Raw genomic sequence first — 57,671 nt, 5'->3', positions numbered from 1 at the left:
CGCCTTGCGCCACGCCCGCCTTGATACTTCAGCCGGTGTCATCGAGTTGCGCGCCTGGTCCGAGGGCCCGCTGCTGCTTTCCCTGCGCCTGGACTGCCAGGGCGAGCGTGTGCGCCTGCTCATGCAGGCGCCGCAGGCAGGTTGCAATCGACTGTGGCTGCGTCTGCCTGCCGAAGTGAATGAGCAGGTCTGGGGTTGCGGCGAGCAGATGTCTTACTTGAACTTGCGCGGACGCAACTTCCCGCTGTGGACTTCTGAGCCGGGCGTAGGCCGAGACAAGTCGACTTGGCTGACCTTGCAGGCGGACAACGAAGCCAACGCCGGGGGTGATTACTATCACACCAACTACCCGCAACCGACGTTCATCTCCTCGCGGCGCTACAGCGCACATCTGGTGACCAGCGCGTACGCCGATTTTGACTTCCGCCATGACGACTTCCACGAACTGCAAGTGTGGGCGGTGCCCGAAGCGCTGGAGTTTTTCGTCGGCAACAGCTACATCGACCTCGTCGGTGCCCTCAGCCGTTATTTCGGTCGCCAGCCGCGCCTGCCGCAATGGGTGCTTGACGGTGCGATCCTCGGTTTGAAGAACGGCCGCGAGCACGCCGAACAGCACCTGCAGACCGCACTCGAGCATGGCGCCAAGGTCAGTGCATTGTGGTGCGAGGATTGGGAAGGGCTGCGTATCACCTCTTTCGGCAAGCGTTTGTTCTGGGACTGGCAATGGAATGCCGAGCGCTACCCCGACCATCAGGCGTGGGTCTGTAGTCTGCACGAGCGCGGCCTGCGCTTCCTCGGTTATGTGAACCCTTATCTGTGCAATGACGGCCCGCTGTTCGCTGAAGCCGAAGCGGCGGGCTACCTGGCGACCAACGCCGAGGACGGCACCTATCTGGTCGACTTCGGCGAGTTCCTTTGTGGCGTGGTCGACTTCACCTTGCCGGCGGCGGCGCAATGGTTCGAAACCCGGATCATCGGCCAGGAGATGCTCGAAAAGGGCCTCTCGGGCTGGATGGCGGACTTTGGCGAGTATCTGCCGATCGACGTCAAGCTGGCCGGCGATGCCGACCCCATGCTCGAGCACAACGCCTGGCCAGTACGCTGGGCCGAGGTCAATGCCCGCGCTATCGGCAACGCCGGGCGCACTGGCGATGCACTGTTCTTCATGCGCGCTGGCTACAGCGGCGTGCAGGCGCACTGCCCGTTGCTGTGGGCGGGTGACCAGTCGGTTGACTTCAGCCGCCACGATGGCCTGCAAACGGTGATTTGCGGCGCGTTGTCGTCCGGCCTGCTGGGTAATGCCTATCACCACAGTGATATCGGCGGCTACACCAGCCTCTATGGCAACTGCCGTACCGCCGAACTGTTCCAGCGCTGGGCGGAAATGGCTGCGTTCACCCCGGTGATGCGCACTCACGAAGGCAACCGCCCGGACCAGAACCTGCAGTTTTGGCAAGACCCTGCCACTCTGGTGCATTTCGCCCGCATGACCCGGGTATTCGCAGGCATGAAACCCTACGTCGAAAGCTTGATGGATGAGGCTCAGGCCAGCGGCCTGCCGTTGCAACGGCCGTTGTTTCTGCATCACGAACAGGACGCTGGCTGCTACGCCGTTCAGGACCAATACCTGTATGGCCGTGACCTGCTGGTGGCGCCCGTGCATGCCGAAGGCAAGACGCACTGGAGCGTCTACCTGCCGGCTGGCGAGACCTGGCAGCACTGGTGGAGCGGCGATTGTTTCGAGGGCGGGCAGCGTGTCGAGGTCCCGGCACCGCTGGGGCAACCACCGGTGTTCAGCCGAGTGGGCAGCCGCTGGCAATCCCTCTTCCAGAGCCTGACTGTGCTCTGATCCCGCTCCGCTACCTGTAATTGACCTGTGAGCGCCTGCCAAGGCAGGCGCGCCGGCCCACTGCGGCCATAAAAGAGCGCTGCTGACATGAACAACAAAAATCAACGTGTCCTTGGCTTCATTCTGCTGGCCAGCGTCTATGCGCTGCCCAGCCATGCCGAACCCATTGTCTGGAAGGCCGGCAATCTCAGCATCAACCCATATGGCATTCTCGACCTGAACGTGCAGACGGGCTCGTTCAGTAAGACCGCCCCGGACCATACCATGGTCTCGGACGGCAACCTGCAGGCCTCGCGCTTCGGGGTAAAGCTCGACTATGCCCTGGGCGACAGCGGTTATGCCCTACAGGCGTTCGGCGAGCGCGGGCTGGTATTGCGGCGCATCTGGAAGGGCGGGCAAGTCTCGACCAACCGCGGCTATGGCGTCGGCGTCAGTGGCCCGTTCGGCTCGGTGGCCATGGGCAGCCTATACATGCCGATCTACTGGGTGTTCCTGGATTCGGACGTCGCCCTATATGGGTTGTCGAACATGGCGGCGATCATGAGTCTGGAGCACACTGCGGTATTGGGTAAAAGCGGCACGGGCGGGTTCTACGACACCACGGTGCGCTACCGCTCGCCTGAAGTGAACGGCTTTTCCACCGAGCTGGGCTATTCCTACGGCAACTCCAGCATCGAGAACGGCCCTAACCAGAACCGCACCAGTGGCTTCAATGTGCGCTATCGCAACGGGTTCACCAAGTTGGGTTATGGCTACAACCGCCATGACTCGGCCCCTACCGAAACCAGCAGCGAGCTATACACCCAGACGACCCACGTGGTGTCGGGCAATTACCAGTGGGGTGGCGTGATCTGGGGGGCCAACTATGTGTACTCCAAGCGCGATACCGAGGCCCGCTGGTTCGCCTCGGCGAAGATGGTCAATGCGCGGATCGTCCTCGACGCTCACAATGATCTGACCTTCGGCGTTTCCCAGCGAATCGAGGCCGAGGGCGCCCGGGCCTGGGCGGCCCATGCCGGCTACATCTATTCGTTCAACCCCAACACCCAGCTGTATACCTATGTTTCCCATATCAACAACAACAGCCATTCCACCCAGGGTTTCTCGCTGCTCAGTGAGGATTACCCCAGTGTGGCGGCCGGTTACGACCCTTGGGCGGGTACCTTGGGTATTCGCTGGAGCTTCTGAGTCTTGATAGCGACGAATCACATATTGCACCCGGAGCTCACACTCACCTGTGGCGCCCTGAGCGCCGGGGTGCTGCCCAGCCTGGGCGGCGCGCTGGGTTACCTGCGTCTTGGCAGCTTCGAGCTGCTGCGGCCCTGGGACGGCACCGACAGCGTTCGGCGTACGGCGTGCTACCCGCTGGTCCCGTACTCCAACCGTATCGCCCACGGGCGCTTTTGCGCCAATGGCGAGCCGCAGCAGCTGCGCCGCAATTTCGGCGGTCACCCGCATCCGCTACATGGTCTTGGCTGGCAGCGAGCGTGGCAGGTCGATGCCCACTCGCCGCACAGCTGCCAGTTGAGCTTGCGCCACCAGGCCCGGGGCGCCGATGCCGAAGACTGGCCGTGGGACTTCGTCGCGTGGCAGTGCATCACCCTGAGTGGTGACGGCCTGCGCCTGCGACTGGGGCTCACCAACCTGAGTGAGCAGTCGATGCCGGTGGGTCTTGGCTGGCACCCGTACTTCGAGCGCCAGGGTGAATTGCAGCTGGGCTTCAGTGCCGCGCACGTCTGGCATGCCGGCGCGGATGGCCTGCCGGTCGAGCGTACGGCACTGCCGGAACCTTGGGACTTCGGCCTGCCCCAGGCAATAGGCGCCGTGGGCCTGGACAACTGCTTCGAGGGCTGGGATGCCCGTGCCAGTCTGTATTGGCCAGAGGCACAGGTCGGCCTGCGCCTGGAAGCCGGCCCAGGGTTGGAGCACCTGGTGGTGTTCACGCCGCCAGCACCAGCGGACTTTATCGCGGTCGAGCCGGTCAGCCACCTCAACAACGCCATCAATTTCCCCACGCCTACGGCGCACGGCCTGGTCTGGCTGGCACCGGGGGCGTCGATCGAACGTGAGTTGCGCTTGCTGCCGAGCGGCGCCAACCTGGAGAACCCTGCATGAGTGAAACCCTGACCTGTGTGGTCCGCCAGCCGTCGGAACTGGGCGAGTGCCCGGTCTGGTCGGTCCGTGAGCAAGCCCTGTACTGGGCCGATATCCTGGCCGGGCAACTGCATCGCCTTGACCCCCGCGATGGCTGCGTGAGCACCTTGCAGTTGCCTGAGGAGCTGGGCTGTTTCGGCCTGCGCGAGCAGGGCGGCTTCATTGTCGCGCTGCGCACCGGCATCTACCTGCTCGATGCCCAGGGGCAGCTGGGCGAGCGCCTGGCCGACAACCCCAGCGGCGCAGAGCACAGCCGCTTCAACGATGGCCGCGTCGACCCTTGGGGGCGCTTCTGGGCTGGCACCCTGTGGCAACCGCGTGACCGCAATGGTGGGCAATTGGTGCGAGTCGATGCGCAGCACCGTGCCCAGGTTGTGGCCGGCGATGTGATGGTGTCCAACGGCCTCGCCTTCAGCCCGGACCGCGCGTGGGTCTACCACAGCGACACCCCCAACCATGTGCTGTACCGCTATCCGCTGGATGCCGATGGCCAGCCCGGCCCCCGGCAGTTGCTGCGCGAGTTCCCGCGTGGCAGTGGCGGGCGCCCGGATGGCGCGGCGTTCGACAGTGCGGGCTGCTATTGGAGCGCGCAGTTCGACGGCGGCCGGGTGCTGCGCCTGAGCCCTGATGGCCAGGTGCTGGCAGAAATCCAGGTGCCGACGCGTTGGCCGACCATGGTCGCCTTCGGTGGCGACGACCTGCGTACCCTTTACATCACCAGTTCGCGCGAGAACCGCAGCGCCGAAGACCTGGCGGCCTGGCCGCTGTCCGGCTGCGTGTTCGCCACCCGTGTCGACGTGCCCGGCTGCCCCGAGCCGCTGTTCGCCGGTTGAATCCATTCCACTTGCTCACGAGTACCTATCACCATGAACCGTCATACCGATACGCAGTACCCCAGCCTGGCCGGCAAAGTGATCTTTATCAGCGGTGGCGCCTCGGGCATCGGTCGCGCCTTCGTCGAAGCGTTCGTCGCACAGGGCAGCCGCGTCGCCTTCCTTGACCTGGATGCCGACGCCGGGCAGGCGCTGGCCCGGACGCTGGGCGCCAACGTGCTGTTCTTGCGCTGCGATGTGCGCGATATCGAGCGCTTGCAGCGGTGTGTGGCCGAAGTGGAACACACCTGGGGTGGCATCGATGTACTGATCAACAACGCAGCCCGCGATGACCGCCATGCCTTGGCCGATGTCAGCGTCGAGTATTGGGACGAACGCATGCAGACCAACCTGCGTCACGCCTTCTTCGCTGCACAGGCCGTCACGCCTGGCATGGCAAAGCGGGGCAGCGGGGCGATCATCAACATGGGCTCGATCTCGTGGATGCGCGGACGCCCTGGGATGATCTGCTACACCACCGCCAAGGCGGCGTTGAACGGAATGACCCGCACCTTGGCACGCGAACTGGGCGGGCAAGGCATCCGGGTCAATAGCCTGGTGCCAGGCGCTATTCGTACCGAACGCCAGGATGCCATGTGGGCCGCCGACCCTGCCGGTCTGGAGGCAGCCAGCCAGTCGTTCATCGACCAGCAGATGCTCAAGTTTCGTCTGGATGCCAGCGACTGCGCGCGCCTGGCGCTGTTCCTGGCCAGCGATGATAGCCGCGGCTGCACGGGTCAGAACTTTGTCGTCGATGCGGGACTGTCGATTCAATAACCCCACAACTCCTGACAGGGGTGATTCGGGCAAAAATCGTAGCGCTACGAAATTGATCCGGGTATGCTCTCGAAAAGTAATTTCGCAGCGCTACGATTATGCGTGGCGCCCTTGCTCAAAGGCTTAGGTTATGTCCGAAAAATACAAGAAAATCGAAGAACTCCGCAGTCAGCGGTGGTTCGCTCCAGACACCATCCGTGCCTTCGCCCATCGCCAGCGCCTGCAACAGATCGGACTGCGCCGCGAGGAGTTCATGGGCAAGCCGGTGATTGCGATCCTCAATACCTGGAGCGAGATGTCGCCCTGTCATTCGCACCTGCGTGAGCGTGCCGAGGCTGTCAAACGCGGGGTCTGGGCGGCCGGCGGCTTCCCAGTGGAGTTGCCGGTACAGTCGGTGGGCGAGGTAATGGTCAAGCCGACTACGATGCTCTACCGCAACCTGCTGGCAATGGAGGCCGAGGAACTGCTGCGCTCGTTGCCGATCGACGGCGCCGTGCTGCTAGGCGGCTGCGACAAGTCTACGCCTGGCCTACTGATGGGCGCGCTCAGCATGGACCTGCCGGTGATCTACTGCCCGGCGGGCCCGATGTCCAACGGTCAGTGGCGTGGCGTCAAGACCGGCGCCGGCACGCATACCAAGAAGTACTGGGACGAGCGCCGTCTGGGGCTGATCGACACTGTTGCGTGGGAAGAACTCGAAGGCGCCATGACCCGTTCGATCGGCACCTGCAATACCGTAGGCACGGCGTCGACCATGACCAGCATCGCCGACGCAATGGGCTTTACCTTACCCGGTGCATCGAGCATTCCTGCCGCGGATGGGGCCCACCCGCGGATGGCCTCGCAGTGCGGTTCGACAATCGTCGATCTGGTTTGGCGCGACCGCCGCCCCTCGACTTGGCTGACTGAAAAGCACGTAGCCAATGGCGTGGCGGTGTACATGGCAATGGGCGGCTCGACCAACGCCGCGATCCACCTGATTGCCATCGCCAGACGCGCCGGAATAGACCTGACCCTCGATCAGTTGGCCGCCGCAGCCGCGAAGATACCGGTGTTGCTCAACCTGTTCCCTTCCGGCACGGCACTCATGGAGGACTATCATTTTGCCGGCGGCCTGCGTGCGCTGATGCGCAAGATCGCATCGTATTTGCATCTGGAGTGCGAGGGGGCCACCGGGCAGAGCTGGGACAGCCTGTTGGCCGATGCCCCGTGCTACGACGACGATATCATTCGCCCCCTCGATAACCCGGTGGTCAGCCTCGAACAAGGCGCCACTTTGGCGCTGTTGCGTGGCAACCTCTGCCCCGATGGCGCGGTGATGAAATCCTCCGCAGCCGACCCGCGCCTGCGCCGTCACAGCGGCCCGGCACTGGTCTTCGATGACCACGAAACCCTCAGCCGGATGATCGACGACCCCGCCCTGGATGTCACTGCGGACACCGTGCTGATCTTGCGCAATGCCGGCCCCGTGGGCGCGCCGGGCATGCCCGAATGGGGCAACCTGCCGATACCCAAACGCTTGCTGGAAGCCGGTGTACGTGACCTGTTGCGCATCTCCGACTCCCGTATGAGTGGTACCCATTACGGCAGCTGCGTCCTACACGTGGCGCCTGAGGCCGCTGTTGGAGGGCCGCTGGCATTAGTCCGCACGGGCGACATCATCGATCTGGACGTCGCCGCCGGCACGTTGAACATGCGTGTCAGCGATGAGGAACTTGCCCAACGCCGCGCCGAGCATAGACCGCAGCACAGAACCTACGGCCGCTCTTTTGCTGCGCTCTACCAGCAGCATGTGACCCAGGCCAACGAAGGGTGTGATTTCGATTTCCTGCAGGCCGGCGAAGTCGTGCCCGAGCCACCCATCCACTGAACCTTGCTCAGGAAACTAACCGATGCTCGACCTCAAAGACCCTTCTCTGCTCAAACAACAGGCATTCATCGACGGCCAATGGGTGGGTGCCGACTCTGGTGAAACCGTTACCGTCACTAACCCCGCTACCGGTGAGGAACTGGCACGCATTCCGCAGATGGGCGCTGTCGAAGCCGAGCGTGCGGTACTGGCTGCTCACCGCGCCTTCAAACCGTGGAAGCGCAAGACTGCCAAGGAGCGCGCGGAGCTGCTGCAGCGCTGGTACGCGCTGATGGTCGAAAACCAGGAAGACCTCGCCCGCCTGCTGACCGCCGAACAAGGCAAACCACTGGCTGAAGCCCGTGGCGAATTGAGCAATGGCATGTCCTTCGTGCAATGGTTTGCCGAGGAAGCCAAGCGTGTTTATGGCGATACCATCCCGCAGCCTTCGGCAGACAAGCGCATCATCGTCACCAAGGAGCCGATTGGCGTAGCTGCGGCTATCACACCATGGAACTTTCCCCACGCGATGATCACCCGCAAGGTTGCCCCGGCCCTGGCCGCCGGCTGCCCGATGGTGTTGCGCCCGGCCAGCCAGACGCCGCTCTCGGCGCTGGCACTGGCAGCCCTGGCCGAACGTGCTGGGATCCCCGCCGGGGTGTTCAGCGTGGTCACCGGTAGCGCTACCCAGATCGGTAGCGTGCTGACAGGCCATCCGCTGGTGCGCAAGTTCAGCTTCACTGGCTCCACGCCAGTGGGCAAGCTGCTGATCGGACAATGCGCCGAGACCGTGAAGAAGGTATCGATGGAACTGGGCGGCAACGCGCCGTTCATCGTCTTCGATGACGCTGACCTCGACCTGGCCGTGGAAGGCGCGATGCTGTCGAAGTTCCGCAATGCCGGGCAGACCTGTGTCTGCGCCAACCGCATCTACGTTCAGGACGGTATCTACGACCGCTTTGCCGAGAGACTCGCCGCCGCTGCCTCGGCCCTACGCCTGGGGAATGGCGCTGAGGCCGGCGTCACCCAGGGCCCGATGATCGACGAGAACGCCGTGCGCAAGGTCGAAGAGCATATCAGCGATGCCCTTGAAAAGGGCGCACGACTGATCGCTGGCGGCCAACGGCATGCCCTGGGTGGTAGTTTCTTCGAGCCGACCGTGCTGACTGAAGTCACCGCGCACATGAAGGTGGCCCATGAGGAAACCTTCGGTCCTTTGGCGCCGCTGTTCCGCTTTTCCAGTGAGGAGGAGGTGGTCGAACTGGCCAACGCGACGGAGTTCGGGCTGGCTAGCTACTTCTACAGCCGCGATATCGGCCGCGTGCTGCGCGTCAGCGAAGACCTTGAATACGGTATGGTCGGCGTCAATACCGCGGCAATCGCCAACGAGATGGCACCATTCGGTGGCGTCAAGCAATCGGGCCTTGGTCGCGAAGGTTCGCGTTACGGCATCGAAGACTATCTTGAGATTAAATACGTGTGCCTCGGTGGCGTCGACCGCTGAAGCCGGCCAGAGGGGCAGATGCTGCCCCTCTGGCTGAGCCCCCACTTCCGAAGCCTCCAATGCAGCCCGCCGTTCTTGCAAGGCGGCTTGACACTCATCAGCCACGGCGCTCCGACAGCTTTCGGCGACACAGAGTGAGAATCTGGATTAAATTGTCGGGTCTGAGAATCAGAAGCCCGCTCCGCTCCCGTTGAGTATCAGCCGTGCGTTTTACCTCAGTGTGTCTCGGAGAATGCCAAGGGTGCGTTATAGCGATGCTACAAGTTGGCATGGGGCGAGGGGAGGTATCGTTCTACGAGTTATGAGTTCGAATGACTACGCTTCCGCCACTAATTTTCATCAAAGCCCTGATTCTTCAGGGCTTTTTTGTGCCTATGTGTTTTTGGTCCCCCATCTGGTCCCCCATAATTAGTTTGGCTTTTGCTGGTTTACAGCGGATTGTGATGGACGTGCTGTTTTCATGGCGCCTAAGGGCCATAACATCTGTTGTAGTCCTGGACCTTACTGACGCAGGCGCCGCTGCGAAAGTACGGAAAGAGTCCGGTTATGAGCAGGGAAAAGCGGACAAACGTGAGAGCCGCGCGAGCAGCAGAGCTAAAAAATAGTGTTTGGATAAGCCCGCCATAAAAGGCGAGCTGGTTCTAGGGCGGTTACCGTTGCGACTGCTTACTGGGTGTCCTGTCTTCTCGGCCAGTCCAGCGGGATAAGCGCATCGCCCGAAATCTTGTTCCAACGCTTACGAGTGGCAGCGACATACCGTGGATCATCACCGAAATACGCATGCTCAATCAGCAACACCTGCAGTCCCTCTTGCGCAGATGTTGTATTGAACAGGAAGTCCAGGTGTTTACGCATGGCCGAAACTTCCTCGTTTTCTCCGATGTCCGACTCGTCATCGCCACGTTGCGGATAGTAGGGGCGGCTGATCTGGTCGAAAGCGAGGAACCCTGGTACCGGCGCGTTCACCTTGGCCAGGTACTTCTGAAGCGCGAACGACAAGGCAATGTGGATGGCCAAGTAGTTCTCATCCGAGCCCGCATCCGGGAGTCTCAAAACCGCACCGGAATTCTGTTCGATGATCGCGATATCAGGTGGTTTTGCGGAAAACTCCAGCTCGGCACCGATACACGGTTGGACAGTGGGCAAATCTGCGAACGCTTCGGAGAGATACTGAGAAATCTTGCGCTCCGCACGCGATAGTAGGATCTGCTTGGCGTCACTGTCGACAAGGGCTTCCAAGCCCTGGATCTGCTCACGCAAGACGTCCAAGTCGGGGCCTGGCAACGGCGTCGTAGGGTTCATTTCCAGGAACTGATGGTACGCACGCGCTTGGCCATGGCCAGTGTGCGTGCTCGGCGCAGGGTAGCGATGATCTCGATGATGTGGTCCAGTTTGATCTCGCTGACGGGAATGTTGCCGATCGTGGGCAGGATGTGATTGTTCAAAGCGCCGCGAAAGCCCGCGAGGGATTTGCTCACGAGGTCGTGCGACTTGAAGGCCAGCCACTGTTCGGCGACGTAACTGAATGTGCGTTCCTCATTGAGTAGCTGATCGGCGATTTTCTTGCGTTTGGCCTTCAGCGGGGCGACGTGATGAGCTACGTTCTGGCGCGCGGCTCGGGCCAAGTCGCGGGCGTCTTTCAAGCCAATGTCGGGATAACGGCCGATCGCATACACGTTCTCCTTGCCGTTCAGGCGATACCTCATCCGCCAGTATTTTGCGGCAGGCTTGTTCGACTTCTGTGAGGCCTGAACATGCAGGTAAAGACCGGGTACCTCGCCGTCGACGTACTTGCCGGGTTCAGCAATGGCACGCAAGAAGGCATCGCTGAGTTTACGCCGCAATGCAGGCGTGGGGAGGGAAGTCGTCATGTGCGGGTACTTTTTTCGAAATGGAAAAAGTACCCAAAAATATACCCGCAAGCGCATTGGAAATGAGCGGAATAGGACGGCTTTGGACGAAGTATCAGCCTAATGCACTGATTCTATTGGTATTTATGGAGCTTGATGGAAGTTAGTCACAAGCTATCGGGATCCCCAAAAAACATCTGTATCCGCGACCGCAACCACCGCTCTGCCGGGTCGTTGTCCTGCGCCCCGCGCCAGGCCATGTGCAGTTCAAAGGTACGCACATCCAATGGCAGGTCTTCGGCGCGCAGGCCGCCGGCGGCGGTGAGGGTTTCTGCTGCATAGTCCGGTACCGTGGCGATGATGTCGGTGCCCGCGAGCAGGGTGCCGAGGCCGTTGAACTGCGGTACGGCCAGCACCACATGACGCTTGCGACCGATTTCCTCGAGGGTTTCGTCGATGAAGCCGGACAGGTCGCCGGCGAACGAGACCAGCGCATGCGGACGGGCGCAGAAATCGTCGAGGGTGATATTGCCCGGTACGCTGTCGGCGCGCAGCAGTTTCGGCTTGCTGCGCCGCAGTACCTTGCGCTTGGCGTTGGCCGGAAGGTCAGCGGTATAGCTCACACCCACCGAAATCTCCCCGGAGGCGAGCAGGGTCGGCATCAGCAAATAGTTGACCCGCCGTACCACCAGGACGATGCCTGGCGCTTCGGCGCGGATGCGCTTGAGCAACTGCGGCAGCAAGGCGAACTCGGCGTCGTCCGACAGACCGATGCGAAATACCGAGGTGCTGGTGGCTGGGTCGAAGTCAGCGGCGCGGCTGACTGCGGTAGAGATCGAATCCAGGGCCGGGGAGAGCAGGGCGAAGATCTCGTGGGCGCGAGCCGAGGGCTCCATGCTTCGCCCGGTACGAACGAACAGTGGGTCGTCGAACAGGTTGCGCAGGCGTGACAGCGCCGCACTGATCGCCGGCTGGCCGAGAAACAGCTTTTCGGCTGCACGGGTTACGCTGCGCTCATGCATGAGCGTCTCGAACACGATCAGCAGGTTGAGGTCTACGCGGCGCAGGTCGTTACGATTCATCGGTGCGTTTCGCCTTGCTCAGGTGGGTCGGGGTGAATATTAAGGCCAAAGGCTGTTACCCTGCACGGGTTTACGGGGGCCAATGCAGCGATTTGCCCGTAGCCCAATCAATGACAGGCATGTCGACTATTAACGGCCACTGATGGTCTAACGTGCAAAGCCCGGATAAAGTCCGTGGTAATACGAGGTTCACAAAGGCGAGGTATGCGATGTCCCGCATGATCCGTTTCCACAAGTTCGGCCCGGCCGACGTGCTCCGTTGCGAGGAGCAGGCCGAACCGTCTCCCGCAGCGGGCGAAGTGCAGGTGCGCGTCGAGGCCATCGGCCTGAGCTGGTATGACGTGCTCTGGCGCCAGAACCTGGCACCATCGCATGCACGCCTGCCGGCAGGGATCGGCCATGAAATGGCCGGGGTGGTCACGCAGGTCGGGGAGGGTGTCGACGATATCGTCGTGGGCGACCGTGTCGCCAGTTTCCCGGCGACCAGCCCCAATGAGCATCCGGTCTATGGTGATGTGATCGTGCTCCCTCGCACGGCCATTACCCGTTATCCCGACCACCTCACTCCGGTCGAGGCCAGTGTGCATTACACACCGCTGCTGATCGCCTACTTCGCTTACGTCGACCTGGCGCGGGCCAAGGCGGGACAGACGGCACTGGTCACCGATGCCAGCCATTGCGCAGGCCCTGCCTTCGTGCAGTTGGGCAAGGCCTTGGGCTTGAAGGTGTTCGCCGCCACCAAGGAGCCGGAGCAGCGTGAGTACCTGCTGAGCCTGGGGGCTGACAAGGTGATCGTCACCGAGGAGCAGGACCTGCTGATGCAGATCGGCAAATATACCGATGGCCGCGGCGTGGACATGGTTCTGGATGGCATGGGTGGGCCGCAGATGTCGCTCCTCGGCGATGTCCTTGCGCCTCGCGGCAGCCTGGTGCTGTATGGCCTGCAGGGGGGCAACCAGACGCCATTCCCGGCGTGTGCGGCGTTCCAGAAGAACATCCAGTTCTACGTTCACTGTATTGGCAACTTCACCGGCAAGCCGGAGTTGGGTATTGCCCAGGACCAGGTCGCTCTGCAGCGGGCGTTGCGAGACATTAACCAGTTCACCGCCGACAAGCTGCTGACGCCGCAGATCATCAAGGTCTACCCGTTCGAGCAGGTTGTCGAGGCTCATCGCCTGATGGATGAATGCCCCTGTGGCGGGCGGATCGTGCTGGACATGGGAACTGCGTGATTGCAGCACATCGAGTTGCATGAAAAACCGGGCCTAGGCCCGGTTTTTTTCTGATATTTCCTACAAAAATTTAATTAAGGTCCGACGCAATTAAGGCTGTCGCGTTAATGCTGTTTGCTTGTCATTTCTGATCAGGATTCCATACTTGGGTTTTCTTTTGTTGTATGTAGATCAATACCGCACTCCTGAATGGTTTTTTTACCTGGATCTGTATCTTTTATTCAGTCGACAACCCTCGATAATGGCTCTGTGATACTTGACGTGGCTCGGCTGAATGAAGCGTGTTGGCGCTGCTGATGCGGCCCAGGGCGCCTGCATGGGCATTGCAAATGCCTCTGCATTGAGTGAGTGCCGGCCTACTGTTGCCTGGAAATTTCCTAATAACTTGTGGGAAATATCTTGGAAGTGAATCGCGACCTGTTTCTCACGTCGGTGAATGCCGGCTTTCTTTGCGCTCAAGGAATGGAGTGGACCATATGAGCAATATCCATGAGCAGGCCATGCACTACATATATCAGCAAGTACTGGATCGTCTGCTGGAACATATGTCCCAGGCGCAACGGGCCTGCGTTCAATTGCTGATTCAGCGCCTGCTGGTGGCGGCAGGTGGCGTGGAGTACATCGGGGACTTTCGTGTGTTGGTGATACACGGGCATGACCGATGCAACACTCGCCTGCTGGCGTTTCTGCGTGCTGCGCAACTGAGCATCGCGCTACGCGCGCCCCACACGTTTCGCCTGCAAGTGGTGGTCGCTTGCCAGCCCGCACCGGGAGCAGAGGTGCTTGGCGGTCTGGAGAGCACCTTCAGTGCGCTGTTCCTGCAGGATGACCCCCGTGTGGAGTTACTGCTGGCTGGCGGCCAACAACTGCAGCCTTTCAGCCGCCGCGCCGCGTCGGCTGCCAGCACATCGTACGAGCGCGAAGCGCTGCTGATGTTCGGTCACCTTTCTGCTGGGCGAGCAGAATCCTTGCTAGGCAGTCGTCTGCACCTTGAACTGGCCGAAACGCTGCGCCGCATCCTGTCCCAGGGGGCGATGCCCAGCGCGTTAGTCACGGCGATCCCTGTGCGGCAGCGGCGACGTTACCTGGCCTGGAGTCGTACCGTCATGCGTCTGACCGGCGAGCGCGGAAGCCATGCCATACACCAGTGCGCCGCAGTGTTGTGCGAAACGCTGGGGCGCCTGCGAGCACTGGCTGCCAGGCCTACGGAGCACGTCGAGGCGAGAGCCCCGTCATGCCAGGGCCAGACGCCCCTGCGGGTGATCGCGGTCGATGACCTGATCAATGACTCCCGAGGGGAGGACGCGCTGTTTCACATGCTGGGTATCGAGATGCCTGCGTCAGCGCGCGAAGAGCCGCTGGCTGCGTTTTTCGACCCTGCGTACCTGACTCACCTGCAGCGACTGCGCGATCAATGTCTGCTGGGCAGGCGCGACGCCGTCCGGTCGGGGAAGGGCACGGGCAGGCATCTGTTTCAGGAGGCCTATGCTATCGACGATAGCCAGCTGATGTGCCTGTTGTACGCCCCGTTCGCCGAGCAGGGCCGTGGCTTGTTGGCGTTCCTGCAGCGCTGCCATCCGGCGATGCGCGTTGCACTGCCCTATCTGCACCGTGCCCTGCAGGGGCAGCCGTGTCCGGAAGCGGTCGTCCATTGGCTGATCAGTACCAGTGGATTGAGCCTGGCGCAGTTGCGCGTCATCTATTCGGGGGGGCTGCCGCATACGGCATCCCGGCTGGTCGCGAAGCTGGCACGGCGTGACGTTCGGCTGCGGCTGCTGGCGCACCCCTTGACTTGTGCCGAAGCGATGGCGAAGGTCGCCAGTTGATGGGGCGTTCCGTGCGGCGCGAGTTCGCCTATCAGACGGTCTATCGATACCTCGAAACGCTGATCAGCCATGCCCGCGAGGGAGGGGATCCGCGCTTGCCGTCGCTGCGCGACCTGGCCCGGCGCATGCGGGTTTCCCTGGCCACGGTGCAGTATGCCTACAGCCTGTTGGAGCGCGAGGGGCGGGTACATTCGGTGCCCAAGTCCGGATATTTTGCGCAGGTGCCGGTCAATGAGCCCGCCAGTGCGCCGAGGGCGAGCACCGGCCAGTGCGCACCGTTCATTCTCCCGCCATTCTCATGTGGGGCGCTCGAGCCGCTGTTGCTGGCGCATGAGCGGCGTCTGGCGCGACAGTCTGCGCTGACGCAGACCGGCAGCGCGCTGCTGCGCAATGCGCTGGCCGCCCGCCATACCCGTTCTTCCAGGCAGTTCTGGCGAGCTGAGGACGTGCATCTGGCGACGGATGTCCAGGCGTTACTGCAGACATTGCTGCTTGCGCTGGACTTGCAAGGAGGCACGGTACTGGTGGCGACGCCCTGTTGCTGGCAACAGTTGCAGGTCTTGCAACAGCTGGGGATGCGCGTTGTCGAGTGGCCGCTCGATACCCAGGGTGGTTTGGACCTGGATACCTTGGCACAGCTGTTCAAGCGCGAGACCGTACGCCTGCTGTTGATGCCGTCATGCCTGGCGACCCCTCCGGGACGCCTGGTGTCGCTGGATGAGCAGCGTGAAGTGGCGCGTCTGCTGGCGGGATATCCGACGTGGCTGCTGGAAAACGACCTGGACAGCGACCAGTGTTTCGTTGCGCCACCTGAGACGCGCCTGCGCGACTGGGTCGATCCGCACTGGCTGCTGGTGTTGGGTTCGCTGGAAGGCATGATCGGCGCCGAAGCGCCCTACGCCTATGTACTGAGTCGGCACCCGGCAGTGTGCGAGGCTTTTGTGCGACGCAGTTTCGTGCTACCCCCGCGGCGTCAACAGGCGGTGGCCTGTCTGCTGAGCCGAGGCGATGTGGACAGTCATCTGCAGCAGATGCGCGACCGTCTGCAAATACGCATGGCGATTCTATGCCATGCCGTCGAGCAGCATCTGGGCAGTCTGTTGGCGTTCAGCGAACCTGAAGGCGGGCGTGTCCTGTGGTGTCGCCTGGGCTTGGCAGTGGATGTGCGTCAGTTGGTGGAAGCCCTGAAAACTTCGGCGCTGCTGGCGGCACCTGGAAATCTGTTCAGCCTGCGAGACGGCTATGACCACCACCTGCTGCTGGCCTGGCAGGGGGACGACGCCGGCGAGCTGGAGCAGGCACTCGAAGCGCTCGGAAAAAGGCTGCAGTGCTTGCGTAGCAACGCACAAGACAGGTCGAACTGACCGTCGATCCGGCGCGCTTGCCAGGTTGCCTCGTCTGTATGTATAACCAGTATTCATGTTTGCCTGCGACGCCATGCCGTGATTGCCCATTCCGTCGAAGATCCGCTCTATTACCTGCACAACTTCCGCCAGGTGCTGAGGTGGGTCGAACACCGATACGCCGATATCCTTGACCCGCACGAACAAGACTTTCTCCGAGTCTTCAGCGGGCTGGCCCAGCCGACGCAGGCACTGTTGGTGCGCATGGTCATGCGCAAGGGCGAGCTGTTTCGCGGCGACCGGCTTGAATATGCCGAGATCGGCGACACGGGCGCAGCTTTGCAGCCTTTGCTCACGCTGGGCTGGGTCTGCGCGAGGCCGATACTGGGCCTGGAGCAGTTGTTCGCCTTGTTGCGCCGGGACGAACTGCTTACCTGCTTTGCCGATCAACTGGCCCATCCTCGCGTGACCAAGACCCAGTTGCTGGCTGCGCTGCGGCCATTGGACCTGCCAGACAGACCACTGTCTGCCTGGTTCGAGCAGGCGCCGGTGCAGATCCTGCAGTGGCGCTTGCAACCCCTGTGCGACCGCCTGCGCCTGTTGTTCTTTGGCAATCTTTATCAGGATTGGTCGGAGTTCGTGCTGGCCGATCTGGGCGTGCTGCGCTATGAGCAGGTGAGCTTCAGTGCGGATTCGCGCGCCTTGCGCCAGCGCGAGGAGGTCGATCTGGCGATGGCCTTGCATGCTTGCGCCGAGCGGCTGGAGCAGGGAGAGGCGCCAAGTACGTTGCTGCAGGCGTTGGAGCGGGCCAACAGCAGCAATCCCTGGTTGGCCAGGCGTCGCGCACGTCTGCTGTTTGCAATTGGCCAGCGCTGCGAGCGGCTTGGGCAATGGGATCTGGCCCTGAGTGTCTACGATGGGCTCGACCACCCCGAGGCGCGCATTCGCCAGGTGCGTGTGCTCGAGCGCAGCGAGCAGTGGCAAAGGGCGCAGGCACTGGCGTCACACATGGCCCAGACCACGGCCAATCCCCTCGAGGTCCAGGCGTTGGCGCGTATGCTGCCGCGCCTTGCACGCAAACTCGGAGGGCCGCCTCGACGCCGCGCGTCTGCTGCCGTGCAGACACTCATCGAACTGGCGTTGCCCGTGGAAATGTCCGCAGTGGGCGTGGAGGAAGCGGTGCGCCTGCACCTGGCGCACGCCGACGGCGAGGTCCATTACGTCGAGAACACCTTGTTCAACAGCCTGTTCGGCCTCTTGTGCTGGGAGGCGATTTTCGCGCCGCTGCCCGGCGCGTTCTTTCACCCTTACCAGGCGGCGCCCCAGGATCTGCACGACAGTGATTTCTCGGTGCGCCGCGCCGCCTTGTTCGAGGCCTGCCTGGGGCGGCTCGACGATGGCAGCTACCGACAGGCGATACGCACCTGTTTTGCCAACAAGCATGGGCTGCAGTCACCGTTCGTGTTCTGGCAGGTACTGAACGAGGCGCTGCTCGAGCAGGCCCTGGCCTGCATTCCTGCCGAGCATCTGAAGCAGTGTTTCCGGCGCCTGCTGCAGGATATTCGCAACAACCGCGCAGGTATGCCCGACCTCATCCAGTTCTGGCCGGGGCAGGGGCGTTACCGCATGATCGAGGTCAAGGGGCCGGGTGACCGCCTGCAGGATAACCAGTTGCGCTGGCTGGACTTCTGCCGTGAGCACGGCATGCCGGTCGCGGTATGCCATGTGCGCTGGTGCGAGGCCGCGTCGTGAGTCTGAGTGTGGCGGTACGTGCGCTGTGTGAGTTTGCCGCCAAGGTCGGCGACCTGGACTTGCGCTTCACGCCGTCGCCCACCGCCCAACAGGGCATCGACGGCCATCGACGGGTTGTTGCGCGGCGCGGTTCTGGCTACGAGGCGGAGGTATCGCTGGAGGGCGAGTACCAGGGATTGCGGGTGCGGGGGCGAGCCGACGGCTACGACCCGGTGCGCAACCGGGTGGAGGAGATCAAGACTCACCGCGGCAATCTCGACCGCCAGCCGGACAATCATCGGCAATTGCACTGGGCGCAGGCCCGCGTCTATGCCTGGCTGTTGTGCCAGTCGCGTGGGCTGGAGCGGATCGAGGTCACGCTGGTGTACCTGGACGTCGACAGCGACCGACAGACCTTGTTCAGCGAGCCGCAGCATGCCGCGCAACTGCAGCACTTCTTCGAGACCTTGTGCCAGCGCTTTCTTGGCTGGGCGCACGCCCAGGCCGCACGCCTGCGCCTGCGGGACAGCGATCTGCAGGGGCTGGCGTTTCCGTACCCACAGTTCCGCCAGGGCCAGCGCCAACTGGCAGAAACCCTGTACAAGGCCGTGGCCACCGGGCGCTGCCTGATGGCCCAGGCCAGTACCGGTATTGGCAAAACGCTCGGCACGCTGTTTCCGCTGCTCAAGGCCATGGCCCCGCAGCAACTGGACAAGCTGCTCTTCCTCACCGCCAAGACACCAGGCCGGGCACTGGCGCTCGACGCACTGCGCCAGATCACCGACACCACCCCGCAGCCCAGCCTGCGTGCGCTGGAGTTGATTGCCCGGGACAAAGCCTGCGAGTACCCGGGCAGTGCCTGTCATGGTGAGTCCTGTCCGCTGGCCAAGGGTTTCTACGATCGGCTGCCAGCGGCTCGCGAAGCAGCGTCGCAGGTGGTGTTGCTCGACCGTGCGGGGTTGCGGGAGGTCGCGCTGGCACACCAGGTCTGCCCGTATTACCTGGGGCAGGAGATGGCGCGCTGGGTCGATCTGGTGGTTGCCGACTACAACTATTATTTCGACGCCCATGCGCTGCTGTTCGGCCTGACCCAACTCAACCAGTGGCGGGTGGCTGTGCTGGTGGACGAGGCGCATAACCTGGTGGAGCGCGGCCGCGCCATGTACAGCGCAAGCCTCGACCAAGGGCAACTGCTGGCCTTGCGCAAGGCCAAGCCGGCGGGCTTGAGCAGCGCTCTGGAGCGTCTCAATCGCCAGTGGAATGCGTTGTACAAGTCCCAGCGGGCACCGTACCAGGCGAGTGACCAATTGCCCGAGGCATTCCTGCGGGCGTTGCAACAGTGCGTTGGCCTGATTCAGGAGGCCATGGAGCAGGCGCCTGCGCACGTCGAACCGCAGGTCCTGCAGTTCTATTTCCATGCCCTGCAGTTCAGCCGTGTGGCCGAGCTGTTCGATGAGCATTTCCTGTTCGATGTCAGCCTGCGTAACGGCCCGCGAAACCGTCGTCTGGCAACCCTGACGCTGCGTAATGTGGTGCCCGCGCGCCTGCTTGGCCCGCGAATGGCTGCGGCGCGCAGCGTCACCCTGTTTTCGGCGACGCTAGGGCCTCGGCGCTTCTATTCCGACTTGCTGGGTATGCCGGCAGACACCGCCTGGCTGGACGTGGCCGCGCCATTTCGCGCCGAGCAGTTGCAGGTGCGGATCGTCAGTGAGGTTTCGACCCGCTTTCAGCAGCGCAGTGCGTCCCTGGCGCCGATCGTCGGGCTGATCGGCGAGCAGTACCAGCGTCAGCCGGGCAACTACCTGGCGTTCTTCAGCAGCTTTGAATACCTGGAGCAGGTGATGGCCCTGTTCGCCGAACGGCACCCCGAGGTGCCGCACTGGCGGCAGGCGCCGGGCATGGACGAGGCCGCACGCGAGGGATTTCTGGCGCGTTTCGTGGCGGATGGGCGAGGGATAGGTTTCGCTGTACTGGGCGGGGCCTTCGCTGAAGGGGTGGACCTGCCGGGCACCCGGCTGATAGGTGCCTTTGTCGCCACCCTTGGCTTGCCCCAGGTCAATCCGGTCAACGAACAGTTCAAGCAACGTTTGGCCCGGCAGTTTGGCAGCGGTTTTGACTACGCGTACCTGTACCCTGGCGTGCGCAAGGTGATCCAGGCGGCTGGTCGAGTCATTCGGGGCGACCAGGATCGTGGCGTGCTTTTTCTGATCGATGAGCGCTTCAGTGAGCCGCGGGTGCAACAGATGTTTCCTGGCTGGTGGCATACCGCCGCCAACTGATCCGGCCCCATCGCGCGCCGTTGCAACTCCCAGTACACTGCGCGTTCCAACACCTACATCCGTTGAACTCGAGGTTCTGCATGACGCTCAGCCCTTTGGCAGGCAAGCCGGCTCCGGCCAGCGTGCTGGTCGATATTCCCCGCCTGTTGACCGCCTACTACACCGGTCGCCCGGACGCTGCGGTCGCTTCGCAGCGCGTGGCCTTCGGCACTTCCGGACACCGAGGCACTTCGTTCGAGTTGAGCTTCAACGAGTATCATGTGCTGGCGATCACCCAGGCGATCTGCCTTTACCGCCAGGAGAAGGGCATCGATGGTCCGCTGTTCATCGGTGCTGACACCCATGCCTTGTCGGCGCCGGCCACCGCCAGCGCGCTGGAGGTCCTGGCGGCCAATGGCGTGCAGGTGCGCTTGTCCAAGGACGACGAGTACACCCCGACCCCGGCGGTGTCCCATGCGATCCTGTGCTACAACCGCGGTCGTCAACAGGGTCTGGCCGACGGCATCGTCATCACCCCCTCGCACAACCCGCCCCAGAGCGGTGGTTTCAAATACAACCCGCCCAATGGCGGCCCGGCTGACAGCGATGTGACCAAGTGGGTCGAAGCCAAGGCCAACGAACTGCTGGCTGCAGGTCTTGCGGGTGTCAAGCGCATTGACTACGCCCAGGCTCTGCAGGCTGCCACTACCCAGCGTCACGACTACGTGAGCAGCTACGTGGCCGACCTGGAAAACGTCATCGATTTCGAGGTCATCCGTAAAGCCAACCTGCGCCTGGGTGTCGATCCGCTGGGTGGCGCGGGCGTGCGCTATTGGTCGGCGATTGCCGAGCGGTACCAGTTGAACCTTGAAGTGGTCAACACCGAGGTCGACCCGACCTTCCGCTTCATGAGCGTCGACTGGGACGGGCAGATTCGCATGGACCCTTCGTCGCCATACGCCATGCAAGGGCTGATCGGCCTGCGCGAGCGTTTCGACGTGGCCTTTGCCTGCGACCCGGACCATGATCGCCACGGTATCGTCACCAGTGACGGCCTGCTGCAGCCGAACAACTACCTTGCCGTGGCCATCGACTACCTGTTCCGCCACCGCCCGCATTGGCGCAGCGACGCCGCGGTCGGCAAGACCGTGGTCAGCAGTGGCATGATCGACCGGGTCACCGAGCGGTTGGGGCGCAAGCTCCATGAAGTGCCGGTGGGCTTCAAGTTTTTCGCCCAGGGCCTGTTCGAAGGTTCGCTTGGTTTTGGTGGAGAGGAGAGTGCGGGCGCTTCGTTCCTGCGTCTGGACGGCAGCGTCTGGGCGACCGACAAGGACGGCCTGATTCCCGCATTGCTGGCGGCCGAGATGACTGCACGCACGGGGCGCAATCCGAGCCAGGCCTATGCCGACCTCACCGCAGCGCTGGGCAAGCCGTACGCCACCAGGGTCGAGGCCAAGGCCGATGCGCGGCAGAAAGCGCTGCTGAGCAAGCTGGCGCCTGAGCAGGTGAAGTCCACCGAGCTTGCCGGCGAGCCGATCCAGCAGATCCTCAGCCACGCGCCAGGTAACGGCCAGGCCATCGGCGGCCTGAAGGTGATGACCGCCAATGGTTGGTTTGCCGCGCGTCCATCGGGTACCGAGGACATCTACAAGATCTACGCCGAGAGCTTCGTTGACGAGGCGCACCTGCAGCGCCTGGTGCAGGAAGCCCAGGCACTGGTGGATGCGGCGATCAGCTGATTGTCTTGCGATTACCGGCAACGCCGGTGTCGTAAACCTAGGCTCTGTATGAAAAACCTTGATACTCGGTGATGCTGCGTTGAAAACAGCCTCGGAATGCTCATTTACAACCCGTAAAGTCGAGCGCGACCCCGGCCGTTCCTCGGCTGTTTTCGCCTTGCCTGACCTTCGTCTCAAGGCTTTTCATACAGACCCAAGTCGTACGATTCGCGAGCTAGCCCGCGAAAAGTACGACTTGGCCATCTGGCTCAGGCCACATCCACCAGCACGATCTCGCTGTCCTCGAGCGCCGTGACGCGCAGCACCTCTTCGCCTTCCACGGCAATCCCGTCCCGGGCTTTGGCGCGCACGCCATTGGCCTCGACCACGCCTTTGGCCGGAACCAGATACCCGCGTCGTCCGGCATCGAAACGGTACTCGGCGCTCTCGCCGGCACGCAGGGTCGCGGCCACCAGCCGTGCATCGGCACGGATGCGCAGAGCATCCTGATCCTCGACACGGCCGCTGGCCAGCGTCACGAAGCCTTCGCCTCGCTCACCTTTGGGGAACGGCCGAGTCCCCCAGGACGGTGCGTCTCCGACCTTGTCCGGCACAATCCAGATCTGGAAGATGCGCGTGTCGACCTTCTCCAGGTTGTACTCGCTGTGCACGATGCCAGTACCCGCACTCATCACCTGTACGTCACCGACTTCGGTGCGGCCTTTGTTACCCAGGTTGTCCTGGTGGCTGATTGCACCTTCGCGTACGTAAGTGATGATTTCCATGTCCCGGTGCGGATGCGGCGGGAAGCCACTGCCTGCGGCGATCAGGTCGTCGTTCCATACGCGCAGGTTGCCCCAGTGCATACGCTCGGTGTCGTAGTACTCGGCAAAGGAAAAGTGATGATGGGCATCCAGCCAGCCGTGGTTGGCATGGCCGAGGCTTTCAAAGGGGCGCAGTTGCAGCATGATCAGGGTCCTCGGTAAGTGGGAATGGGGCCATGATGCGCCTTTCAAGTATCGAAAATAAGCGTAAATATCGACTTGTTTTTATCTGATAAATAGATGGTTTTGGTTGTGGTGCTTTCTGCGTTTCATCGCCTAATCCTATGATCTGCAAGCATTAGCTGGCACTTTTCAGCGGTTCGGTGGAACATGTTCCGCTGATTCGACTAGCAATGGAGTGACCGTGTCTTTCGAGCAGCCCCCGGCGCCACTGGACCTGACCCCACCCGCGCAATTGCCTTGGTTGCGCCGCTTCGCCGCTCGCCTGCTCGGGCGTGGATTGAGCCGTCTGCAGGCCCAGCACCGTGACTCATGGTTCCTCGGCCATGCCACTGGCCAGCGCAGCGGGCACGCCGATGGCTTGCGTGACGGCTATGAACGTGGCCGCGCCGAAGGGTACGAGGCGGGGCGCCAGGTCCTGGTGATCCGCGACAGCCGCCCGGACGGCGCTGCGGTGCCCGGCGAGGACGACAAGCTGTTCGACGACTGGCGCCTGCCGCTGACAGCAGAGCTGAAGAAACGCTTCAAGGCCGATGTCGGCCAGCGCCTACCTGCCGACGCCCAACCCAGTGCCGCGCAATGGAAGCTGATCTTCAGCGATACGCCGTCTACCTGCGTGGTGGCGGGGGCCGGCGCCGGCAAGTCCACTTCGCTGGTGCTGCGTATCCTGCTGCTGCGTCACTATCTGGGCTTCGAGCTGGACGCCATGACCGTGGTCACCTTCACTCGTGAGTCGCGCAAGGACTTCATAAAACGGCTGGTGCAGGTCTTCGCCCTCTGGCAGATCGACCTGCCGCCGGCCCGTGCCCGTGACCTGGTGCGCACCTTCCATTCGCGCATACTGCCCCTGGTGCGCAGCTTGCCGGGGTTCTCTCAACTGCGCGCATTCGAGACCCTGGGCAACGATGTACCTGCCGGCAGCGAAGCCGAGAGCGAAGGTAACCCTTTCGATCTGCGCCTGAACGATGCCCAGCGCCAGCAGCTCAATCTGTGTTATCGCGACCTGCTGCGTGACAGTCCACGTTTTGCGGAACTGGTCGCGACGATGCGCCAGGAGTCCCTGCAGCTCAAGCCGCTCGATCCGGATCATCCTGATGTGCAGAAGCGCGTACAGGTAACGCAACTGGCGGCCCAGCGCGACGAAGAGTTGTGCGACGTAATCGAAGACCTGTGGTTCGCTGCGGGCGCCTGGCCGATCAAGGGCATCGAGCCCTGCCGGGAAACGGTGCAGATCCGTGGCCAGCGCTTCCATGTGCACGGGCGTCTTGAAGGGCTCGATGCCTGGGTGGTACTGGGCTTCGACCCGTCGGAAAGCGCCCAGTACCAACGTGCCAACGCCAAGCTGTCGGTGCGTGCCGAGTGGGCTGTAAAGCGCACGTTGTTTCAAGCTTTCTGCGATAAGCCACTGATTTGGCTGGATAACTACACCTCGGCAAAGCGTCTCGCCGCGTCGCTGGCGGGTGATGCGGTGGCGGGGCCTGGGTTCGAGTTCAAGGTCAAGGGTGAACTGGCCCCAACGCCATTACTCGATGCCTTCGTCGGTGCGGCGAGCTTCATCGAGAACCTGGGGCTGGAGGTCGGGAGTGCTGTTGCTCGCATGAGCTTTGCGCCGGGCGACAGCGATGTGCCGTTCTTCGAAGCCCTGGCCCTGTACTGGAAGGCGTTGGAGGCCCACCTGCTCGGACAGTCCCCGCCGGTGATGACCTATAACCGCATGTTCGCGCTGTTCGGCGAGAACAACCCCGAGAACCTGCAACTGTTGCCAGACCCGCTGCTACGCCCGCTGGCGCATCTGATGATCGACGAGTTCCAGGATGTCTCGCCACAGATCGTCAGTTGGCTGCGCGCGACGCTGCGTGAGATTCGCAGGCGTGGCCCAGGCATGCATGCCGGGCGCAACGCTGCGCATTCGTCGTTGATGTGCGTGGGTGATGACTGGCAATCGATCTACGGCTGGCGCGGTAGTTCACCAAAGTACTTCATGGAGTTCGGCAAGACCTTCCCATCGCCGGCCAATACCCGGGTGATGCTGGTCGAGAACTACCGGAGTCAGCAGCACATCATCGATGCGGCGGAACACCTGGTGCGCGGCACAGCGGCAATCACCGGCAAGAAGGCCAGGGCCTGTGGTGGCGCTGCTGCGTTGCCGTTGTCGCCGGTCAAGGTGTTCGAGCGCGATGAGGCCGCACTCGGGCAAACCCTGATCGAGCATTACCAGCGTGGCGAGACAGTGATGATGTTGTTTCGAAAAAGTAGCGATAAGCTGCTGATTTCAAATCATATAGAGTCTGTGGTCAGGGCTGATTCGAGCCTGCCGCCTGAGCAGCGTCGTCTGCGTCAGCTCACCTATCACAGCGCCAAGGGCCTGCAGGCCGATGCCGTGTTCATGCTCGGCGATTGCCAATACCTGACCAGTTCGCCCTACAAGAATCAGGTTTACCGCATGGCCGGGTTGGGGCGTACCGGGGATGCGCAGCCGTTCGACAGTGCGCAGAAAGACGAGGCGCAACGCCTGGCCTACGTCGGGGTGACGCGGGCGATCAGGCACTGCTATTGGCATGTGGAAGCTGTCAGCGGCGAGACAGCGGCACTGCCTCGCGCATCCACCCAGGTACAAGGCCGGCACGTCTACTTCGAGGACCTGCGCGGCCAGTGAGGATTCACAGCGTCAGTCGGTTTCGACTTCCCGGGTCAGGCTTTCGAACAGTCCGCGCTCGACGCTCGTCTGCTCATCGCGCAGCGCATTGAATGCCGCCACGTCCTGTTCATCGGTGAGCAGCAACGGCTGCAGTTTCCCGTTACTGCTGGGCAGCTCTTGAGCGATCGCTTTCTCCAGGGCCTTCCTGACCGAGGTCGACAACGAAGTGACGGGCTCGAGCTCGACGGTCTCGCCGTTTACTTGCGAAGCGAAGTCGCGGCAGTACTGCAGGTAATCAAGCCCGGGTCGCCAGAACTCGGTGACCGCCTCGAACTGTGAGGCATGGGCACGCCTGAGGCTGAGCTGCCAGGTGGGCTGTTCGACGATCCATTGGCGGGGCCCTGCCGGATCTGTATCCAGACGCGTCACTTCCTTGCTTACGTTGGCCTCCACCTTGTACGACAGGTGGGCAGTCGGCCTGTAGAGCATGTTCTCGCTCGGCTCTGGATAGTCCAAGTCCTCAGCGAGTGCCTGGCGCAACGCCAGGCGAATCTCTATGTCGTCGACCAGTCCATCGATCAACACATCGTCCGGAATGGCATCTGGGTCGTCCAGCTGATCAAGCGCAGGGATGTCCTCGGCACTGTTTTCCAGCCTCCGCTGCAGGCCGACTTTACGCAGCGTGCGCGCAAGGGCGATGCGATCAGCCAGGTTGTTGACCAGCTCTCGCCGGTAACGCTGGCGCAACAAGGCCCATTTTTCACTGAGGGTGAAGTCGCCGTTGCTGATCTTCTGCAAGCTGACCTCCGTTTCCAGTGCGCTGAATGCGTCGGCGCCGGCATCACCGCAAGTGGTGGGATAGTGTTCCGCGACATCGTTGAGCCTTTCACGCAGCTCGGTACTCTCACCTGCTGCTTTGAGCACTGCCCAGACGCGATTGCGCATGGCAGCAGGTTGTTGGCGAGTGTCTGCCGAATCGAGCAACAAGCCCAGCTTGTCCAGCAGTGGCTGGTTTTCGCCAGTTCCGAATAGATTGGCCCAGAGCAGACGTTGTTCTAGCGTGGCATTGGTCTGTATGAATGCCTCTGTCAGGCCGATCACGCCTTCGTTTTCGTGGACAACGAGTTGAATGCGGGCAAGCCCGGCACGGACCTCTGGCTCCAGTCCGTTGTAGTTGAAGGTCCAGCGCATGCCCGCCTGGCGCCTATTGATACCCTCGGCGAAAGGCGTGGCAAGGATATCTTCAAGGTCGGGTAGGGTGTGGATACGGTTCATCGACAGGTCGAGCTGGCGCAGCTGGTAGTGCCTTTGGCTCATCAGGGTCGTCAGCCCCTGTGGCCATTGCTCCAGGTCGCAGCGCGACAGGTTCAGGTGCGACAGCCGAGCCATGTAGCCAACATCAGGCGCTACGCCCAGAGGGTTGGCTCGCAGGTTCAATTGCTGGATGTGGATCATCCCCTGGAAACGCTCGGCACTGGCAGCATCGAGTGTGATGCGGTTGTTGTTCAGCCTGAGGGTATCCAGGCGGCGTGCGGCGAGGAAGTCGATGTTCGCAGCACTCAGGGTGAGTGCATTGTGCCCCAGGTCGAGCTCTCGCAGAGAGGGCAGGCTGGCCAGGGTTTCCTGCATCTGGGGGCTGAGCCTGGTCAATCCGGTGTCTCTGAGTACCAGTCTGCGAAGATTTGGTGCCGCTCGCAGCGCCGTTGACAGGGAGGATTCGCTGAGCTGCGAACTGTTGAGTATTTCAAGTTCTTCCAGAGCCGGGAAGCAAGTAAGCAGATCGGGGTTCAGTGCCCTCAACCCCAACCGATTGAGGCGCAATGTGCGGACATTCGAGAAGCGCGCCGAAATCTTGGGCAGCGTTGGGGTCTCGCTGCCAATGTTGTGGATTTCCAGCTCGTGCTCCTGCGGATTTCGCCAAGCGTCCATCAGCGCCACGTCTACTCCGCCGGACTCCGTACCAGCATTTCGTGAAGCGTCCACCCATCGGTCGATATCCTGGGTGAGTGTGTGCCACTCGTACTCAAGGCGAGAAATGTTGTTCTCCAATACGCGACCTGTGCCTAGTGGTGCTATCAGGTCATCGATCCGACTTTCGTTGTGTGTTCGGTAAAGCCTGGCGAGCCTTGCTCGCGCCCTGGAGACGCCCCGGCCACTGAGCGGATAGCCCAGCCGACCGTCGCTCAGGCGCAGAGGGGAGCGGAAGCCGGGTCTGACCGGTTGCTGGCCGATCAGTTGGCGGGCCATGTCTCGGTTGGCGGTGGCGAGCTCGAACAGCGCGGCATCGCTCTTTGGCGGTTGTGTCTGCAGCCCCTCGCGCAGCAGTGCGGTATCGGCAGTCGCCAGATCGGCCTGTTTCAGACCAAGGATGGCCCGATCCAGGCGAATGCGGGCTTGCATCAGGCGCGCTTCCTCGGCGACGCGCAGTGGGACGCGTCCATCAGGGCTGCTCATCCGCGCGCGCTCTTGCGGGCTGGCATTTTCGACGATCTCATCCACCGCCACGCCCGGCAGGCTGGGAAACTGCCGCGACAAGCGTTCGGCCGCCAACGAGCTGTGCTCGGCCGCAGGCGCGCGGAGGCTGTCGAAGATCGACTGGCGGTTGGCTTCGAGTTGGTTGGCGAGGCGCTCCTGCAAGACCTGGATCCGGGATGCCTGTCCAGCTTCGACCGGCGCAAGACGCGCAGCTTGTTCGGGATCCATCTGAGCCAGCACACTGCTGACCAGTTCGCCATTCTCCAGCTCCTGTCTGCTGAGCTGCACCACATGATCGCCGGGCCTACTGGCCCTGAGGTAGGTGACGGATTCGCCTGCACGCTCGCTCCCCTTGAAGACTTCCAGAACGTGATCGCTCGGCCATTCCGGCAAATGGGTCAGGGCATTGAGGGCGAAATTCTTGTATGCCGGGAAGCGTGTTCCTTCGCGAACGCTGCGTGTCAGGCCAGAGATCTCTTCGCTGGTGCGCAAGCGCTGGAAGGCGTCCAACAACTGTGAAGGTGTTCGACCATCCTCTGCCAATTGATGACGTAGAACGTCCGCGCTCAAGCCGGTGCTGCGCAGCGCCGTGTCGCGTTGCTCTGCACTGAGGTTGCGCGCCGCCGAGCCCTGGCGCTGGAGCAGAGTCTCACGGTCCCATGTCAGGGGATTCTCGTGCGCCACGCGCCAGGCCCCGGCGTCATTGTGCTCAAGCACAGGGCTATAGGCGTTCGGGTCGCTTGGGTGGCGAACGTGCCACTGGCCGTCCATGTCCTGGAACTGCTCGTAGAGGTCTTCGCCCAGGCGGACATAGGTCTTGCCCTGGTAGACATACTGACCCTGTGTATTGGGTTCGAGCTCGGAGGGGAGTTCCAGGTCACTGGCATACCCTGCCATGTTCGGGCTCCACAGCCGCTCCTGGCCATTGACGCTAATGCTTTGCATCGAATCGACAAAGTGCGATTGCAGTACCGCGCCACCGGCTACTGTGCCAATCAGCAAGCCAGCATTGATTACCAGTGACTTCAAGTGTGCGATGGCCTGGGCGTTGTCATTTTCTTCCCAGGCGTGCAGCGCATCGAATACCGAACCCATCATCTGCGCACCGATCACCAGGCTCATGACCGGGTTGAGCCCCGGTATGCAGACGGCCGCAATGTTGAGGATGTCCATGCCGATGACACCCCAGAATTCGAGGCGCTCCAGGCGGGCTTGGGCATCGACATCGGCGGTCGGTACCACAATCGCGCGGGCATCGGCCTTCAAACGTCTGACATGGCGTATCTCCAGTTCCTTCCACGGACTAGACGGCAGGGTCGTCAGGTTCGTGTCCAGGTTGACCGTCGTCCGTGCGGTCAGCGCTGCGTCGTCTGCAGTCGGGTTGCTGTACAGCGCATTGCGCAATCGGCCGTTGAGTGCAGGCTGCACGGCGCGCGAAGTGTATTCGACGAAGGACTGGCGGACCTTTGGATCGAGCAGGCGTGTGCGCAGGTGGATATGGCAGGCGGCCATTGATTTGAATTCTTTCAGCGTCTCGGTGCTGTCCCCAGGGAGGTAGAGCACCACGCACGTAGCATTGGGCGTCGCAATCGAAATCAGCATGAGTTCGTACAGCTCAAAACCGAAGACACTGAGCGACTGGCACTTGATGCTATAGGGCGCTTGCTTGCTGGCGGGCAGGTCGGCGCAGAGCGTATGCAGGGCAGCGAGTGTGTCGGAAGTGACGTCGCCTTTGAGGTAGGCGATGCGCGCTTGCACCCTCAACTCGTCCTGGCGTGCGCTGATCGAATCTCGGCTGATCTGCTCGGAATTACTGCCATCATAGATGGCGGCCAGGTGCTCCTGGTACTTCTGACCCAGGTCCAGATCGCGGGTTAGAGTGATGAACTTCTTCAGGTCAAGGCTTGGAAAGAATCGGTCATCGTCCTTGGCGAGACGTATACCGGAGAAACGAGGCGTGTCCAGCTCGCTCTTGAAGTTGTGCAGCGCAGCGGCGAGCAAGGAGCGGTACACGGGAGGGCCCGAGGGGAGGTATACCGTTTCCGTCTGGCCGCGTGTTGGTTGTGCGACTTTGGAATCTTGAGTGTAGTACTGCAGGACGTCGACCGACTGCTCCTTGTTCACGACCTTGACCGGCAGCTCCTTGTCGAAGCGCTTTTGCAGCAATGGCCGACAGAAATCGCTGATGCCCTGCAGCCCCGAGAGGCTGGTTTGCAGGGCTCGCAGGCTCTTGGCGCGCTGGTCGAGTGCATTGCGCAGCGCCTGCTGATCTTCGGGGAGTGCCGAGGAGTACCAGTCATACGCGTGACCGCTGGGGTAGAGGTGAGGGCTGCGTTGGGTGTCCAGCAGTGCGCTGAAGTGCTTCGGATGAAGGTCCTTGCTCCAGTTCGGCAAGGTGCGCAGGACCTGTGCTTCATGTTGGTTGGTGAGGTTGCTCATGGAGTGCTCCTTTCGTGGAAGCGCCCATTGGACGAGCTGGAGGGAGGCGCGCGTCTGTAGATGGTTAACGCCTGATAGCGAATTGTCCTGCCTGCGAGGGATCGGTTATGGTGCTGCGATGCACTTTCGGAGCTGCGACCAGGAGCTGCCACATGCGTCCCTTTGCCATTCGCCATATCGATCATCTGGTGCTGCGCGTGCGCGATCTTCAGCGCAGCGTCGCGTTTTACCGTGATGTACTCGGCTGCCGGGTGAGCAAGGAGCGCCCGGACCTGGGCATGATCCATCTGGCCACCGGCACCGCGATGATCGATCTGGTGAGCCTGGACGGTGAGCTCGGTCGCCCGGGCGGCGCTGCGGCAGGCGAGAGCGGGCGCAACCTGCATCACTTCTGCCTGCGTATCGATCCGTTCGACGAGCAGGCGTTGACCCGTTACCTGCGTGCTGCCGGGGTCGTGGTCGAGGCTGCGGAGTCGCGATACGGCGCCGAGGGCGAGGGGCTGTCGCTGTACTGTTATGACCCCGATGGCAACCAGGTCGAGTTGAAAGGACCTGTCGGCCAACAGCAGCAGGGATGATTCTTTCGATCGCCGGGCAGCCTCCAATCCTCAGTGGATATCCGCGCAATCCCGATTATGCTTCAACGTACCTTGCTGCGATTCTGGGCAGCCTGCCCTGTCGTGCTTCGCGCAACCGTAGTCCTGCTTAGACCCGGGGCCAGGGTGCGATGCTGTTTCTTTTGAGGTGCTCCGGCCTGACAAGAACACGACGGAGGCAACCCATGGCGGCAATCGACAGCACATCGACGGGCAGCGCGCCCCAACGCGGCATCAGTCGGGAGGAGCGCAAGGTCATCTTCGCCTCGTCCCTGGGTACCGTGTTCGAGTGGTACGACTTTTACCTTTACGGCTCGCTGGCGGCGATCATCGCCAAGCACTTCTTCGCCGGCGTCAATGAAACCACCTCGTTTATCTTCGCCTTGCTGGCGTTTGCCGCAGGCTTTGCCGTGCGGCCGTTCGGGGCCATCGTGTTCGGCCGTCTCGGCGACATGATCGGGCGCAAGCACACCTTCCTCATCACCATCATCATCATGGGCCTGTCCACTGCCGTGGTCGGGATATTGCCCAGCTACGCCAGCATCGGCGTGGCGGCGCCGATCATTCTCATCACCCTGCGGCTGCTGCAAGGCCTGGCGCTGGGCGGCGAGTACGGTGGCGCGGCGACCTACGTGGCTGAGCATGCACCGCCCGGCAAGCGTGGCTTTTTCACCTCGTGGATCCAGACCACCGCGACACTGGGCCTGTTCCTGTCGCTGCTGGTGATCCTGACCTGCCGCACGGTGATGGGCACCGAAGCGTTCGAAGCCTGGGGCTGGCGGATCCCGTTCCTGATCTCGATCCTGCTGCTGGTGATTTCGGTGTACATCCGCATGCAGCTCAACGAGTCGCCGGTGTTCCTGAAGATGAAGGCCGAGGGCAAGGCGTCCAAGGCGCCGCTGACCGAATCCTTCGCGCGCTGGGATAACCTCAAGGTGGTGCTCATGTCGCTGCTGGGCGGCACCGCCGGCCAGGCAGTGGTGTGGTACACCGGGCAATTCTATGCGCTGTTCTTCTTGCTGCAGACCCTGAAGATCGACCCTCAGACCGCCAACCTGCTGATCGCAGGCTCGCTATTGATCGGTACGCCGTTCTTCATCCTGTTCGGCAGCCTGTCTGATCGTATCGGGCGCAAGAAGATCATCATGGCGGGCTGCATCATTGCCGCGCTCACCTACTTCCCGATCTTCAAGGGCCTGACCGAGTACGGCAACCCGGATGTGTTCGTCGCCCAGGAGCAGAACCCGGTGGTGGTGATTGCCGACCCGGCGCAGTGCTCGTTCCAGTTCGATCCCGTGGGCAAGGCGAAATTCACCAGTTCCTGCGATATCGCCAAGAGCCTGCTGGCCAAGCGCGCCACCCCCTATGAAAACGAACGTGCAGAGCCCGGCAGTGTGGCGCAGGTGCGTATCGGCGAACGGGTCATTCCAAGCTTCGAGGGCACAGGCTTGGCGGCGGCCGAGCTCAAGGCCCAGGGCGATGCATTCACCGCTACCCTGACCGGCGCACTGAAGGAGGCCGGCTACCCCGAAAAGGCTGACCCGGCGAAGATCCACTACCCGATGGTGCTGTTGCTGCTGACCATCCTGGTGATCTACGTGACCATGGTCTACGGCCCCATCGCTGCCTGGCTGGTGGAGCTGTTCCCGGCGCGTATCCGCTACACCTCGATGTCGCTGCCTTACCACATCGGCAATGGCTGGTTCGGCGGTTTCCTGCCGACAGTGGCCTTTGCCATGGTGGCGGCCACCGGGGATATCTACTATGGGCTGTGGTACCCGATCGTCATCGCGGTGATGACTGCGGTGCTGGGTATCTTCTTCCTGCCTGAGACCAAGGACCGGGATATCAATCACGCCTGAAGAACCGGCCACTCCTGCAGATCTTGCAGGAGTGGCCTTGTTTTGCAGTCACAGGCCTTCTTCAGGCTGCCAGCCAGTCGCGAATCTGCTCCAGCGTGGCGGTGGCGCCACCGCAGACGATCATCAGCACCTTGTTGTAGTGCGCCAGCCGCCCAGGTGCGTAGGCCAGGGCCAACGCTGCCCCGCAGGCAGGTTCTACCAGGATCCGGTGATCGTGCAGAAAGCGCTCGCAGGCCTGGAGCGCCGCACGATCGGATACCTGTTCGCTGTGCAATGGATGGTGCTGCGCGCAGGCCAGTGCCTGGTCCGCCACACGCTTGGCGCCCAGCGAGGTGGCCACGGAGTTGATGGCCGGCAGTTCCACCGGATGGCCCGCTGTGATGGCGGCATGCAGTGATGCGGCGCCTTCGGTTTCCACCGCCAGAACGGGCACGTCGTGCCAGCCATTGCGCTTGAGCCCTTCGACCACGCCACTGAGCAAACCGCCGCCGCCGACCGACAGCACCACGGCATCGGGTTTGAGCCCAGCCTGGGCGACTTCGTCGATCATGCTGGCATGTCCGGTCCACAGCAGCGGGTCGTCGAACGGATGGATGAACGCATCACCCGCGCCCAGCAAGCCTTGCGCATGCTGGTTGGCTTCTTGCCACGAACTACCTTTGACCACGACCTGGGCGTTTTCGAGCTTCAGCAGTTCGATGGCGCGCGCGCTGGTGGTTTCCGGCACCACCACGGTCACCGGCACGCCGAGCTTGCGCCCGGCATAGGCCACGGCGAGGCCGGCGTTGCCACCGGACGACGACACGAAGTGCCGGGCGCCACGCGCATGGTGCACTTCGCAGGCGTGGCCCACGCCGCGCAGCTTGAACGAGCCCGAGGGCTGCAGGGCCTCGAGCTTGAGCCACAGGGTAGGGCCGGCGGCCAGTGACAGCGGGCGGGATTCGATCAGAGGGGTCTGGACATGCAAGGTCATGGTGGGCTCCGCATTCAGCGTTCGCGGGCAGCCGGCGTGGCATCGCCGCGCAGCTGCTCCAGGTAGTTGTAGATGGTGTAGCGGGTCACGCCCAGAGCGTCGGCCGCCTTCTCGACGCCACCTTTGACGATGAACAAGCCGCGTTCCTGCATCACCCGCACAGCCTCGACCTTGGCTTGCTTGTTCATCCGCCCCCGGCCCGAGCGCTGCAGCGAGTCCTGAATGATCTCGCTCATCAGCAGCGTCATGTCGGCCGCCTCGCGGGGCGGGGATGTGTTTGGGAGGGCGCCGAATGGCTGAAAGTGCTGGAGGAAGGCCATGGCCGCATCGAGGCCGGTGATGTCGGTGTTCACGCACAGGCTTGCGAACGGGTGGCCGCTGCTGTCACGGAAGATTGCCGTGGCACTGCGCAGCGTGCGTCCCTTGAGGGTGGTGGGGTAGTCCGGCAGCACCACCGGCTCGCAGCCGTCCTGAGTACGGCCGGCGTGCATCAGTGCCTTGAAGCCTTGGTCCTGTTCTGGTGCGGCGAGGATCGGGCTGCCCACCCGACGGCCCGAAAGATGGCCGTTGACGATGGCGATCACCGAGTGCTCGGGATTGTCCAGGTCGTGCAGGAGGATTTCCAGGTTGCGCGGCGCAACGCTGCCCAAGGCCTGAAGTGCCGCCTTGAGAACGGTGAGGGTGAGATGGCGTTCTTGCTGGAGGGGAAGCGAGGGCATGGGGAATCGCCAGATTCTTAAGTGTGTTGAATTTTACACAAATAGTTGAATCTGGCGAGTGTGGATTGCCTTCGGGCCTTTAACCTAGCGCCGGAGTGCGCGGTGGAATCACCCGGCGCGAGCCAGTGGCTTCGAAACCTGCGGCAAAGCGCAGCAGGGCATTGTCGTCATAGGCTCGCCCAGCGAAGGTCAGGCCCACCGGCATGCCGATGTCGGCCATCACGCCCATCGGCACGGTCACTGTCGGCACACCCAAGTGACGGATCGCCAGGTTGCCATTGGCGACCCAGATCCCGTTGCTCCAGGCGATGTCTGCCGAGGCCGGGTTGATATCGGCATCGGCCGGGCCGACATCGGCGACGGTGGGGAACAGCACTGCGTCCAGCTTGTGCTCGTCCATCCAGTCTTCCAGGTCCATCTTGCGCGTCTGCTCCAGGCCGCGCAGGCCATCCGGGACAGTCGCGATCTGGTCCCAGGACTTGAGGCCACGCTTGGCCATGTTGACGTATTCGTCCATGCCGGCTGCCAGGTCGTCCTCGCGGTTGGGCAGGGTGCCCGGATCGTGCGGGAAGATCTTCGGCCCGTCGACGTCAGCCAGGCGGTTGAGCTTGGGGTCGTCGTTGGCGCGCAGGAAATCGTCGAAGGCCCAGCCGGACAACTCCCACAGCTCGTCATGCAGGAATTCCTTGCTGACGATGCCGCGGTTGTACACGGTCGGTGCGCCCGGGCGATCCCCCTCGCAGTTGGAGACCAGCGGGAAGTCGGTTTCCACCACTTCGGCGCCTGCCGCCTCCAGCGCCTTGCGGGCTTGCTCCCAGAGGTCGATGACGCTGGCGCGGGTGTTGATGCGCTGTCCGGTCGGGCCACCGATGCCTGGTTTTTCCGACGTGCCGGCCTCGGCGTCGGCATTGATGTACATGCGCGGTACGGCAAAGCGCTTGCCCTTGAGCGCGCCGGCGCCGACGGCGAGGTCGAGGTAACTGGCCGGGCGCACGCTCGAGGCTGCCGGGATCGGCACCCAGGGTTGCATGCGCCACAGGTCGCCACGGGTGTCGGCGTCGTCGGCCACCACCACGTCGAGAATTTCCAGCAGGTCGGCCATGGTCCGTGCGTACGGCACGACCACATCCATGGTTGGCGTGAGCGGCCAGTTGCCGCGCACCGAGATCACCCCACGCGACGGGGTGTAGGCGCACAGGCCGTTGTTCGAAGCAGGTCCACGACCGCTGGACCAGGTTTCCTCGGCCAGGCCGAAGGCGCTGTAGCTCGCCGCAGTGGCGGTACCGGCGCCGTTGGAGGAACCGGAGGCGAAGGGCGCGGTGAGGTAGGCGGCGTTGTACGGGCTTTCGGCGCGGCCGTAGACGCCCCGCTGCATGCCGCCGTTGGCCATGGGCGGCATGTTGGTCTTGCCCAGGCAGATCGCGCCGCCAGCGCGCAGGCGCTCGACGGTGAAGGCATCGCGCTGGGCGACCAGGTGCTCGAATGCCGGGCTGCCGGAGGCGGCGGTCAGGCCCTTGACCAGGTAGCTGTCCTTGGCGGTGTAGGGGATGCCGTCCAGCGGGCCCAGGGTGGTGCCGGCAGCGCGGCGGGCGTCGGAGGCCTCGGCCTCCTTGAGCGCTTCGGGGTTGCGCACCACGACGGCGTTCAGCGCGGTGGCGGTGTCGGCTCCATCGTAGGCGTCGATGCGGGCCAGATAGGCCTTGACCAGTTCGACCGCCGTCGTGCGGCCGGACTCGAGCGCGTTGCGCAGCTCGGCAATGGAAACCTCGGTTACCTCGATCATGCTGTCACCAAAATGTACAGGTGGATTTTATGCAGGCGAGTGTACAAGAAGCCCTGCGCGGGCGCAGGTTTGCACCAGGGAAAAACCTGTTTGCAGCACGGCATGTGCCGGCAGGCGGGCGTGCGGCGTGGGAGCATGTTCTGAAAGATTCAGAAACATCCGATATGTCACGACGGGCAAAACCATCAGCGTCTACCGTTTGTCGTAGCTAACCGTGCGCATTAAGCGCCCTGATGGAGATTACCCGTACATGGCAAGTTCGCCCGAACAACCTCGCAAGCCCACCATCAATCCACCGGTTTTCTGGATTTCCGCGATCCTGCTGCTGATCCTGGTGCTGTACGCCAGTGTGTTCCAGGCCCATGCCCAGGCGCTGTTCGCGCAGATTCAGGGCTGGATCATCGGCAATGTCAGCTGGTTCTACATTCTCGGGGTGGCGCTGATTCTCGGCACCGTGGTGTTTCTGGGTGTCAGCCGCTATGGCGATATCAAGCTCGGCCCCGACCACAGCACCCCCGACTACAACAACGCCACCTGGTTCGCCATGCTGTTCTCCGCAGGCATGGGCATCGGCCTGATGTTCTTCGGTGTCGCCGAGCCGGTCATGCACTTTCTCAAACCGCCCATTGGCGAGGGCGGGACGGTGCTGGCTGCCGGTGAGGCGATGCGCATTACCTTCTTCCACTGGGGCCTGCATGCCTGGGCGATCTACGCCATTGTTGCGCTGATCCTGGCCTATTTCAGCTATCGCCATGGCTTGCCGCTGACCCTGCGTTCGGCACTCTACCCGCTGATCGGCGAGCGTATCCACGGCCCACTGGGGCACGCGGTCGACATCTTTGCGATCATCGGCACGGTGTTCGGCGTGGCCACCTCACTGGGCTTTGGCGTGTCGCAGATCAACACCGGGCTCAATGCGCTGTTCGGCGTGCCGGTATCCACTCCTATCCAGATCGCGCTGATCATCGGCACCACCTTCCTGGCCACCCTTTCGGTGATGTCCGGGCTGGACAAGGGCATTCGTCGCCTCTCCGAACTCAACCTGGGCCTGGCCGTGCTGCTGTTGCTGATGGTCATGCTGCTGGGCCCCACCGTACTGATCCTGCAGACCTTCGTGCAGAACACCGGCGGCTACCTGAGCGAGATCGTCAGCCGTACCCTCAACCTCTATGCCTACCAGCCCACCGATTGGATTGGTGGCTGGACCCTGTTCTATTGGGGCTGGTGGCTGGCCTGGTCGCCCTTCGTCGGGCTGTTCATCGCGCGCATCTCGCGCGGGCGCACCATCCGTGAATTCGTTACCGGCGTGCTGCTGGTGCCGACTGCGTTCACCCTGCTGTGGATGACGGTGTTCGGCAATACAGCGATCCACATGATCCTTGACGAGGGGTTGACCGACCTGGCCGCGGCGGTGGAGCAGGATACGTCGCTTGCACTGTTCGCCTTCCTCGAGCATTTCCCCTTCGCCAGCATCATCAGCACCCTGGCGGTGGTGATGGTGGTGGTGTTTTTCGTCACCTCGGCCGATACCGGCGCGATGGTGGTGGACATGCTGGCCTCCGGCGGCAAGGAGGGCACACCGATCCGCCAGAGGATCTTCTGGGCCTCGAGCATGGGCATCGTCGCCATCGCACTGCTGCTGGCCGACGGCCTCAAGGCGCTGCAGACCGCGACCATCGCCAGTGCGCTGCCGTTTACCCTAGCGTTGCTGCTGAGCATGCGCGGGCTGCTCAAGGCGCTCAAACTCGACGCCACCAAGCGTGACCTGCGCTACCAGGCGCTGGCTATCTCGCCGACCGCTTCGCGTGCTGCGGGCAACTGGCAGCGACGTCTGCGCACCCTGGCGATGTTCCCGCGCCGTTCACATGTGCAGCGCTTCATCGCTGACGTAGCGCTGCCGGCCTGTCAATCGGTGGCCGAGGAGTGGCGTCGCCAGGGGTATGAATGCAGTGTCGAGGAAGGCGAGGGTGGCCGAGTGACGCTCAAGGTAGGGCCGAGCGATGAGGTGTTCGTCTACGAGATTCGTCCACGCGCCTATGCCATGCCCAGCTTCGTCCTGAGCGATGGCGCCGGGGAGGAGCGCAAGTACTTCCGTGCCGAAGTACATTTGCGTGAAGGTGGCCAGGACCACGATGTGATGGGCTGGTCGAAGGACGAAGTGATCGGCGACATTCTCGACCACTTCGAACGGCACCTGCACTTCCTGCACCTGGTGCGTTGAGCCGGGCGCCCGCGCACCGGGCGCCCCCCCCCCCCCCCCCCCCCCCCCCCCCCGCGACGTCGAGCTCAATCCAGGTCGGCCGCTGAATGCCGCTCCGGCACCTGGCTGGCCTCATCGCCCCAGGTGCGGTTGACCCGGGTGCCGCGCTGCACGGCCGGGCGCTGGGCGATCTCTTCGGCCCAGCGCTGCACGTGCGGATATTCGTCCACCGCCAGGAATTCGGCCGCGCCGTACAGGTTGCCGCGCACCAGCTGCCCGTACCACGGCCATACGGCGATGTCGGCGATGCTGTACTCGTCGCCACCCAGGTAACGGCTCACCGCCAGGCGTCGCTCGAGCACGTCGAGCTGACGCTTGGCTTCCATGGTGAAGCGGTTGATGGCGTACTCGATCTTCTCCGGCGCATACACATAGAAGTGGCCGAAACCACCGCCCAGGTAAGGCGCCGAGCCCATCTGCCAGAACAGCCAGTTCAGGCTTTCGACGCGGGCGGCTGGGTCTTTCGGCAGGAAGGCACCGAACTTTTCCGCCAGGTGTAGCAGGATCGAACCGGACTCGAACACCCGCACCGGCGGTTCGACACTGCGGTCGAGCAGGGCCGGGATCTTGGAATTCGGATTGACCTCGACGACGCCGCTGGAGAACTGGTCGCCATCACCAATGCGGATCAGCCAGGCGTCGTATTCAGCGCCGCTGTGCCCCAGAGCCAGCAGCTCTTCGAGCAGGACCGTGACCTTGACGCCGTTGGGCGTGGCCAGCGAGTAGAGTTGCAGGGGATGCTTGCCGACGGGCAGGTTCTTGTCGTGGGTGGGGCCGGCGATCGGGCGGTTGATGCTGGCGAACTGGCCGCCGGCTGCGGCGTCGTTTTTCCAGACCTTAGGTGGGACGTAGGGGCTGCTGCTCATCCGATTAAATCTCCTGATGGTCTTCGATCCCATTGCGATCGCCTGATGCGATCAGGGTGCGATTGGCCAAGACTAGGGCAGGAGAAGTGGTCAAGGGAAGTGAAGTATTGCGCAGGTGTTATAACCGCTGCGCGTCTGCCAGCGGCTTGCAGACGCGCAGCGGGCTGCATCAGGCCACAGGGATCAAGGGGGCGGCTGCGGCGAGGGCGGCCGCGCGTTCGGCCGCAGGTGGGTAGATCCAGATGCTTAGGCCAGGGTCGCCTCGCTGCCATCTGCGCTGCGATAGCCGACGCGCTGGCCTGCCTCGTCGATGTGGTGGGCCGTGCCTTGTACGAAGCGCACGTTTACTGCGTCGAACAGCGCCTGCAACGGGGCAGCCATCTGGTGAACGTCAGGCTCGTAGAAGCGTGGGCGGATGTGCAGCTCGGCCTGTGGTTCGAGCACCGTGATCTGGACGTCGTCGCGTCCGTGCAGGTCGAGCTGGCGCGCAGCGCCCAGGGCGCTCCAGAGGCCGGCAAAGCCTGCGCCGAGGATCAGGATCTGTTTCATCGTTGTGCTCCTGGAAAATTCCGGATACCGCAAATTATGGGTGTTGTCGGAAACGGGCACGGCATGCGGTGACGCAGGAAGGGGCGCTCGAACGGCTGGCGGCGCAGTGCGGTTCGCCTGACTGGCCGAAGTCGATGATAAGGCTTCCCGTCGGCGCACGGCCGTGGCCCGACAGGCGTAGCCGCAAGGCTCGATTTGTCACGGCGATGCTACGTGCGCTGCCGGGCAGGCCCTAGGCTCTGTATGAAAAACCTTGATACTCGGTGATGCTGCGTTGAAAACAGCCTCGGAATGCTCATTTACAACCCGTAAAGTCGAGCGCGACCCCGGCCGTTCCTCGGCTGTTTTCGCCTTGCCTGACCTTCGTCTCAAGGCTTTTCATACAGACCCTAGGTCAAAGATCCCTGGATTTCGGCCAGGGGCACGCTACGTGCGAAACGGGCGCGATAGTCGCGCGGGCTGACCTGCAGGTGGCGCTGAAACGCCAGGCGCAGCCTTTCTTCGTTACCGAAGCCGCACAGGCGGGCGATCTGCTCGATCCGCTGCGCCGAGTTCTCCAGCAGGCGGCGCGCGGCTTCCACGCGAAACAGCTCGAGGGTCTTGGCGGGAGTTCGCCCGGTCTTCTGCTTGTACACCCGGGTGAAGTTGCGCAGGCTCATGTTCGCCTGCTCCGCCAGGCGTTCGACGCTCAGGCGCGGGTCGCCCAGGTTGTCGTTGAGCCATAGGTGCAAGGCTTCGAAGGCGCCGCTGTCTTCGCCCTGGGCCTTCAGCAGTTCGCTGAATTGGGTCTGGCCGCCGGGCCGCTTGAGAAATACCACCAGCTCCCGCGCTGGCGGGATGGGTCATGGGCATGTCGACGCAGGAAGGACGTCTACATGGTACTGCACCGCGAGCGAGGCCGCGGTGCCAAGCTGCCGGGTGGCGTGCCTTGCAGGTTCAGCACCAGCCGTGCGCTGCGGATCGCTCATCAGTGAGTAGGCATTGCTGAACTGGCGCCCGTCGGCACCTTGCATCTGCACGATGACGTGGCTGCCACCGCTGGAGGCCGGCAGTTCTTTGCCGAGCGGTATCGGTTGCCGGGGTGATGGCGCAGGTTGGTGTCGCTCTCTTCGCGAGCAAGCTCGCTCCTACAGAGAGCGGGCTTGCTGCGAAGAGGCCTGTCAGTGTGCGCCGGCAGCCTTGCTCAGGTCACTCTCGGCCCACTCGGTGTACACGCAGGCATCGGCCACCGCCCAGCGTACCTTGACCGTATCGCCCGGCTGCATCGGCATGCCCGCCGCCGACAGCGCCTTGACCGTCATTTCTGTACCGCCTGCCGTCACCACGTGGCAGGTCTGGCTTTCGCCAAGGAACAAGACTTCGCCGACCTTGGCGTTCACCTCGTTCCAGCCAGCGGGTAGCGGCTCGCGGGTCGCCTGCTCGGTGCTCAGCGCCAGGGCCTTTTCCGGGCGGACCATGATCAGTGCATCCTGGCCCGCGGCCAGCCCTGAGGTCAGGCGAATGGCCAGCGACTGGCCCTCGAACGCCGCCGCGCCATGGCTGCTGGCGGTGACCCTGAGGAAGTTGGAGTTACCCAGGAACGAGGCGACGAAGGCGTTGGGTGGGTTCTGGTAGAGGTCGTAACCGCTGCCCAGGCCGACGATCTTGCCGTGGCTGAAGATAGCGATGCGCTGGGACAGGCGCATCGCTTCTTCCTGGTCATGAGTGACGTAGACGATGGTGATGCCCAGGCGCCGGTGCAACTGGCGCAACTCGTCCTGCAGATCTTCGCGCAGCTTTTTGTCCAGGGCACCGAGGGGCTCGTCCATCAGCAGGATGCGCGGCTCGTACACCAGCGCCCGGGCGATCGCCACGCGCTGTTGCTGGCCGCCGGAGAGCTGGGCCGGGCGCCGGTGTGCGAAGGTTTCCAGTTGCACCAGCTTGAGCATGGCGTCGACGCGCTTGGCGATCTCGGCGCTGCCCAGCTTGCGGATGGCCAGTGGGAAGGCGATGTTGTCGCGCACGCTCAGGTGCGGGAACAGCGAGTAGCGCTGGAACACCATGCCGATGTCACGCTTGTGCGGCGGCACGTTCACCAGCGAGCGGCCTTCGACCAGAATCTCGCCGCTGCTGGGGGTCTCGAAGCCGGCCAGCATCGACAGGGTGGTGGACTTGCCCGAGCCGCTGGAGCCGAGGAAGGTGAGGAATTCGCCGTCCTGGATGTCCAGGCTGATGTTGTCGACCGCGGCGAAGTCGCCGTAGTGCTTGTTCAGGTTGCGCAGGGTGACCAGGGTCTTGCCGTGCGCGGCTTCTTTGATGACTGCACTCATTATTGTTGTCTCCGGCACTCAGGCGTTGGTTTCGTTGCGACGGCGCAGGGCGCTGGCGATGAACATGACCAGGATCGACAGGCCGATCAGCAGCGTCGAGGCCACGGCGATCACCGGGCTCAGGTCCTGGCGCAGGGTGGTCCACATCTTCACCGGCAGGGTCTGCAGGTCGGGGCTGGCCATCATCACGCTGAGCACCACCTCATCCCACGAGACCAGGAAGGCGAACAGGCCGCCGGCGATCATGCCCGGGCGGATGGCCGGGAAAGTCACCTTGACGATCGCCTGCAGCCGCGAAGCGCCGCAGATCACCGCAGCATCCTCGATCGATTGGTCGAACAGCTTCAGCGAGTTGATGATCGAGATGATGGTAAAGGGCAGGGCGACGATCACGTGGCTGACCACGAAGGCGAACAGCGTGCCGGTGTAGCCCAGCTTCAGGAACAGCGCGTAGACCGCGACCGCGATGATCACCAGGGGCACGATCATCGGCATGGTGAACAGGCCGTAGAGCAGCTCGCGTCCGGGAAAGCGCCCGCGTACCAGGGCGAAGGCGGTCGGCAGGCCCAGGGCCACGGCGGCGAAGGTGGTCAGTACGGCAACCTTGAGGCTGGCCAGCGCGGCGTCCATCCACTCGGGGTTGGAGAAGAACTGGTCGTACCATTTGAAGGTCCAGCCGGGAGGCGGGAACACCAGCCACTGAGAGGAGCCGAACGACAGCAGGACGATGAACACCACCGGCAGCAGCAGGAAGGCGGCGATGATCCCGGTGGTCAGGTACAGGCCCGTGCGCAGCGGGCGACCCATGGCGTTGGGGGACAGGAGCATGAAGAATTACCTCGCATTGCCGACCGGGGATTCCGGCTGCAGCTTCAGGTACAGGTAGAAGAGCACCAGGGTTATGACCACCAGCAATGCCGCGGCGGCGCTGGCCAGGCCCCAGTTCAGGAACGACTGCACCTGCTGGATGATGAACTCGGGCAGCATCATGTTCTGCGCACCGCCCAGCAATGCCGGGGTGACGTAGTAACCGAGCGACATCACGAACACCATCAGTGCACCCGAGAACAAGCCTGAGCGGCACAACGGGATGAACACCTTCCAGAAGTTGGTCCAGGGGCTGGCGCCGCAGATCGAGCCGGCCTGCAGCACCATCGGGTCGATGGCCTGCATGGTCGCCTGCAGTGGCAGCACGATGAACGGGATCATGATGTAGCTCATGCCGATCACCACGCCCGTGAGGTTGTGCACCATCTCCAGCGGCGCATCGATGATGCCCAGCGCCATCAGCAGCTTGTTGATCACCCCCGAGCCCTGCAGCAGCACCAGCCAGGAGTAGGTGCGGGCCAGCAGGCTGGTCCACATCGACAGCAGCACGATGTTCAGCAGCCAGCGACCCCAGCCGCGAGGCACCAGGGTGATCGCCCAGGCCAGCGGAAAGCCCAGCAACACGCTGATCACGGTGACCAGGCCCGCCACCGAGAAGGTGTTGAACAGCACTCGGGCGTAGGCTGAGTTGGCGAACAGTTGCTCGTAGTTGCCCAGCCCTGGCACCGGCTCCAGCACCCCGCGCAGCAGCAGGCCGATCAATGGCGCGAAGAAGAACAGGCCGAGGAACAGCAAGGCCGGCAGCAGGTTGCGGCTGCCACGCCAGCGCTGGCTCAGCGGCGGTCGGCGCACCGCCGCGCGTGGGGCGCCGGTGCCGGGGTCGGCACCTTGAGCGTTGTGCAGGGCGTTGATGGCGACTTTCATTTGACCAACCACTCATTCCAGCGCGCGGCGATTGCCTGGCCGTTCTTGGCCCAGTAGGCGAAGTCGAGGGTCACCTGGTCCTGGGCATAGGCGGTTGGCAGGTTGGGTGCGAGTTTCTTGTCGAGTTCGGCCACGCTGTCGAGGTTGACCGGGGCGTAGGCGGTAAGGTTGGCGAAGTCGGCCTGGCCCTTGGCGCTGCTGGCGTTGGCCAGGAACTTCATGGCCGCGTCCTTGTTCTTGGCACCTTTGGGGATGACCAGAAAGTCGGCCATGACCAGATTCTGCTTCCAGCTCACGCCCACCGGGGCGCCGTCCTGCTGCAGGGCATAGACGCGGCCGTTCCAGAACTGCCCGAGTGCTGCTTCACCAGAGGCCAACAACTGTTGCGACTGGGCACCGCCGCCCCACCAGACGATGTCTTTCTTGATGGTGTCGAGTTTCTTGAAGGCGCGGTCCAGGTCCAGCGGGTAGAGCTTGTCGGCAGGCACGCCGTCGGCGAGCAGGGCCAGCTCGAGCACGCCGGGGCTCGGCCACTTGTACAGCGCGCGCTTGCCGGGGTAGGTCTTGGTGTCGAACAGCGCGCTCCAGTCGACCGGCTTGTTGGCGCCGAGCTTGCCCTCGTTGTAGCCGAGCACGAAGGAGAAGAAGAACGAGCCGACGCCATGGTCGGAGACGAAGCGCGGGTCGATGCGATCACGCTGGATGGTGGAGAAGTCGAGGGGTTCGAGCAGGCCTTCGCTGGCGGCACGCAGGGCGAAGTCGGCTTCGACATCGACCACATCCCATTGCACGTTGCCGCTTTCGACCATGGCCTTGAGCTTGCCGTAGTCGGTCGGGCCATCCTGTACGACCTTGATGTTGCTGCTCTTGCTGAAGGGGTCGGCCCATGCCTGTTTCTGGGCGTCCTGGGTGGTGCCGCCCCAACTGACGAAGTTGAGGCTGTCGGCGGCCTGGGTGGCCTGGCAGGCCAGGGCTAGCAGGCTTGCGGACAGCACAGCGGTGACTCGTTTGCTCAACAGCATGGTTACGCCCTCGTTGCTTTTGTTATTCGAGGCGGGGCTTTTGTCGCGCCCGCCAACTGTGTTCGGGAGCAGCTATTTCAGGTGGTTCGTGGCCGTTGTGTGATTGTAGGTGTGGCCGGCAGATTTAAGGTCTACGGGATATCATATTATGGTATTCCAAGATTTTGGCAAGCGTTCGGTGTTACCGGCGATCACCTGCGACATTGCAGGGCGCGCTGAATCGTCATTTCTCGCTGTAGGAGATGTCTATTTCGTGCCTGCTAAGGAAGTAGATCTCTTTGCGCCTGTTAGGTTTGCGCATTCCTCAAGCAACGGAGTCTGCGCATGCTTCGCGTCAATCTGAATGGCAAAGGTCAAGCGCTGGACGGCGACATGACCTCCACCGGCGCTGTGTGTATCGCAAGTGGTATCAACTATCAGGCGAACGATCGCGCCGTGCTGCGGCAGGGTGACAGCACTACGCCATGCCCTGTGTGTGGTGAGGTCGGCACCGTTGTCGAAGGCGTACCGTGGTTTGTGTCCTACGGTCGCCCTGTGGCCGTGGACGGGGCGTTGGTCGCTTGTGGATGCCCCAGTGGCAGCAATCACGTGGTGGCTCCTCTAGACCATGGAGTGGCGGCAGGTCGTGCGAGGCTGACCTCGGGTGCTTTTAAGGCAAGCAACTCACCATCGCCTGCACCGGCTGCGGCTTCAATGAAATCGAACCTCTACGCAGGCCAGGGGGCTCAGCTCTCTGCACTGGAGCCTGGCTTCTACATCGTGCCGCGCAGCATGTCCGGCCCTCAGGTGCTGGCCCGACTGCTGTCGCAAGACTCAACGCTCCCCATCGCTCGGCTACAGCGGCTGAACCCTACCTTCGAACACGGCTTCAAGGCGGGTGAGATCTTTGTTGTCGGTAACCCTGACAATCTCCAGGCGTGCACTCACGAAGAGGCGCTACTGATGCAGGCTGCCGAACGCGCGCGTGGGGCCTTGGCGACTCTCAGCGAGGCAGAAGCCAACTTCATGATGGAACACATCGGGGAGATTGCCGGAGTTTTGAGTGGAGCAAGCAGTTCCATGGGGGTGGGCAAGGACATGCTTGATCAGGGCTTGGGACGTGTCAAGGACACGCTCAAGGGCATCGAAGCATTGCACCAGCGGCAGTTCATACTGCATGGCCATTTGCACAGCCCCGAGTTCTTCACTTCGCGCCAGGCCTTGTATCAGCAGCTCAGTGCGCAATTGAGCAGCTCGTTCCTGCACAAACGATTGAACCTGGGGGCTACGAGACGTTGCGCCGGGACCTGGGTATTTCGCCGAAGAGCTTGGTGCATCACTGGAAAAAGGCCGGAGGGCCGGGGCAGATACCGGGATATGCAACGCACTTGGATGAAGTGGCGAAAACAGCGCGATATTTGAAGTACGGGGGGTATGTGGCGATTGGACTGGGTGCGACAGCTTCGTATCTGAAGGTGCAAGAGGCTTGTCGGTCTGGAGAGACCGATGAGTGTCGCAAGGTGCGCTTTACCGAAACGGGCGCTTTTAGCGGGAGTCTAGTAGCAGGTTTTGGTGGCGGTATCGCTGCGGGCAAGGTGGCTAACTTGGTCTGCCATTTTGGGGTGTGGGGAAAAGCAGTTTGCGGTATCGCGTTGGTAGGGGCGGGTTCCGTTGGTGCCGCAGAATGGGGTGGGCGTTACGGAGAGTATTGGGGGGAGTTGCTCTACGAGGTCTCAGATGATTGATGCCAGCAGTTGGTCGGCTAATTGCAAATTGGTATTCATAGGTGCGCCCTTTGCAATTATGTTGCTGGGGATTTTGATGGTGCTTCATATTTCTGCATCTCGTCACTTCGTCGTGATGTGTCGTGCTTTTGGAAGAAGCTCGGGGATAGATGCGGAAATCAAAGTTTGGGGAGTGACCTCGCTTTGGTCGCGAATGCTCATAGTGGCTGCCATGAGCTCAGCGCTAACGTGTCCTTCGATTGGTATTCGGCGTGGAACGCTGGATCCTCTTGATGTAAAGAGTTTTCCGTATTGCTTGAAGCGCCGTATACAGATTGCAACATTATGCATTTTCCTCGGGCTGCTTTGGTTGATGGGGTTATCTGTTTTTCGCTTCAAATAACGCACGCCCGCGGCAGCGGGCGTTTCAGTTTTCACGTATTGATAGTGAATCAGATCGCTTCGAAGGGAATACTCTGCACCACCTCCAGCTCATACCCCGCCAACCCCGCGTACTTGAGCGGTGGGCCAAGATGGCGCAGCTTGCCCACGCCCAAGTCCTGCAGGATCTGGGCGCCGGTGCCCACCTCCGAATACACCTTCGACTGTCCGCGCTGGTAGGGGCGCTGCGGCTGGGTGAGTTGTGGCACGCGTTCGAGCAGGGCCTGGGACGATTCGTGGTTGGCAAGGACCACCACCACCCCGGCGCCCTCCGCCGCGACCCGCTCCAGCGCCGCCCACAGCGTCCAGTTGACAGGGCCTGCGTATTCGGCGCCGACCAGGTCGCGCAGCGGATCGATGACATGCACGCGCACCAGCGTCGGCTGCTCGCGGCGGATGTCGCCCATCACCATCGCCATGTGCACGCCACCTTCGATGCGGTCCTCGAAGGTCACCAGGCGGAAGGTGCCGTGTACCGTTGGCAGCTCACGCTCGCCGATGCGCCTTACCGTCTGTTCGGTGCTCAGGCGATAGTGGATCAGGTCGGCAATGGTGCCGATCTTGATACCGTGGCGCTCGGCGAACAGTTCCAGGTCCGGGCGGCGGGCCATGGTGCCGTCGTCGTTGAGCACTTCGACGATCACCGAGGCCGGTGCGAAGCCTGCCAGGCGTGCCAGGTCGCAACCGGCTTCAGTGTGTCCGGCGCGGGTCAGTACGCCGCCTTCGCGGGCGCGCAGGGGGAAGATATGGCCAGGCTGGACCAGGTGCTCGGGGCGGGCGTCCGCGGCCATGGCTGCAGCCACGGTCCGCGCGCGGTCGGCGGCAGAGATGCCGGTAGTGACACCGCTGGCGGCCTCGATCGATACGGTGAAGGCCGTGCTGAACACGCTGCCGTTGGTCGGCACCATCTGTTCGAGGCCCAGGCGTTGGCAGTGTTCGTCGGTCAGGGTCAGACAGATCAGGCCGCGTGCTTCGCGGGCCATGAAGTTGATAGCATGCGCGTCACAGCGCTCGGCGGCGATCAGCAGGTCGCCTTCGTTCTCCCGGTCTTCGTCGTCCACCAGCAGCACCATCTTGCCCTGGCGGTAGTCTTCGAGAAGGTCTTCGATGCTGTTGAAAGCCATGCTGCACGCTCACTGTGGTCAGGTGATTTTTATGGTATACCATAATACACAAATAACCCTATACAGGAGATCGACGGATGAAGGCTTACTGGATCGCCCATGTGGACGTCACCGACCCGGAGCAGTACCAGCAGTACACCCAGCGAGCGCCAGCGGCGTTCGTGGCATTCGGCGGGCGCTTTCTGGCCCGGGGAGGCAGGAGCGAGGCGATGGAAGGGCGGGCGACGCCGCAGCGCAACGTGGTGATCGAGTTCGACTCGTATGAGCAGGCGCTGGCCTGCTATCGGTCGGATCTGTATCAGGAGGCGTGCCGCTATCGGCAGGGGGTGGCCAAGGCCGAGGTGATCATCGTCGAAGGGTTCGAGCCGTAGAGGTGTTCCGATTCATCCGCGAAAAAACCAGCTTGCCCTGCACAAGTGCAGGGCAAGCGCGTTGCATCAATGTCCGGCAGCGAGCTTGGCGCCCATCTGACGGCGACGGTAGACGCTGTCACGGCTGGCCAACCACCAGTACAGCGGTGTGGTCACCGCCAGCCCGACCAGCCACGACAGGTCGGCGCCATTGATGTGTTCCGATACCGGGCCTACGTACAGCGGCGTGTTCATGAACGGAATCTGCACCACGATCCCGACGGCGTAGGCGATCAGCGCCTGCGGGTTGTAACGCCCATAGATCCCGCCGTCGACCTTGAAGATCGACTGGATGTCGTACTCGCCCTTGTGGATGGCATAGAAGTCGATCAGGTTGATCGCGGTCCACGGCACCAACACGACCAGCAGCACCAAGACCATGTCGACGAAGTGACCGATGAAGTCGGACGAGGCGAAGACTGCCACCACGCTGCACGCGGCCAGCACGATCAGCGAAAGTACGGCGCGGGTCTTCGCGGTCGGGATCCAGCGATAGGCGAAGGTTTGCACCAGGGTGATGATCGACAGTACCGCACCATACAGGTTGAGCGCGTTGTGGCTGATCACACTGAGCAGGAACAGCACCAGCATCAGCGGGCCAATGGCGCCGGTGGCCAGCTTTACGGCGTCCATGGTGTCCATCCCGGCGGGGATCGCCAGCACGGCGACTGCGCCGAAGATGAACGACAGGCTCGAACCCAGGGCTGAGCCCAGGTAGGTGGTCCAGAAGGTCGACGACACTTTCACATCGGCCGGCAGGTAGCGCGAGTAGTCCGACACGTAAGGGGCGAAGGCGATCTGCCACAGCGCTGCCAACGACACAGTGGCCAGCCAGCCGGAGATGTTGAAGTTGCCACGGGTCAGGAAGTCATCGCTCTGCACGTGGGTGAAGATATAGCCAAAGCCCACCACGATGCCGATGCCAAGCACCCAGGTGCCGATGCGGTTGAGCACATGGATGAAGCGGTAGCCGATGATGCCAATGATCCCCGAACCCAGGGCGCCGATGACGATGCCCACTGGCACGGGCACGCTGTCGACCACACCGTGCAGCGATTTGCCCGCCAGCACGATGTTGGAGGCGAAGAAGCCGATGTACATCACCCCTGCGATCACCACCACCAGCAGCGCGCCGAGGGTGCCGAACTGGGCGCGGCTCTGGATCATCTGCGGGATGCCCATCTGCGGGCCCTGGGCCGAGTGCAGGGCCATCAGCACACCACCGACCAGATGACCGACCAGGATGGCGACGATGCCCCAGATCAGGTTCAGGTGGAACAACTGCACGCCCAGGGCGCCGGTGACGATGGGCAGCGGCGCGATGTTGCCGCCGAACCACAGGGTGAACAAGTCCTTTACCTTTCCATGGCGGTCTTCGGGGGGCACGTATCCGATCGTGTGTTTTTCTATGAGAGGTGCCGATGTGGCTGCGCTGGTCATGACGGACTCCAAGGCAAGGATGGGCACTTCAAAGGTGCCCGGATGCGCGTCGGCAAAAGGCGACGCTTTCTTGTTGGAAGCGATCATGGGGCGTGGGCGCAGATGGATAAATTAGTAAATATGTGCTCATGAACGTTAAAAAAACTAAGTTCGCGAATGGGGCACGGTAGGCCGTCGCAAAGGCTGTGCCACTGGGCTGCAGCGCGCACGGGACGGGGTAGGCAGGGGGAGGTTGCGGCGCTTTTGCACCAAAAGAGTGCCTATGGTGCGCTGGTGGGGCGGGTCAGGAAAAATCGGGTAGGGCGTCCGGGGCGCTGGAGAGCGCCCCGGAGTCGAGGAGGGTCAAGCCTGGGCGGCGACCGTTCGCGGGGTTACCGGCCGGAGCAGGGCGCTCAAGGCAAGCAGCAGTACAGCGCCACCCGCCATGACGGCCCAAGCCCAGTGCAACGAGCTGAACTCGTCACGCACCAGCCCGGCCACCACCGGCATCGAGGCAGCAATCAGGTAGCCACCCCCTTGCACGAAGGCCAGCAGCGACCCGGCTTCGGTCGGTGAGCGTGCATGATCGAGGGTGACGATCAGCGACAGCGGGAACAACGCACCGATGCCCAGCCCCAGGCACAGGATGGCCAAGGCGGCCAGTTGCAGCGGCGCCGCCATCAGGCAGGCCAGCCCGCCGATCAGTAGCAGGATCACCAGCGCCAAGGGTTGGCGGCGATCCGGGAAACGGTGAATCAGCGCCGACACCAGCAAACCGGCGATGACCTCGGTGATGGTCAGTGCGCCGAGCAGGTAGCCGGCACTTTTCGCTGTCCAGCCCAGTTCGATGTAGAAGGGCGGCAGCCAGGCGAGCACCAAGGTGTACGCGCCGGTGCCGATCCCGAAGAACACCAGCAGCAGCCAGGCCCGGCCACTGCGCCAGGGCAGGCCGGCCGCCGTGGGATAGGCATGCACGTTGCCTGCGGCGAGCAGCCAGGCGATCAGCGCAATCATTGCCGGAATGGCGGCATAGCCGAGAGTGAGGTTCCAGCCCAGCTTGCCCGCGCTGGGAGCGGCAATGGCGGCGGCGATGGCCGCACCGCCCATGATCCCCGTGGTGAACAGCCCCATGAGCATCCCTGCGCTTTGCGGATGGTTGCGCTTGATGAACGCGGGCATCAGCGACTGGATCACGGCAATGCCGACGCCACCCACGGCAGCGCTGGCGATCAGTGCAGAGGACGATTCGACGTAGGTGCGTACCGCACAGGCTGCGGCAATCAGCGTCATGCCGATGGCCACGCCCTTGACCTCGCCGAGCAGGCGCAGCAGCCAAGGGCCGGCGAGGGCGAACAGGCCCATCATCATCACCGGCAGTGTGGTCAGCAAGCCGCCCTGGAAGTTGCTCAGGCCCAGGTCGCGTTGCAGCAGATCGAGCAGCGGGCCGACCGAGGCCATGATCGGTCGCAGGTTGATGCCGACCAGAATCGCCAGCAGCACTACGCTGGCCTTGGAGGGTGTGTCACCCATGTCGCTGTTGCTCCTGCAGGAAACCACTGAGTGCCCGGTTGAAGGCCGGGGCATGGGAAACGTTGAAGACATGGCCGTCGCCTGGAAAAGTGATGAGCTGGGCGTGAGCAATACGTCTGGCAATGGCCTCGGCCTCGCCAGGTGGGCTGATGCGGTCGCCGTCGGCGGCAAGCACCAGGGTGGGTGCCTGGATGTGTGACAGTCGATCGCTCGGGTCGTAGGTTTTCATACCCTCGCACCAGTTGGTCTGGCAGCGCGCCCGTTGCATGGCAGCCTGGGCATGCCAGGCCTGGTAGAGGCTCTGTCCTTGGCTGGAGGCGGCGAAGGAACTGCCGACCAGTTGCGGCCATGTCGTCTTGAAGCGCTTCAGGCAGCCGTCCGGTTGGCAAAGGTTTTCGACCCACTCATCGAGCTGGTTATGGCGCGCGGAGCTGTTCATGCTGGCGAAGGTCGCGGCCACTACCAGTTTGTCCACGGCATCTGGGTAGGTGCAGGCCAGTTCCAGGGCAATCATGCCGCCCAGCGAAAGCCCGATCAGTTGAGTGCTGGCCAGCCCAAGGTGATCCAGCAATGCGATCAGCTCCTGGGCTTGCAGGTGAGGCGTGATGTGTTCCGGCGCATTGCTGGACGCGCCATGGCCGAGCAGGTCCGGTACGATGACGCGATGGCCCAGGCGCAGCAGGGCCCCGACCTGGTCCGTCCAGGCGCGGCCACTGTTGCCCAGCCCGTGCAGGAGCAGGGTGGGGGTGCCGGCCCCGGCGTCAAAGTAGTAATAGCGATTTCGGTTGTGTTCGAAGAACGCCATGTTCCCTCCCGATTCATACCTCGTGCATATCAAGATAACTTAACGTTAAGATACTTGGAAGGTGCCGGGGTACGGCAGGGATGTGGCCCTTGGGGAGTTCATGGTGAACGGACGGTTATGCCAATGAAAGATCATGTCGATTTCGTCGTCGCGCAATGGGCGCAGGCGATGCCCTCGGTGGACGCTTCGTCCATGGAGGTCTTCGGGCGCATGGCGCGCCTGCAGAAACACCTCGAGCGCCGACGTTGCGCGGTGCTCGATCAATACGGTTTCAAGGAAGGGGAGTTCGATGTCATGGCGACCTTGCGCCGCTCCGGCGCACCGTACCAGCTGACCCCGACCGAGCTGTACAACTCGTTGTTGATCACATCCGGGGCGATGACCAATCGACTGAGCCGCCTCAAGGAGGCGGGCATGGTCGAGCAGATCCACGACCCTGCCGACAAGCGCAGCTACAAGGTGGCGCTGACTGCAGCCGGGCTTGCGGCCATCGAAAAAGCGGTTTTCAGCCACACCGACTTGCAAAACCAGTTCCTGGCACCGCTGCTGCCCGAGCAGCGCGAAGCCCTGGCGCAAATGCTCAAACTGATGCTGGCCAAGCTCCCCGAAGACGTCGATCCCATCCCATGAACATGATGACCCAGGAGGCCCCTGCATGCTTCACAGCAATTACCTGAAGCAGCTGGACCTGCAAGACATCGTGGTGTTTCTCAACTTGCTGGAATATCGCAGTGCCAAGCGCACCGCCGAACTGATGAACGTCAGCCAGCCCACGGTGAGCTACTGCCTCAAACGCCTGCGCGGTTGTTTCGACGACACCCTGTTCGCCTCCTCGCAGGGTCTGCTGCAGCCAACCGCCAAGGCGGAAAAGATCGCACCCTACCTGCGCGTGGTGATCGAGTCGGTCAACCGCTGCGCCGAGGATGATCCTGCGGGCGATGGCGTCACAGCCCCCAGGATCTGGCGTCTGTGCGCGCCGGAATACTTCGAGCTGGCCTTTCTGCCCCAGGCACTGGCGACCTTGTCGCGCAGCCATGCCAACACCTCCCTGCACCTCGATCGGCTGAGCCGCGACCTGCCGGTGGACCGGTTGATTTCCGGTGATATCGACCTGGCCATCGGTTTCGGGCCGAGTTACCACCAACTGCACCCCGAGCTGCAATGGCAGCCGGTGCTCAGCGACGGTTTCGTCTGCCTGACCAGCCAGCGTGGACTTGCGCTGGACGGGGCCATGAGCCTGGATGAGTTCTGTGCCTCGGCGCATGTCTTCCCCACACCGTGGATCTCGGAGAAGAACATGGTCGACAGCTGGCTGGAGAAGATTGGTCGCACGCGCAACGTGCTGGTGCGGGCGAACGGCTACCAGGCCTGCGTCAACATCCTCACCGCAGTCCCTTCGACCGTCGCCTTGCCAGCGCGCCTGCTGCCCCACCTGCGCATCCCCGAGGGGGTGAGGGTGTGTCAGCCACCGATGGGGTTTCCGGTGTTCACGGTGGACATGATCTGGTCGCGGGACCGGGGGCTGGGTACGGATGTCGCCAGTTTGCGCACGTTGATCCAGGACGTGGCCGCAGAGTTGCTCCGCGCTGGGTGAAACAGCTTTTTTGACACGGATTGCAGGCGCTCAGGATGAGTGAACATTCAGTGGTTACAGGGCTCTTTAGGGCCTCTTCGCGTCAAGCCATGCCTATTGGCACCTCTTCCTCGGGGGCGAGGGCCCGCGCCCGGACAACGCCTTCCCCCTGTGCGTTCCCTCGCACGCACGCACTTTTAATTTTTCATCATGGCTTTAGGTTTCTTAAAACCAGCATCCACGACATTTCCCCTAACGTGTTTGCGTCAGGCGGCGGACGGCCTGCCTGTCTGTAATCCATTTCCCAAGGAAGATGTCAGATGTTGGCCCACACTCACGCGAAAGTTCTACCCTTCTACCGTCATCCCACGCCGTGCTATGGCTTTGAATGTGTCTATGCCGTCGAACCGGGACTGCGCGTCTTCGATTCGATGAGCACTGCGGCACTCTATGAAGATTTGGCCCACAGCGGTGCGGTGATCTACCGCGACTTCAGCGACTCGCTCGAAGACTTCAACGACTTCGTCAGCGCGCATTCCTCCCGGGTCACCTTCGATCCGGCGCGCAAGGCCGCCACGGCCAACACCGCCGAGATCGAGGCAGGCGTCCACGAGATGGGACTGCACCGAGAAAACGGTAATTTGCCGTTCAACCCCGACCTGCAGTGGTTCTACTGCCTGGAAGCGGCGTCGGTTGGCTCCGAGACCACGCTGTGCGATGGCGAGCGGGTGCTATTCGACCTGTCGTCGAAAACCCGTAAAAGCTTCGAGTCCCGTGCCATTCGCTATGCGCGGCGCATTCCCTGGCACAACGTGCGGCGCTTTCTGAGCATCGAGCTGCAGTTGCCGATCGACAGCATCACCGACGAGCACCTGCAGCAGGTCAACGACCAGGTGGCCGGCCAGACCTACCGTCGCATTGACCAGAACCTGATCGCCTCCGAACTGGTGATCAGCGCGGTGGAAACCAGCTGCTTCAGTGGTCGCAAAGCCTTCTGCAATTCGATGCTCGGCCCCAGCGTCAATTACGAGCCGCCACGCATCACCTGGGCCGACGGCGAGGAGATCGCCCTTGAAATCTGGGACGAGATCAAGGAAGTCACCGCCCGTAACACCTACAGCCACTTCTGGAAGAAGGGCGACATCGTGGTCATCGACAACACCCGCGTGATGCATGGCCGCCGTCGCCTCGACGATATCAGCCGACGCATCTTCGGCGCCCAGAGCTACCGCATCGGGGGTAACGGCCAATGATCAGCCAGAAAATGCAGCACTACCTGACCACCAGCACGGACCGCGTGGTGATCCGCGAGATGCACGGGCGCGACTACACCCTGCATGGCCTGCGCGATGACGTCGAACGCCTGGCCCAGGCACTGCAGGCTCGGGTCGGCAACTGCGAGCGCAAGGTGTTCGGTATCGCGATGCGCTCATGCTACGAGTGGGTGTACACCCTGCTGGCGATCCAGAAGGTTGGTGGTGTGTTGCTGCCGGTGCCCATCGAATTTTCCGACGATCAGATCAGTAGCCTGCTCGGCAAGGCCGCCGCCGTGTTCGTCAGTGATGAGCCGACCGCCCGGCGCCTGCAGCGGATCCTGCCAGACAAGCCCAGCTTCATCCCCCGGCAATTGATGACCCGGTCCACGGACACGCCCTGGGCCCAGGACGACGAACTGATCCCCGCGGGTATCGTCTCGGTGATCCACACCTCGGGCACCACCTCCAAGCCCAAGGGCGTGATGATTCGCGACGCGGCCGTGGGGCTGCTGGTCGACAACGTGATGAAGCGCCTGCCGCAGCAGCCGCTGCATTACTTCTCGATCGTGCCGATGAGCCTGCTGATCGAACAGGTGCTGGGCGTGTTCATTCCGATCCTTTCCGGCGGCACCCTGACGCTGATGCCCGAAGGTGTCACCGAGTACGGCGCGGCCAGCGGCAATGCCCGTCATTATCTGGAGCTGATCGCACCTAACCTGCCCAACTTCCTCTACCTGCCGCCCAAGCTGCTGGAGGAGGCCAACCTGCTGCTCGAACAGGGTGCCACTGTCGAGCAACTGTTCGGCCCAGCCAGTCCGCACATCATCACCGGCGGCGCGAAGATCCCGGCCACCGTGCTCCAGGCCCTGGATGCCCGAGGCGTGCAAGTGTTCGAGGCCTACGGGCTGAGCGAGAACTCCTCGATCATCTCGCTGAACTCACCTGCAGAACGGCGTATCGGCTCGGCTGGCAAGCTGCTCGACGGCATCGAGCCCAAGCTGGTCGACGACGAGTTGCTGGTGAAGACGCCGACCCTCTGCGCGGGTTACTACAACGCCGACGACACGGCCTGCGACCTGTCCGACGGCTACCTGCACACCGGCGATATCGCCGAGTTCCGTGACGGTTTCCTGTACATCACCGGGCGCAAGAAGCACGTGATCATCCTCTCGACGGCACGCAACATTTCGCCTGAGTGGGTGGAGAACGTCTACAAGGAGAGCCCGCTGGTCGACGACATGATCGTCATGGGCGAGGGGCGCGACGAGCCGTGTGCCATCGTCCTCAGCACCGCGAGCCCCGCCAGCGTGCGGGACGAGATGGCGCGCCTGGAGCACCGCCTTGCCGACTTCGCGCGGGTACGACGGGTCGAGGTGGTCGAGGACATTGCCGCGTTTCGTGACCAGTTCTACACGGTCACCGGACGACCGCGGCGCGCCGAGATCGAAGCGCGATTCATCGATCAACTGTACGCCTAGGACGGGACGTCGCCCATGTACATCGTGCGCAATTTCTACAAGGGTCGCCCCGGCTACCGCTGCCTGCAGGAGGCGGTGCGTGGCCATTACCTCAAGCACTACGACGCAACGCCCGTGCCGCAGCCCGACCTGTTCGCCTGCCTGACCGGCTCGACCGGCGGGGCGCCAGGCTACGCCTGTGCCGGCATCAGCTACGGCGACTCCGGCAAGCTGTTCAGCGAGTACTACCTGGACCATGCGCTGGATGAACGCTATGCCATCGACCGTGCGCGTATCGCGGAGATCGGTGCTTTCGCCTCGTTCCAGAGCGGCAGCGGCGCCGGCAAGTACCTGCTCGACAACGTGATCCGCACCCTGGCGCTGCGCAACTTCGGCCTGGTGGTGCTGACCGCCACGCCACAGGTCCAGCAGCTGCTGGCAGCGATCGTCGACAACCTCGACGACCTGGGCCTGGCCGATCCGCGTCGGGTCAAGGACCCCGGTGTCAACTGGGGGACCTACTACGACCAGGCACCGCGAGTACTGGTTTCACGCCTGTCCTCGCCCAGTGCCTGGCTCAAGGCGCCGACACCTTCCATCCCGCCACCGCAGTTCGCCCACCAGGCGTCTGTCTGACCCATGTGCGTGGGGGGGGGGGGGG

Annotated in this window: 41 protein-coding genes and 3 pseudogenes (1 of these 44 running past the window's edge); 25 read left to right on the top strand and 19 right to left on the bottom strand. The window is 62.8% G+C overall.

From position 1 onward, the window contains the following. The 7 genes from HU748_RS11835 to HU748_RS11805 form a co-directional block, all read left to right on the top strand. Positions 1-1,849, top strand: partial view of an alpha-glucosidase gene (locus HU748_RS11835; protein ID WP_186711281.1) — the 3' portion only. 191 nt of this gene lie to the left of the window's left edge; only the last 1,849 of its 2,040 coding nucleotides appear in the window; the start codon falls outside the window, past its left edge; its stop codon occupies positions 1,847-1,849. Positions 1,850-1,936: 87 nt separating this feature from the next. Further along, positions 1,937-3,037: a porin gene (locus HU748_RS11830; protein WP_186720438.1), complete on the top strand. Its 1,101-nt coding sequence runs from the start codon at positions 1,937-1,939 to the stop codon at positions 3,035-3,037. Between the two features lie 24 nt (positions 3,038-3,061). After that, complete coding sequence (locus tag HU748_RS11825; RefSeq protein ID WP_189657652.1) at positions 3,062-3,964, top strand: aldose 1-epimerase; 903 nt, start codon at positions 3,062-3,064, stop codon at positions 3,962-3,964. After that, positions 3,961-4,836, top strand: coding sequence for a 6-deoxy-6-sulfogluconolactonase (locus HU748_RS11820; RefSeq protein WP_186664199.1), 876 nt, complete (start codon positions 3,961-3,963; stop codon positions 4,834-4,836). Before HU748_RS11825 ends, HU748_RS11820 begins: the two co-directional genes overlap by 4 nt. A 33-nt stretch (positions 4,837-4,869) precedes the next feature. Beyond that, positions 4,870-5,652 (top strand): sulfoquinovose 1-dehydrogenase, encoded by a 783-nt coding sequence (locus HU748_RS11815; protein ID WP_186720436.1) that lies wholly within the window; start codon positions 4,870-4,872, stop codon positions 5,650-5,652. A 130-nt stretch (positions 5,653-5,782) separates the two neighbouring features. Then, positions 5,783-7,522: a 6-deoxy-6-sulfo-D-gluconate dehydratase gene (locus HU748_RS11810; protein ID WP_186711283.1), complete on the top strand. Its 1,740-nt coding sequence runs from the start codon at positions 5,783-5,785 to the stop codon at positions 7,520-7,522. A 22-nt stretch (positions 7,523-7,544) separates the two neighbouring features. After that, positions 7,545-9,005, top strand: coding sequence for a 3-sulfolactaldehyde dehydrogenase (locus HU748_RS11805; protein ID WP_186664205.1), 1,461 nt, complete (start codon positions 7,545-7,547; stop codon positions 9,003-9,005). Between the two features lie 666 nt (positions 9,006-9,671). Here the strand turns inward: HU748_RS11805 and HU748_RS11800 are convergent. From HU748_RS11800 to HU748_RS11790, 3 genes and pseudogenes are all read right to left on the bottom strand, one after another. Then, the gene (locus tag HU748_RS11800) at positions 9,672-10,265 is read right to left on the bottom strand and encodes a DUF3732 domain-containing protein (RefSeq protein WP_238343336.1); all 594 of its coding nucleotides are present in this window, start codon (positions 10,263-10,265) and stop codon (positions 9,672-9,674) included. 53 nt (positions 10,266-10,318) lie between these two features. Beyond that, positions 10,319-10,876 (bottom strand): annotated as a pseudogene (locus tag HU748_RS11795) (integrase arm-type DNA-binding domain-containing protein); the annotation flags it as partial. Positions 10,877-11,022: 146 nt separating this feature from the next. Further along, entirely contained in the window at positions 11,023-11,937 is a 915-nt protein-coding gene (locus HU748_RS11790) for a LysR family transcriptional regulator (protein WP_054893748.1), read from the bottom strand. A gap of 209 nt (positions 11,938-12,146) precedes the next feature. Here HU748_RS11790 and HU748_RS11785 point away from each other — a divergent pair, with 209 nt between their 5' ends. From HU748_RS11785 to pgm, 6 genes are all read left to right on the top strand, one after another. Further along, positions 12,147-13,169, top strand: coding sequence for a zinc-dependent alcohol dehydrogenase family protein (locus HU748_RS11785; protein WP_186720434.1), 1,023 nt, complete (start codon positions 12,147-12,149; stop codon positions 13,167-13,169). Positions 13,170-13,645: 476 nt separating this feature from the next. Then, positions 13,646-14,995, top strand: a complete 1,350-nt coding sequence (locus HU748_RS11780; protein WP_186720432.1) for a hypothetical protein — start codon at positions 13,646-13,648, stop codon at positions 14,993-14,995. Further along, positions 14,995-16,359 (top strand): PLP-dependent aminotransferase family protein, encoded by a 1,365-nt coding sequence (locus HU748_RS11775; RefSeq protein WP_186720430.1) that lies wholly within the window; start codon positions 14,995-14,997, stop codon positions 16,357-16,359. Before HU748_RS11780 ends, HU748_RS11775 begins: the two co-directional genes overlap by 1 nt. A gap of 78 nt (positions 16,360-16,437) precedes the next feature. Further along, positions 16,438-18,090: a VRR-NUC domain-containing protein gene (locus HU748_RS11770; RefSeq protein WP_186720428.1), complete on the top strand. Its 1,653-nt coding sequence runs from the start codon at positions 16,438-16,440 to the stop codon at positions 18,088-18,090. Then, a complete protein-coding gene (locus HU748_RS11765) occupies positions 18,087-20,348 on the top strand; it encodes an ATP-dependent DNA helicase (protein ID WP_186720426.1) in 2,262 nt (753 codons plus the stop codon). The genes HU748_RS11770 and HU748_RS11765 overlap by 4 nt, the downstream gene beginning before the upstream one ends. A gap of 80 nt (positions 20,349-20,428) precedes the next feature. Then, complete coding sequence (gene pgm, locus HU748_RS11760; protein ID WP_186720424.1) at positions 20,429-22,066, top strand: phosphoglucomutase (alpha-D-glucose-1,6-bisphosphate-dependent); 1,638 nt, start codon at positions 20,429-20,431, stop codon at positions 22,064-22,066. A 248-nt stretch (positions 22,067-22,314) separates the two neighbouring features. On the opposite strand, the gene HU748_RS11755 is transcribed toward pgm, so the two are convergent. Beyond that, positions 22,315-23,013: a pirin family protein gene (locus HU748_RS11755; protein WP_186664220.1), complete on the bottom strand. Its 699-nt coding sequence runs from the start codon at positions 23,011-23,013 to the stop codon at positions 22,315-22,317. A gap of 220 nt (positions 23,014-23,233) precedes the next feature. Between HU748_RS11755 and HU748_RS11750 the strand changes: the two genes are divergently transcribed. After that, on the top strand, positions 23,234-25,705 hold the full coding sequence (locus tag HU748_RS11750; protein ID WP_186720422.1) for a UvrD-helicase domain-containing protein: 2,472 nt from the start codon (positions 23,234-23,236) through the stop codon (positions 25,703-25,705). Between the two features lie 12 nt (positions 25,706-25,717). Here the strand turns inward: HU748_RS11750 and HU748_RS11745 are convergent, their stop codons facing one another. Next, positions 25,718-30,601 carry an NEL-type E3 ubiquitin ligase domain-containing protein gene (locus HU748_RS11745; RefSeq protein ID WP_346655465.1) on the bottom strand — a complete coding sequence of 1,628 codons (4,884 nt, stop codon included), beginning with the start codon at positions 30,599-30,601 and terminating at the stop codon, positions 25,718-25,720. A 152-nt stretch (positions 30,602-30,753) separates the two neighbouring features. On the opposite strand from HU748_RS11745, the gene HU748_RS11740 reads away from it, so the two are divergent. Together HU748_RS11740 and HU748_RS11735 are read left to right on the top strand one after the other, a co-directional pair. Next, positions 30,754-31,179 (top strand): VOC family protein, encoded by a 426-nt coding sequence (locus HU748_RS11740; RefSeq protein WP_186710558.1) that lies wholly within the window; start codon positions 30,754-30,756, stop codon positions 31,177-31,179. A 203-nt stretch (positions 31,180-31,382) separates the two neighbouring features. Further along, entirely contained in the window at positions 31,383-33,059 is a 1,677-nt protein-coding gene (locus tag HU748_RS11735; protein ID WP_186664228.1) for an MFS transporter, read from the top strand. Between the two features lie 61 nt (positions 33,060-33,120). On the opposite strand, the gene HU748_RS11730 is transcribed toward HU748_RS11735, so the two are convergent. The 3 genes from HU748_RS11730 to HU748_RS11720 form a co-directional block, all read right to left on the bottom strand. Continuing rightward, entirely contained in the window at positions 33,121-34,032 is a 912-nt protein-coding gene (locus HU748_RS11730; protein ID WP_186720418.1) for a pyridoxal-phosphate dependent enzyme, read from the bottom strand. A 14-nt stretch (positions 34,033-34,046) separates the two neighbouring features. After that, positions 34,047-34,751, bottom strand: a complete 705-nt coding sequence (locus HU748_RS11725; protein ID WP_186720416.1) for a PAS domain-containing protein — start codon at positions 34,749-34,751, stop codon at positions 34,047-34,049. Between the two features lie 79 nt (positions 34,752-34,830). Continuing rightward, positions 34,831-36,534, bottom strand: a complete 1,704-nt coding sequence (locus HU748_RS11720; RefSeq protein WP_186664234.1) for an amidase — start codon at positions 36,532-36,534, stop codon at positions 34,831-34,833. 250 nt (positions 36,535-36,784) lie between these two features. Between HU748_RS11720 and betT the strand changes: the two genes are divergently transcribed. Further along, positions 36,785-38,755: a choline BCCT transporter BetT gene (betT, locus tag HU748_RS11715; RefSeq protein WP_186720415.1), complete on the top strand. Its 1,971-nt coding sequence runs from the start codon at positions 36,785-36,787 to the stop codon at positions 38,753-38,755. Positions 38,756-38,820: 65 nt separating this feature from the next. On the opposite strand, the gene yghU is transcribed toward betT, so the two are convergent. From yghU to HU748_RS11680, 7 genes and pseudogenes are all read right to left on the bottom strand, one after another. Next, the gene (yghU, locus tag HU748_RS11710; protein WP_186720414.1) at positions 38,821-39,660 is read right to left on the bottom strand and encodes a glutathione-dependent disulfide-bond oxidoreductase; all 840 of its coding nucleotides are present in this window, start codon (positions 39,658-39,660) and stop codon (positions 38,821-38,823) included. Positions 39,661-39,936: 276 nt separating this feature from the next. Next, a pseudogene (locus tag HU748_RS11705) lies at positions 39,937-40,209 on the bottom strand (NAD(P)/FAD-dependent oxidoreductase); the annotation flags it as partial. 389 nt (positions 40,210-40,598) lie between these two features. Beyond that, positions 40,599-41,039: pseudogene (locus HU748_RS11700) on the bottom strand (helix-turn-helix domain-containing protein); the annotation flags it as partial. A gap of 330 nt (positions 41,040-41,369) precedes the next feature. After that, the gene (locus HU748_RS11695) at positions 41,370-42,518 is read right to left on the bottom strand and encodes an ABC transporter ATP-binding protein (RefSeq protein ID WP_186720413.1); all 1,149 of its coding nucleotides are present in this window, start codon (positions 42,516-42,518) and stop codon (positions 41,370-41,372) included. Between the two features lie 18 nt (positions 42,519-42,536). Beyond that, the gene (locus HU748_RS11690; protein ID WP_186664240.1) at positions 42,537-43,346 is read right to left on the bottom strand and encodes an ABC transporter permease; all 810 of its coding nucleotides are present in this window, start codon (positions 43,344-43,346) and stop codon (positions 42,537-42,539) included. Between the two features lie 6 nt (positions 43,347-43,352). Continuing rightward, positions 43,353-44,258, bottom strand: a complete 906-nt coding sequence (locus tag HU748_RS11685; RefSeq protein WP_306109880.1) for an ABC transporter permease — start codon at positions 44,256-44,258, stop codon at positions 43,353-43,355. Positions 44,259-44,266: 8 nt separating this feature from the next. After that, complete coding sequence (locus HU748_RS11680; protein WP_186664244.1) at positions 44,267-45,292, bottom strand: ABC transporter substrate-binding protein; 1,026 nt, start codon at positions 45,290-45,292, stop codon at positions 44,267-44,269. Positions 45,293-45,616: 324 nt separating this feature from the next. Here HU748_RS11680 and HU748_RS11675 point away from each other — a divergent pair, with 324 nt between their 5' ends. Together HU748_RS11675 and HU748_RS11670 are read left to right on the top strand one after the other, a co-directional pair. Further along, complete coding sequence (locus HU748_RS11675) at positions 45,617-46,693, top strand: PAAR domain-containing protein (protein WP_346655464.1); 1,077 nt, start codon at positions 45,617-45,619, stop codon at positions 46,691-46,693. Between the two features lie 315 nt (positions 46,694-47,008). Next, the gene (locus tag HU748_RS11670; RefSeq protein ID WP_186664248.1) at positions 47,009-47,398 is read left to right on the top strand and encodes a hypothetical protein; all 390 of its coding nucleotides are present in this window, start codon (positions 47,009-47,011) and stop codon (positions 47,396-47,398) included. A gap of 49 nt (positions 47,399-47,447) precedes the next feature. Here HU748_RS11670 and ribBA read toward each other — a convergent pair whose 3' ends face one another. Next, the gene (gene ribBA, locus HU748_RS11665) at positions 47,448-48,560 is read right to left on the bottom strand and encodes a bifunctional 3,4-dihydroxy-2-butanone-4-phosphate synthase/GTP cyclohydrolase II (protein WP_186720412.1); all 1,113 of its coding nucleotides are present in this window, start codon (positions 48,558-48,560) and stop codon (positions 47,448-47,450) included. 77 nt (positions 48,561-48,637) lie between these two features. Here ribBA and HU748_RS11660 point away from each other — a divergent pair, with 77 nt between their 5' ends. Next, positions 48,638-48,931, top strand: a complete 294-nt coding sequence (locus HU748_RS11660; protein WP_186664252.1) for a DUF1330 domain-containing protein — start codon at positions 48,638-48,640, stop codon at positions 48,929-48,931. Positions 48,932-48,997: 66 nt separating this feature from the next. On the opposite strand, the gene HU748_RS11655 is transcribed toward HU748_RS11660, so the two are convergent. From HU748_RS11655 to HU748_RS11645, 3 genes are all read right to left on the bottom strand, one after another. After that, positions 48,998-50,410 (bottom strand): cytosine permease, encoded by a 1,413-nt coding sequence (locus tag HU748_RS11655; RefSeq protein WP_186664254.1) that lies wholly within the window; start codon positions 50,408-50,410, stop codon positions 48,998-49,000. 342 nt (positions 50,411-50,752) lie between these two features. Continuing rightward, complete coding sequence (locus HU748_RS11650) at positions 50,753-51,919, bottom strand: MFS transporter (protein ID WP_186711730.1); 1,167 nt, start codon at positions 51,917-51,919, stop codon at positions 50,753-50,755. Beyond that, positions 51,912-52,724: an alpha/beta hydrolase gene (locus HU748_RS11645; RefSeq protein WP_186720410.1), complete on the bottom strand. Its 813-nt coding sequence runs from the start codon at positions 52,722-52,724 to the stop codon at positions 51,912-51,914. Before HU748_RS11645 ends, HU748_RS11650 begins: the two co-directional genes overlap by 8 nt. Positions 52,725-52,847: 123 nt before the next feature. Between HU748_RS11645 and HU748_RS11640 the strand changes: the two genes are divergently transcribed. From HU748_RS11640 to HU748_RS11620, 5 genes are all read left to right on the top strand, one after another. Then, a complete protein-coding gene (locus tag HU748_RS11640; RefSeq protein WP_186664260.1) occupies positions 52,848-53,354 on the top strand; it encodes a MarR family winged helix-turn-helix transcriptional regulator in 507 nt (168 codons plus the stop codon). A gap of 25 nt (positions 53,355-53,379) precedes the next feature. After that, complete coding sequence (locus HU748_RS11635) at positions 53,380-54,318, top strand: LysR family transcriptional regulator (RefSeq protein WP_186711728.1); 939 nt, start codon at positions 53,380-53,382, stop codon at positions 54,316-54,318. A 299-nt stretch (positions 54,319-54,617) separates the two neighbouring features. Then, positions 54,618-55,550, top strand: a complete 933-nt coding sequence (locus tag HU748_RS11630) for a TauD/TfdA family dioxygenase (protein ID WP_186664264.1) — start codon at positions 54,618-54,620, stop codon at positions 55,548-55,550. After that, positions 55,547-57,031, top strand: coding sequence for an AMP-binding protein (locus HU748_RS11625; RefSeq protein ID WP_186720408.1), 1,485 nt, complete (start codon positions 55,547-55,549; stop codon positions 57,029-57,031). The genes HU748_RS11630 and HU748_RS11625 overlap by 4 nt, the downstream gene beginning before the upstream one ends. A gap of 15 nt (positions 57,032-57,046) precedes the next feature. Beyond that, on the top strand, positions 57,047-57,646 hold the full coding sequence (locus HU748_RS11620; RefSeq protein WP_186711726.1) for a thermostable hemolysin: 600 nt from the start codon (positions 57,047-57,049) through the stop codon (positions 57,644-57,646). Positions 57,647-57,671 lie beyond the last annotated feature (25 nt).

The organism is Pseudomonas sp. RW3S2 (assembly GCF_014268955.1).
Taxonomy (GTDB): domain Bacteria; phylum Pseudomonadota; class Gammaproteobacteria; order Pseudomonadales; family Pseudomonadaceae; genus Aquipseudomonas; species Aquipseudomonas wayambapalatensis.
Note: the sequence above shows the minus strand (reverse complement) of the source record. Positions and strands in the feature narration are given on the sequence as shown.

What these genes read in the sequence shown, in the direction of transcription:
- HU748_RS11830 (WP_186720438.1), top strand. Translation starts at nt 1,937, where the DNA reads ATGAACAACAAAAATCAACGTGTCCTTGGCTTCATTCTGCTGGCCAGC.
- HU748_RS11820 (WP_186664199.1), top strand. Translation starts at nt 3,961, where the DNA reads ATGAGTGAAACCCTGACCTGTGTGGTCCGCCAGCCGTCGGAACTGGGC.
- HU748_RS11815 (WP_186720436.1), top strand. Translation starts at nt 4,870, where the DNA reads ATGAACCGTCATACCGATACGCAGTACCCCAGCCTGGCCGGCAAAGTG.
- HU748_RS11810 (WP_186711283.1), top strand. Translation starts at nt 5,783, where the DNA reads ATGTCCGAAAAATACAAGAAAATCGAAGAACTCCGCAGTCAGCGGTGG.
- HU748_RS11805 (WP_186664205.1), top strand. Translation starts at nt 7,545, where the DNA reads ATGCTCGACCTCAAAGACCCTTCTCTGCTCAAACAACAGGCATTCATC.
- HU748_RS11790 (WP_054893748.1), bottom strand. Translation starts at nt 11,937, where the DNA reads ATGAATCGTAACGACCTGCGCCGCGTAGACCTCAACCTGCTGATCGTG.
- HU748_RS11785 (WP_186720434.1), top strand. Translation starts at nt 12,147, where the DNA reads ATGTCCCGCATGATCCGTTTCCACAAGTTCGGCCCGGCCGACGTGCTC.
- HU748_RS11780 (WP_186720432.1), top strand. Translation starts at nt 13,646, where the DNA reads ATGAGCAATATCCATGAGCAGGCCATGCACTACATATATCAGCAAGTA.
- HU748_RS11775 (WP_186720430.1), top strand. Translation starts at nt 14,995, where the DNA reads ATGGGGCGTTCCGTGCGGCGCGAGTTCGCCTATCAGACGGTCTATCGA.
- pgm (WP_186720424.1), top strand. Translation starts at nt 20,429, where the DNA reads ATGACGCTCAGCCCTTTGGCAGGCAAGCCGGCTCCGGCCAGCGTGCTG.
- HU748_RS11755 (WP_186664220.1), bottom strand. Translation starts at nt 23,013, where the DNA reads ATGCTGCAACTGCGCCCCTTTGAAAGCCTCGGCCATGCCAACCACGGC.
- HU748_RS11745 (WP_346655465.1), bottom strand. Translation starts at nt 30,601, where the DNA reads ATGAGCAACCTCACCAACCAACATGAAGCACAGGTCCTGCGCACCTTG.
- HU748_RS11740 (WP_186710558.1), top strand. Translation starts at nt 30,754, where the DNA reads ATGCGTCCCTTTGCCATTCGCCATATCGATCATCTGGTGCTGCGCGTG.
- HU748_RS11735 (WP_186664228.1), top strand. Translation starts at nt 31,383, where the DNA reads ATGGCGGCAATCGACAGCACATCGACGGGCAGCGCGCCCCAACGCGGC.
- HU748_RS11730 (WP_186720418.1), bottom strand. Translation starts at nt 34,032, where the DNA reads ATGACCTTGCATGTCCAGACCCCTCTGATCGAATCCCGCCCGCTGTCA.
- HU748_RS11725 (WP_186720416.1), bottom strand. Translation starts at nt 34,751, where the DNA reads ATGCCCTCGCTTCCCCTCCAGCAAGAACGCCATCTCACCCTCACCGTT.
- HU748_RS11720 (WP_186664234.1), bottom strand. Translation starts at nt 36,534, where the DNA reads ATGATCGAGGTAACCGAGGTTTCCATTGCCGAGCTGCGCAACGCGCTC.
- betT (WP_186720415.1), top strand. Translation starts at nt 36,785, where the DNA reads ATGGCAAGTTCGCCCGAACAACCTCGCAAGCCCACCATCAATCCACCG.
- yghU (WP_186720414.1), bottom strand. Translation starts at nt 39,660, where the DNA reads ATGAGCAGCAGCCCCTACGTCCCACCTAAGGTCTGGAAAAACGACGCC.
- HU748_RS11695 (WP_186720413.1), bottom strand. Translation starts at nt 42,518, where the DNA reads ATGAGTGCAGTCATCAAAGAAGCCGCGCACGGCAAGACCCTGGTCACC.
- HU748_RS11690 (WP_186664240.1), bottom strand. Translation starts at nt 43,346, where the DNA reads ATGCTCCTGTCCCCCAACGCCATGGGTCGCCCGCTGCGCACGGGCCTG.
- HU748_RS11680 (WP_186664244.1), bottom strand. Translation starts at nt 45,292, where the DNA reads ATGCTGTTGAGCAAACGAGTCACCGCTGTGCTGTCCGCAAGCCTGCTA.
- HU748_RS11675 (WP_346655464.1), top strand. Translation starts at nt 45,617, where the DNA reads ATGCTTCGCGTCAATCTGAATGGCAAAGGTCAAGCGCTGGACGGCGAC.
- HU748_RS11670 (WP_186664248.1), top strand. Translation starts at nt 47,009, where the DNA reads ATGATTGATGCCAGCAGTTGGTCGGCTAATTGCAAATTGGTATTCATA.
- ribBA (WP_186720412.1), bottom strand. Translation starts at nt 48,560, where the DNA reads ATGGCTTTCAACAGCATCGAAGACCTTCTCGAAGACTACCGCCAGGGC.
- HU748_RS11660 (WP_186664252.1), top strand. Translation starts at nt 48,638, where the DNA reads ATGAAGGCTTACTGGATCGCCCATGTGGACGTCACCGACCCGGAGCAG.
- HU748_RS11655 (WP_186664254.1), bottom strand. Translation starts at nt 50,410, where the DNA reads ATGACCAGCGCAGCCACATCGGCACCTCTCATAGAAAAACACACGATC.
- HU748_RS11650 (WP_186711730.1), bottom strand. Translation starts at nt 51,919, where the DNA reads ATGGGTGACACACCCTCCAAGGCCAGCGTAGTGCTGCTGGCGATTCTG.
- HU748_RS11645 (WP_186720410.1), bottom strand. Translation starts at nt 52,724, where the DNA reads ATGGCGTTCTTCGAACACAACCGAAATCGCTATTACTACTTTGACGCC.
- HU748_RS11640 (WP_186664260.1), top strand. Translation starts at nt 52,848, where the DNA reads ATGAAAGATCATGTCGATTTCGTCGTCGCGCAATGGGCGCAGGCGATG.
- HU748_RS11635 (WP_186711728.1), top strand. Translation starts at nt 53,380, where the DNA reads ATGCTTCACAGCAATTACCTGAAGCAGCTGGACCTGCAAGACATCGTG.
- HU748_RS11630 (WP_186664264.1), top strand. Translation starts at nt 54,618, where the DNA reads ATGTTGGCCCACACTCACGCGAAAGTTCTACCCTTCTACCGTCATCCC.
- HU748_RS11625 (WP_186720408.1), top strand. Translation starts at nt 55,547, where the DNA reads ATGATCAGCCAGAAAATGCAGCACTACCTGACCACCAGCACGGACCGC.
- HU748_RS11620 (WP_186711726.1), top strand. Translation starts at nt 57,047, where the DNA reads ATGTACATCGTGCGCAATTTCTACAAGGGTCGCCCCGGCTACCGCTGC.